Raw genomic sequence first — 57,524 nt, 5'->3', positions numbered from 1 at the left:
TCCCGAACACCGAGTCGAACAGCAGCGGCAGCACACCACCGTGGACCGCGTAGTTACCGCCGACGGCGAACCTGCTGAAGTGGACGCCCAATTCGACGCCGTCGGGTTCGAACCTGGTGACGCGGTACGGCGGCATCAGCAGGCTGCCCGAGCCGGGTAGCGAGGGCACACGGTTGGCCGGCCCGACACCCTCTGGCGCCTCGAACGGGTCCAGCAGCTTGACCAGTTCCTCGGCACGGTCGGCGGCCTGTTCCCAGGTTTCGGTATCCGGGTCAGCCGAGACCGCGAGGTCCTGCGCGCGCCGCATCGCAGTGAGGAAACGACCGAATCCCGGCCCGGGCTCGGCGGCCTCGAAGTTCGGGAACCCGCCGTGCTTGTCGTAGTCGGGGTCAATCAGATGGGGGTCGTCGGTCACGGTGCCAGGATGTCCCGCCGCACGATCGTCTGTTCCCGGCCGGGACCGACGCCGATACACGAAACGTGCGCCCCGGCAAGCTCTTCCAGACGCAACACGTAATCGCGTGCCTTGGCGGGCAGATCGCTGAACTCGCGCGCCTCGGAGATGTCCTCCCACCAGCCGGGCAGTTCCTCGTAGATGGGTTCTGCGCAGTGAAGGTCTGACTGGGTCATTGGCATGTCGTCCACGCGCTTGCCGCGGACGGTGTAACCGACGCACACCGGCACGGTCTCCAGACTGGAGAGCACATCGAGTTTGGTGAGGAAGAAGTCGGTGATGCCGTTGACGCGGGTCGCGTAGCGCGCGATGACGGCGTCGAACCATCCGCAGCGGCGTCGCCGACCGGTCGTGACGCCGACCTCGCCGCCCGTCTTGGACAGGTACTCGCCGAACTCGTCGAACAACTCGGTGGGGAACGGGCCCGAACCGACGCGGGTGGTGTAGGCCTTCAGGATCCCCAGCACCGTCGTGATGCGCGTCGGACCGATGCCGGATCCCACCGCCGCACCGCCCGCCGTCGGATTCGACGACGTGACAAAGGGATACGTGCCGTGGTCGACGTCGAGCAGCGTGCCCTGCGAACCCTCCAGCAGGACGGTCTCGCCCCGCTCGAGTGCGGTGTTGAGCAGGAGACGGGCGTCGGCGATCCGGTGCTTGAAGCCTTCGGCCTGCGCCAAGAGATCCTCGACCACCTCGTCAGGATCAAGCGCCTTGCGGTTGTAGATCTTTACGAGCACCTGGTTCTTGAATTCCAGTGCACCCCTGATCTTCTCGGCCAACTGACCTTCGTCGAGAACGTCGGCGACCCTGATCCCGATACGGGCGATCTTGTCCTGGTAGCAGGGACCTATGCCGCGGCCGGTGGTGCCGATCTTCTTGCTGCCCGCGTATCGCTCGACGACCTTGTCCATCGCGACGTGATACGGCATCAGCAGATGCGCGTCGGCAGAGATCAGCAACCGTTCGGTGTCCACCCCGCGGTCCTCGAGACCCTTGAGCTCGGCGAGCAACACGCCTGGATCCACGACGACGCCGTTGCCGATCACGTTCGTGACGCCGGGCGTGAGGATGCCCGACGGGATCAGGTGTAGGGCGAAGTTCTCGCCCGATGGGAGCACCACGGTATGGCCGGCGTTGTTGCCGCCCTGGTACCGCACCACCCACTGCACTCGGCCACCGAGTAGATCGGTGGCCTTTCCTTTGCCCTCGTCGCCCCACTGAGCGCCGATGAGCACGATTGCCGGCATCGCGTACTCTCCCGCTTGATCTGCCCAAAGTCTGGGTCCAGCCGGTGACCCACCCTATCCCAGCAGACCCCGAGGAGCCGCTTTGGCCGCAGCTGACGTAGTGGTGTTGCTGTTCGACAGTAGGCAAATGCCGCGATCGCTGCGGGCGTTGGCCACGATCACCGCAGACGCGGTCACCGAATATCGCCGCGTTGTCGTGGTCGGTTCGCACGCTGACCTGGGCTCCGTGCTGACGCGATTGCTACGCGCCGACCGGCTGGACGTGGAGGTCGCGCACGTGCGGTGGCCGTGGCACGCCAGGCGCGCGCGCACCGGCGTCGCCACCCGGATCCCGCTGATCAGGGACGAGACCGGGGCCGTGATCACCAAGGCCGCGTACTGGCTGCCACCCGACGAAGACGCCGCCACCGTCCGCGGCGAGGTCACCGTCGACGACATCGCGCTGTTCGGCGGCGAGGTGACCGGTGTGCGGATCGAACCGACCGAGACGATGCCGGGCCTGAGGGCCGCCGCGTTGTCGTCGCGTATGCGGCCGAAACGTTGGGTCGCAGGGCGCGCCGCGCAGCTGGGCACCGACGCCGCGCTCGTGGTCCGGGACGGGGTACCGGGGCCACGCCCCGTCCGCAGGTCGACGTTCTATCGACACACGCAGGGCTGGCTATCGGTTCGGTAGCGTCAAACCGTGAACGTCCGTCCGCTGCACCCGCAGGCCTCGGTGCGCCCCAGCCCCGTCTTCCTGGCGATCATCGCGCTGACCGCCGTCGGCGGCTGGCTGGCCTGGATATCGGTCGCTGAGTTTCGCGCACCGCTCGCCTACGCCGGCGTGTTCATCTTCGTCATCGCCGGCTGGATCGTGTCGCTGAGCCTGCACGAATTCGGGCACGCATTCACCGCCTGGCGGTTCGGCGACCATGACATCGCAGTGCGCGGCTACCTCACGCTCAACCCGTTCAAATACACCAACCCGATGCTGTCGCTGGGCTTGCCCGTTCTGATCACCCTGTTGGGTGGCATCGGCTTACCCGGGGGCGCGGTGTGGGTGCGCACCTCGTTCATGACCGTGCGACAGAAGTCGATCGTCAGCCTCGCAGGACCGACGATGAACGTGCTGCTCGCGGTGCTGTTACTGGTGACAACGCGGCTGTTCTACGACCCTGAGCACCTGGTGTTCTGGGCCGGAGTGGCTTTTCTGGGATTCCTGCAGATCACCGGCGCGGTGCTCAACCTGCTGCCAATTCCGGGACTGGACGGCTACGGCGCACTGGAGCCGCACCTGAGCCCGGAGACGCAGCGCGCGCTCGAGCCCGCCAAGCCGTGGGCCTTTTTCGTTTTCTTGTTGCTATTGATCGCAACGCCGCTGAACCAGTACTTCTTTGCGCTCGTCGGCTGGTTCTTCGACCTGTCGGGGGTGAACAGCGGGTTGATCGGTGCCGGTTTCAACCTGACACGGTTCTGGTCCGCCTGGTTCTGAGCGGGCCCCTTGCGACATATGCGTGTTTACGCATAGATTGCCGGGTATGGGAGCTGGCCACGATCACGGCTCGCGGGACACGCGAGTCAGCCGGATGGTCATCGCTGCCGCGATCCTGACGGCGTTCTTCATCATCGAGCTGGTCACCGCGCTGTGGATCAACTCGATCGCGCTGCTCGCCGACGCCGGCCACATGCTGACCGATCTGGTCGCGATGTTCATGGGGGTGACCGCGGTCCTGCTCGCCAAACACGGCAGCGCGTCACCGGCGCGTACCTACGGCTGGCACCGGGCGGAGGTGTTCACCGCAGTCGCCAACGCGGTGCTGCTCCTCGGGGTGGCGGCGTTCATCCTCTACGAGGCTTTTGAACGCCTGGGTGACGCACCCGAGGTCCCCGGCGTGCCGATGATCGTGGTGGCACTGGCCGGCCTGCTCGCCAACGCGGTCGTGGTGCTGCTGCTGAGGTCGCACTCCGAGAGCAGCCTCGCCGTCAAGGGCGCTTACATGGAGGTCGTCGCCGACACGGTCGGCAGCATCGGCGTGCTGATCGCGGGCATCGTCACGGTCACGACGCGGTGGCCCTATGCCGACGTGGTGGTCGCGGTGTTCGTCGCACTGTGGGTGTTGCCGCGCGCCTTCGCGCTGGCCCGCGCAGCGTTGCGGATCCTGTCCGAAACGTCGCCCGCCCACATCGACGTGGACGAACTACGCAATGCGCTGTGCGCAGTTGACGGCGTGACCGAAGTCCACGACCTGCACGTATGGACGCTGGTGCCGGGTAAGGACATGGTGACCGCGCACCTGACCAGCACGCGTGACGCGGCCCTGGTTCTCGACGATGCGCGCGCGGTGCTCACTGCCCATGGGCTTGACCACGCCACAGTGCAGGTGGAGCCGCCGGAAGGCGCCGCCGACTGCAAGTGCGAAGCCGAGTCGTGACGCCCGGTCAACCCAGCCCGAGTGCAGGTCGAGCCTGGGGATCGCAGTCGTCGAGCAGATCCGCGCAACGCTGGAACTCATCGGTTTCGCCGATCTGACCTGCGGCCCGGGCCAGGGCGGCGACGCAGCGCAGGAAACCGCGATTGGGTTCGTGACTGTATGGGACCGGCCCGAAACCCTTCCAGCCGTTGCGGCGGAGCTGGTCGAGTCCGCGGTGGTAGCCCGTCCGTGCATACGCATAGGCCGTGACGGCCTTGTCGTCGGCCAGCGCCTCTTCGGCGAGCGTGGCCCATGCGATCGATGCCGACGGATGCGCCGCGGCAACGATGGCCGGGTTTTCGGCGGCGGCCAGTTCGGCCTCTGCCGCCGGGTCGCCGGGAAGTAGGACCGGATCCGGTCCGAGAAGGTCACCCATCCGAGTCATGGCCCCATTGTGCCGTGCGGCTCTCGGCGGCAGTCCCGCCGGATGGTTAAGCTTTGCGGCCGAAGGGTTGTAACGAAGGGCTGCAGCAGCGATGTCGAATCCACAGGGGCCAGATCAGCCGGATGAGGTCACCGATGAGGCGACCGAAGCCGGAGACGACGAGGCGGCGGTCGGTGCCGAGCCGGCCACCGAGGTGATGGCGGCCGAAGTCCCCGAAGAACCCGAGCGTAGGTTCACGGCACCGTCCGGCTTCGACGCGGGGGCGACGACGAGGATCAACACACCGTCAGAGCCTGCGACCGAGGTGATGGCCACCGCACCCGCACCGGTGACGAAAAATGTTTCACCACAAGTCATTCCGCCGCGCGGTGAAGTTCCCAAGCCGCCGCCGCCGACGAAGCGCCGCAGTTGGGGCTGGGTGATCGCCCTGGTGCTGGTGATCGCCGCGCTGGTGGCCGTGGCGGTGCTGGGCACGCTGCTGCTGACCCGCGACTCGGAACCGAGCGTCTCCCAGGAGGACCGGGTCCGCACGGCGATCGAGGACTACGACGCCGCGATCGCGAAGGGCGACCTGGCCATGCTGCGCACCATCACCTGCGGCAAAGCCCGGGACGACTACGTCACCTACAACGACCGCGTGTGGTCGGATACTCACTCACGGATAGCCGCCGCCAAGCGGTATCCGGTGATCGCCAGCATCGACCAGGTGGTCGTCAACGGCGACCATGCCGAGGCCAACGTCACGACCTTCATGGCGTACGCCCCCCAAACCAGGTCGACGCGGAGCCTGGACCTGGAATTCCGCGACGATCAGTGGAAGATCTGCCAAGCACCAGCTAGCTGACCGGCTCAGCCGGCGGTTACCGACCGACCCGCGCTGTGCAGGTCCCGGCACGCCTCGATGACGCGCTCGGACATCGACGCTTCGGCCTTCTTCAGATAGCTGCGTGGGTCATAAACCTTCTTGTTGCCCACCTCGCCGTCGACCTTCAGCACGCCGTCGTAGTTGGCGAACATGTGTCCCGCGAGCGGACGGGTGAACGCGTACTGCGTATCGGTGTCGACATTCATCTTCACGACGCCGTAGCGCAGCGAGTCCTCGATCTCGGACTTCAGCGATCCAGACCCGCCATGGAAGACGAAGTCGAAAGGCTTTGCGCCGTCGGATAATCCGAGCTTGGCGGCCGCCACCTTCTGACCCTGGTCAAGGATGTCAGGGCGCAGCTTGACGTTGCCCGGCTTGTAGACGCCGTGCACATTGCCGAACGTCGCGGCCAACAGGTACTTGCCGTGCTCGCCCGCCCCCAAGGCCTCGATGGTCTTCTCGAAATCCTCGGGGGTCGTATAGAGCTTGTCGTTGATCTCGGCCTCGACACCGTCTTCCTCGCCGCCGACCACACCGATCTCGATCTCGAGGATGATCTTGGCGGCCGCCGCCTCCTTGAGGAGCTCGCGCGCGATGTCGAGGTTCTCGTCGATCGGCACCGCCGAACCGTCCCACATGTGCGACTGGAACAGCGGGTTACCCCCGCCTGCGACCCGCTTCTGCGATATCGCGAGCAGCGGCCTGACATAGGTGTCCAGCTTGTCCTTCGGACAGTGGTCGGTGTGCAGGGCCACGGTGATCGGATACTTCTCGGCGATGATGTGGGTGAACTCGGCGAGCGCGACGGCGCCGGTGACCATGTCCTTCACCCCGAGACCGGACGCGAACTCGGCCCCGCCGGTGGAGAACTGGATGATGCCGTCGCTACCCGCGTCGGCGAATCCCTTGATGGCCGCATTGACGGATTCCGAGCCGACGCAGTTGATGGCCGGAAACGCGAAGGAGTGTTCTTTGGCCCGGTTCAGCATCTCCGCGTAGACCTCGGGCGTTGCGACGGGCATGGGTGTTCCTCTCGGTGATTTGTGTATTGCGATTGTCGCAGGAACGCGGCGACCTCACACGGTCAAAAAGGGGGAAGCCGGTCAGACCGGTATCTTGGGGCGGTGACGACCTCGGCCCTGGCGGCTGCCAATCAGCTGGCACTCATGCCGGACTTCCTCGACCCGATGACGCTACTCGGGTACTTCGGCACCTGGGCCCTGGTGGGCCTGCTGGTGGTGATCTTCGTCGAGTCGGGGGTGCTGTTTCCGATCCTGCCCGGCGACTCGCTGCTGTTCGTGGCGGGGATGCTCGCCGCGGGCACCCAGGCGTTGGCGGCCGACGGCGGCGAGCCGATCAATTTCCAACTGTGGCAGCTGCTGGTGTTCATCCCGATCGCCGCGGTACTCGGCGGGCAGGTCGGCTACTGGATCGGCCGGAACGTCGGGACGGCGATGTTCAAACCGGACGCCAAGATCCTCAAGCAGCGCTACCTCGACGAGGCCCACGCGTTCTTCGAGCAGCGCGGCCCGTTCGCGATCGTCATCGCGCGGTTCGTTCCGATCGTGCGCACACTGGCGCCGCTCACCGCGGGCGCGGCGCGGATGAGCTACCCCGTGTTCACGTTCTTCAACGTGCTTGGCGCGGTTGTGTGGGGTGTCGGGCTCACGCTGCTTGGGTATTGGCTGGGCCGGTTCCAGATCATCCAGGATCTGCTCGAACCCATCGTGATCGCGATTGTGGTGGTGTCGGTGCTGCCGATGGTCTTCGAGTGGTACCGGCGGCGGAAGGCGGCCAAGCGCGAGGCGGGCGAAGCCGCCTGACCGCTCATCGACGGGCCTCCTCCAAAGCGCGGATCAGGCTGGCTGAATCCCACGGCCCCGTGTGTCGCTTTCCGTTGACGAAGAACGTCGGAGTCGAGTTCAGATCCATCGCCTCGGCGTCCTCTGCGTCGTCCTGCACGCGGTGCAGCGCCTTCGATGGATGCACACGGATGTCCTGGTCGAACTGTGCGAGATCCAGCCCGATCGAGTTGGCATAGCGGTAGATATCGGACCACTCCAGGTCATCCTGGTGTGCGAACAACTCCGTACCCATCTCGAAGTACTTGCCCTGGAAACCGGCGGCCTCGGCAGCACGCGCAGCATCGAAGGCACGGGGGTGTACCCGCTCCAGCGGGAGGTGTCTCCAGACATAGAGCAGGTCGTCGCCGAAATGCGCACGGACTTCGTCGATTCCGCCGGTGGCGCGGCTACAGAACGGGCATTCGTAATCCCCGTACTCAACCAGCGTCAGCCCAGCACCGGGATTTCCTTTGACGTGATCACGCTCAGGATCGATGTCCCGAATGAGCTTGTGGCCGATCGGTTCTGGTGGGCTCACCAGATCGGTCACGTGGAAGATCGCCCAGCCGAGGACAAGCGCAATGATCGACGCGGCGATGACGCCGATGCGTGCCTGGTCCTGCCGGGCCGGTTCGCTGATCGCGATATCGACGATGAAAAGTGAGATGGTGAAGCCGATTCCGGACAGCGCGGCGCCACCTGCAACGCGGCGCAGCCGCAGTCCCGGAGCCAGCTCCCCGAGCCCGGTGCGGCTCATGAACCACGTCGCACCCGTGATGCCGATGAACTTGCCGAGGACGAGGCCGGCGACGATGCCCCATGTCAGCGGCGAGCGCGCCGCGGCACTCAGGCTCTCCGCGTCCAGCCGGACGCCGGCATTGACGAGAGCGAACACCGGCAACACCAGGAACGCGACATAGGGTCCGATATCGGTCTGCAGACGTTCATTGATGGAGATCGACTGGCGCAGACGGCGAGTGGCTGCGCGGGCGTATTGAGAATTCGGAGACTGCCGGAACGCTCGGATTACCTCGACAGCGTCTTCTACCTGCCTGCGCTCGGGGGCGAACACCGGTATGAGCAGCGCGAGCGCGACACCGGCGAGCGTCGGATGGATGCCCGCCATGTACAGCGCGACCCACAGTGCGAAGCCCAGCACCGCGTACGCGGGCCCACGCGCGGCGGGCAGGAACCGCACGAGTGCGATGGCGACGAGCAGCAGCGCCGAAACCGCCAGGGGCCCCACCTTGATCGCGTCGGAGTAGAACGCCGCGATCACGATCAGCGCACCCACGTCGTCGACGACAGCCAGTGTCAGCAGGAAGATTCGTAGGCGCCCGGGAAACTTCGGTTTGATGACGGCAAGCGCGCCGACCAGGAACGCGGTGTCGGTGGAGATCACCACACCCCATGCGTGGGCATTCTCGCCGGATGGGTTCAGCAGCAGGAAGATGACGGCGGGCACCACCAGCCCTGCGATCGCCGCGACGACGGGAACCGCGGCCCTGGAACGATCGGTGAGCTCGCCGATGGCGAACTCGCGTGTCACTTCGAGTCCGACGATGAAGAAGAAGAACGTCATCAAGCCGTCGTTGATCAGATGCTTGACGCTCATGTCGAAGTGATATTCGCCGAACGCGACACCGACATGGGTGTCCAGCAGACTCCAATAGCTCTGCGCCCACGGCGAATTCGCCCAGACGATGGCTATGAGGGTGGCCAGCAGAAGCAGCCCCGCCGCGGCGTTTTCTCCAGGTTTCATCGCCTTGAGGCCGCGGTGCAACCGCATGGGTGAGGTCACGTGGCGGATACCGCGTGGGCCGCTTCCATCAGCATCCAGCCCGAGAGCTGCACGGACAGATCGCGTTCGGGAATCTCCGAGGCGTTGACCGCACCCTCGACGAATTCGGCCTCTTTACCTGCCGCAGTGGGAATCTCGGCGGTGCGCTCCCAGAACGCGGCGAACAGCGGCAGACTGTCGACGGTCTGCCGGTTGTCCCATGCCGCCTCCGCGGAATCCAGCACCAGCTTGCCCGCGGTCTCGCGGGCTTGCGCGTCATCGGCATCGTTCTGCGGCAGAGAGGTCGCCACCAGCGCCAGGTAACGCGCAAGAATGCCGTTGAACAGACCGCCGTCGCCGCCGCCCGCGCCCCTGATGATGCCCTCGGGTGCCATGTTGTCGCGCACCGCGGTGACGAGTCGATGCACCCGCTTGGCGTGATCGGCGTCCTCGGTGCGCACCGCGAGTTCGGTTTCCAGGCCGAGGACCACGCCCTGACAGTAGGTGTACTGAGCCCGAACCATCGAGCCGCCCTTGATGCCGTCGAACACCAGATGAGTCTCCGGGTCGATGAGCGTTTCGTCGAGCCAGTCCGACATCTGCTGCGCCCTGCGCAGCCGGTCATAACGCGCCAGGAAGATCGCCGCCGGCCCGTTCGCCGGGGCATTGAAGAACTGGTCCTGCTTGCGCCACGGGATACCGCCGCCGTCCTCGGGCACCCATGAGTTGAGGAACTGCTCGGACAGCTTGTCCAACGCCTTCGGCCGATTGACTCCCGCGAGCCGACCGGCCCGTTCGAGGGCGATGGCCAGCCACGCCATGTCGTCGTAGTAGTCGTTGGTCCACCGCAGGTTGTTGCGCAGCCGGTGGCCGCGGACCTGCCTGGTGATCTGCTCCACACGTTCGGGCTGTGGGTCGCGCAGCTGGGCGTCGACCAGGCAGTCCAACAGGTGGGCCTGCCACCAGTAGTGCCAGGTGCCGAACATCCGGTACTTGCGCGCCGCCGGCCAGGCGACGACGCCGAGTTGGGTTCCCGGGACTCCCCACAGCTTCTTCAGATGTCGCTTGGAGATCGCGGCCTCTGCGCTGGCGGCGCGATTGGCCCATAGCTGATCCATGACTCGATCCTGCCTTACCAGGTGGCAAATTTGTGCTCAGCCAGGAGGCTGCGTCACACTCCGAATGAGACATATTTGTCTCACTTGAGCTAGAGTCGTCTCATGGCTTCCGATCGTGAAACACTGCTGCGCGCCGCGGCCGACTTTCTCGGACGCAGGCCGAATGCGACGCAGGACGAGATCGCGTCCGCGGTCGGGGTGAGCCGAGCCACGCTGCATCGCCATTTCGCCGGGAAGCCCGCACTGATCGCCGCGGTGGAAGAGCTCGCGATCACCGAGATGGCTCATGCGCTCGAAGTCGCGCGACTGCACGATGATTCCGCTGTCGAGGCATTGCGTCGGTTGATCACCGCGTGCCGACCGGTGTCGCCCTACCTCGCACTGCTCTACAGCCAGAGCCAGGAGCTCGACGTCGACCAGACCCTGAAAGGTTGGGCGGACATCGACGCGGAGATCACCGTGCTCTTCAAACGCGGTCAGCGCGACGGTGAGTTCCGTCCCGACCTCACTGCGGCGTGGCTGACCGAGGCGCTCTACTCACTGGTGGCAGGCGCGGCATGGGCCATCCAGGTCGGACGCGTCGCGGGGCGCGAATTCGACCACATGATCACCGACCTCTTACTGCACGGAGTACTGACATCATGATTCGCCGCTGGTCCGCGCTCGGCGTCCTCACCCTTGCCGTTCTGCTCATCGGCATCGACGGCACGGTGTTGGCACTGGCGACGCCATTCATCAGCCGAGATCTCGACGCCACCGGAATCCAGATCCTGTGGATCGGCGACATCTACTCGTTCGTCCTCGCCAGCCTCCTGATCACGATGGGCGGCCTCGGCGACCGAATCGGTCACAAGAAGATGTTGCTCTGGGGTGCGACGGCTTTCGCGGTGATCTCCGCGGCAACGGCCTACGCGCCGACGGCGGAACTGTTGATCGCCGGCCGGGCGCTGCAGGGCGTCGCGGGTGCGACATTGGCTCCTGCGACGCTGGCGCTCATCCGCGGCATCTTCGCCGACCCTCGGGAACGGACCCTGGCCGTGGGTATCTGGGCATCGGCGTTCTCGGCCGGCGCCGCGTTCGGCCCAATTCTCGGCGGGGTGCTCCTCGAGCACTTCTGGTGGGGCTCGGTGTTCTTGATCAATGTGCCGGTGATGGTGGTCCTGGTGATCGGTGGCGTCGCGCTGGTACCCGAACACCGCAACCCCGACCCCGGGCCGTGGGATCTGGCCAGCGTCGTGTTGTCGATGGCAGGCATTCTCGGCGCCGTGTACGCGATCAAAGAGGCTGCAGCGCAGGGATTTCACCTCGATGTCGCGATCGCGGCTCTGGCCGGGGCTGGCGCGCTGACAGTCTTCGTCCGCCGCCAGCTCAGGCTGCCGCACCCGCTGATCGACGTTCGCCTGTTCGGCAACCGAGCTTTCACAGGCGTGGTGAGCGCCAACCTACTGTCCGTGCTCGGACTGTCTGGCCTGGTGTTCTTCCTGTCCCAGTATTTCCAGCTGGTGCAAGGGTTCAGCCCATTGCAGGCCGGACTCGCCGAACTGCCCGCCGCCGTGGCAGCGACGATCTTCGGTGTGCTGGCAGGTATCGCGGTGCGGTACTGGTCCCAACGCGCGGTACTCACCGCGGGCCTGGCGATGGTGGGTGTCGCCATGGCGACGTTGACCGTGATCACACCGGAGACCTCCTATCCCCAACTCGGCCTGACCCTGTTCGTCGTCGGCGTCGGGCTCGGTCTGGCGTTCACCGTCGCCAGCGACGTCATTCTGGCCAGCGTGCCGAAGGAACGCGCGGGTGCAGCGGCAGCGGTGTCGGAGACCGCCTACGAGCTGGGGATGGCGCTGGGGATTGCCACGCTCGGCTCGATCGTCACTTCCGTGTATCGCAATTTCACTGCGCCCGCGGGCATTCCCGCTGCAGCGATCGACGAGTCCCGCGACTCATTGGCTTCAGCGGTCGCGACCGCAGAGTCCCTGCCCGCCGCTGAGGCGACGGATCTGCTCGACGCAGCGAGACAGGCGTTCACTTCGGGGCTGGCAATCGCTTCCGGCGTCGGCGCCGCACTGATGCTCGTTTCTGCGGTGGCCGTGTGGCTATTGCTGCGCGAGCGGCTACCACGCCCGGTCGAGGTCGGCGTGCCTTCGGATCCAGGTGTGCATGGCGATGCCTGCGGCCACGCCGGCATTGATACTGCGGGTCGAGCCGAATTGTGCGATCGAAACGGTTAATTCGGCCCCCGCACTGGCCTGCGAGGTGATGCCGGGACCTTCCTGCCCGAATACCAGCAGGCATGCTCTCGGCAACTCGACGTCCTCGAGGCGCGTGGCGCCCGGCACATTGTCGACGGCGACGACGGTCAGCTGTGCGTCGGCCGCGAATGCCAGCAGTTCGTCGGTGGTGTCGTGGTGACAGAGCCGTTGGTAGCGGTCGGTCACCATCGCCCCGCGCCGGTTCCACCGGCGACGGCCCACGATGTGCACGGTGTCCACCGCGAACGCATTGGCCGTGCGCACCACTGCTCCGATGTTGGCGTCGTTGCCGAAGTTCTCGATCGCGATGTGCAGCGGGTGCCTGCGGGTGTCGATGTCGGCGATGATCGCGTCGCGCGTCCAATACCGATATGCGTCAACGACGTTGCGGGTATCCCCGTCGCGTAGCAGTGCGGCGTCGTAGCGTGGGTCGTCAGGGAGCGGGCCCTGCCATGGGCCAACACCGGGACTCTCGCCCCATTCGGTCGGACCCGCGTTACTCACCCTCGGTGGTCCACAGCCCGGCGTGCGTGCCGATCACCGAGACCGTCGGATACAGCAGCGCGTCGTTGATATCCCCCTGCGTGCACAGCGTCACGCGCGTCACGACGCCGTCGCGGGTGCTGTCGGGAAGCACCAGCATCGACGCACCGTAGACATCGCATGCGTGGCTCAGTCCGGGCGCGGGCAATGTCGGCGCCATCAACACCATCGTGGGTCCGCCGCGGCGCTTCGATTCCTCACGGTATTGCGCTGCGGACCCTGTGATCTCAAGTCCGAGCAGCATGTAGCCGTTGCCGGTGAACGCGTCGGGGTCACCGAGGGCGGACGGGTCGAGCATGGATCCGTCCGCGCGGAAGGCGTCTACGCTGGTGGTCTTCAGCGAAAGCCCGGTGGCTTCGTCTGTAGTGGCAGGGAGCCCGACGGGAAACGCAGCGGCGTGGGACATCGTGGTACCCGGCATCCGATCACGGGTCGAATAGCCGTACACCCCGCGCACCTGGGACTGGTCGCGCTGCGGCCCAAGACATACGGTGCCCGTGAGCCTGCCGGGCGTCGGAACCGACAACGGTTGCACACCAAGGTCGCTCACATCGCCACAGCCGCCGAGCGCAGGAGCCTCGAGCGGATGCGCCAAGGCACCGTAGAGCCCGAACCGCAGGTCTTTCGGGTCGGCGTGGGCACCGTCACCCGACGGCGACGCGTCGACGTCGATCAGTACGTTGTCGCCGTCGAATCGCAGATTCGACACCGACATGTTCCAGCCAAGAAACGCCAGCGATTCGCCAAGCGTGGCGGTCTGGGCGGCGTAGGGGTCGACGGTGGCGTCGTCGCTCGAGCAGGCTGATGCCACCAGGACGACGGTGATGACAGCGGCGAAAACCGAACGTACTGACACTGAGCGCGACTTAAGTTCTATCTCGGCCCCGGCCAACGACTTTCGTCATGGCTCGGACCAGGTTTCGTGGCACCATGCGGCCGCCGGTGGTGAGCGCCTTGTACTGCAGGCCGGGCACGATCACCACCTTGTCCTTGGCGACGTCGGCCATCGTTTCGCGCACTACGTCGTCGACCTCCAGCCAAAGAAACGATGGAGTGCTCGCCATGTCGATGCCCGCTCTTTCGTGGAATTCGGTGTGGACGAAGCCGGGGCACAGCGCGTGAACGCCGACACCGCTGCCACCCAGACCATTGGCCAGTCCCTCGGAGAATGCGACGACCCACGCCTTGGAGGCCGAGTACGTCGAACCACGTCCCGGCAGCAGCCCCGCGACGCTGGCGACGTTGATCACGGTGCCTTCACCGGCCGCGAGCATCGGCGGCAGCGCCGCGTGCGTCAGATGCATGACCGCCGTGACGTTGACGTCCAGCTGGGACTGCAGCATCGCGAGATCAGCCGTCCAGAACTCACCAGAGGTTCCGAAACCGGCGTTGTTCACCAGGACCCGCACGCCGGCGGCGAGCCGGTCGGCCACCTTCGAGCGGTCGGAGGCCTGCGCGAGATCGGCGACAAGAATCTCGACGTCAGCGCCCGCCTCGTCGTGCAATTCGGCGCCAAGTGCCTCGAGCCGCTTGGCGTCGCGCGCGACGAGCACTAGGTCGTAGCCGTCCACGGCATACCTGCGGGCGAAGCCCGCGCCGAGCCCAGAGGTCGGTCCGGTGATCAGTGCGACAGGGCGTGACATGCCCTAGAGACTACTTACCGCTGATAGTGCGGAGACTGCCGTCCGTTGCGCGACTGCGGCGGCGGGGGCGCCGAGGGGCGCCGCTGCTCTGAACGAGCAGGAGCCTGGGCATACCGGGCCGACGGCGCCTCAGCCCTGCCCGCCGACACCTCGGAGCGCTCGGCGCGTTGCGGGCCGGGCTTGATCGGACGGCTCGGCGATCCGCTGCGACGGGCGACCGACTGGCCGACTGTGGCCTGCGATGTCGGTGGCAACACCCGAAGCAGGTCGTTGAACTGACGGACGGTGCGCAGGCCTTCATCCCATTGCGCCCGCGTGCTGGTGACCGGCATCGACACCAAGGTCCAGTGCTGCTCGTTCCACATGATCTCCGCACAGTCCGGCGCGGTGTGGGCGAACGTCACCATCCGCCGGTCGCAGGCGCGCCGTGCGGCGTCGAGATTGGTGGAGTACACCATGCGCGGGCCGATCGCACCGAGCAGCCAGATGTCGTTCTCCCGCGGCTCTTTGATTCCCTTGAGCCGCAGGTCGACGACGACGTTGGTGCCGACCTTGCGGTGTAGGGCGATGACGGTGGCCACATCCTCGAGGTCAAAGATGAACACCGCCTCGCCGCGGATCTGCCCGAGTACGACGTTCTTGGCGTTGATGTCGCCGACCGTGGACATCACGCCGCGCTTCCAGCGCTTCAGGATGTCGCTCGATTCGTGCTCGTAGTCGAAACCGTGCGACTTCGCCCACGACTTGCGGCGGCGACCCAGGCCACGTCGACGGTCGCTGTCGACATATAGAAGCACTGCCGCACCCACGAAACAGAGCGCAGACAGCGTGAACCAGAGCGGGACCATTACGCCTAGCCTACTTGCAGGCAGTCCTCATTTCCGAACTCGAGCAGATCACAGGCTCGTCACATAGCGACTATCCATGTCGTACGGCGATTACCAGCGACAATCAACCCGTTAAGCGCGCGGGAAGCTCGCCGCCGCGATATCGAGGATCTCTGCGCGGTCGGCGGCCACGATGAAGCCCGCCTCGATCGCCCTATCCAGCGCCTCGGTGAAGCGTTCCAGGTACTCGGAGACGCCGCCGGGATAGAGCCTGCGCACCTGGTCGTCGTCGAACATCTCCCCTGAGCCGAAAAGGAACGACATGGGGCTCTCGTCGGGCGCGAGGCCCGAGGTCCGCGCAATCGGAACGTCGGCCCAGGGTGTGCGTACTCCTCCGCGGGCGACTTCATGCTCGTCGAGCATCAGCACGGGGTTGTCCCCTTCGGTCAGGGAGATGGGGTTCGCGCTTGGTGCAGGCTCGCCGGTGCGGACCCAGTGGTTCAGACTCGCGACGGCGGCCTGCAGCACGTAGTGGTGCTGGGGGGCGAAGTTGATGCAGTACGAAAGGCTCGTCCCCATCAGTTCATTCGTGGGGGCGTAGGCCGCGACGAGGTCAGCGACCGGCACCGCACCGTTGTCGATGAATCCGACCCGGATCGTGTAGTTGTCGGCGTGCGCGGTGCCGGGAATCTCCCACACCCGCAGCCGTTCGTCGTCGGGCCGGCGGGCGTGGTGATAGCCGAGCAGGTGACCGTCGACCAGATCGGTTTCGGTGATGACCGAAAGCACCGGGACCCGCAGGTCGTCGGAAAAGGGCGCCGGACGGGACTCTTCGAGTGCGCTTCCACCCGCGAGCGGGGCGGCGGGACCGAACCGTGAGTGCACGAGGAACCCGTCGAAAATGTGGGCGTCGCGGTCCACCTCGTTCACGTAGGTGGTCAGGAACATCGCCGACTGCGACTCCCCCACCGCAAGAATCGATTCCGCCTTCAGGCCGGTGACGGCACCATCGCGGATCAGGCCACCGATCTGAGAGTAGATGTCGAAGGAATACTGATCGCCCGGATGGACGAGCCGCGAATAGCGTTGCAGATCTTGGGCTTTCAGTGACATATCGACACCGATCAGGTTGTCTCCACCCTCGACGCCGACGTGTTGCGCGGACACCGCGACGTAGGCGTAGCCCGCTCGCGCGATCTCGCGGTGCGCCATGAACCAGACCGCGGGAGCGTCGATGCCGCCGCTGACATTGAGCCATTCGACGATCACGGTGCCGTTGAACGCCGCGTCGTCGGTGGGCCGGCACAGCACGATCCGGGTGGTGTAGTCGGCGCTGTCGTCGGTCGCATAGGACCCGGCCGTGCCCGAGACGACGAACTCCTCGGCGCCGTAACCCAGCGTGGCCAGGTCGTAGGCGCCGAGGAGCAGGTTGGGTCTACCGGGAAGGGACGAGACGCGAGTGCTCATCCCTCATCGATATCAGGCTCAGCCCAACACCAGCGCATCGCCGTCCGCGCTGACGTTCACGGGGACCACGTCGCCGTCGTGCACCTCACCGGCCAGCAGCATCTTGGCGAGCTGGTCACCGATGGCCTTCTGGATCAGCCGTCGCAGCGGACGCGCACCGTAGAGCGGGTCGAATCCTCGGTCGGCCAGCCACTGCTTGGCGGGCAGCGACACCTCGAGGGTGAGCCTGCGCTGCTGCAGTCGCTTGGCCAGCTGTTGCAGCTGGATATCAACAATTTGGACGAGTTCGCCCTCGTTCAGCGGATCGAAGACGATGACGTCGTCGAGGCGGTTGATGAACTCGGGCTTGAACGCCGAGCGCACCGCGGCCATCACCTGTTCCTCGGTGCCACCGGCGCCGAGGTTGGACGTCAGGATCAGGATCGTGTTGCGGAAGTCGACCGTGCGGCCCTGGCCGTCGGTCAGCCTGCCCTCGTCGAGCACGGCGAGCAACACGTCGAACACATCCGGGTGCGCCTTCTCGATCTCGTCGAAAAGGATCACCGAGTACGGACGCCGTCGCACTGCCTCGGTCAGCTGACCACCCTGGTCGTAGCCGATGTAGCCGGGAGGAGCACCGACGAGGCGGGCCACCGAGTGCTTCTCGCCGTACTCGCTCATGTCGATGCGGATCATCGCGCGCTCATCGTCGAACAGGAACTCCGCCAACGCCTTTGCGAGCTCCGTCTTACCGACACCGGTCGGGCCGAGGAACATGAACGATCCCGTCGGCCGGTTCGGGTCGGCGACACCGGCCCTGGTGCGGCGCACCGCATCAGAAACGGCCTGGACCGCCTTGGTCTGGCCGACGACACGCTTGCCCAGCTCGTCCTCCATGCGGAGCAGTTTGGCCGTCTCGCCCTCGAGCATGCGGCCCGCGGGAATGCCGGTCCATGCCGACACCACGTCGGCGATGTCGTCGGGACCGACCTCTTCCTTGAGCATCACGTTCTCGCGCGCCTCGGCGACCGGCAATGCGGAGTCGAGCTTCTTCTCCACTTCGGGGATGCGTCCGTAGCGCAGCTCGGAGGCCTTGGCCAGGTCGCCGTCGCGCTCGGCTCGGTCGGCCTCGCCGCGCAGCCTGTCCAGCTGCTCCTTGAGATCGCGGACGATGTCGATGGCGCCTTTTTCGTTCTGCCAGCGGGTGGTCAGCTCGGCCAGCTTCTCCTTGTAATCGGCCAGCTCAGCCCGCAACTTCACCAGGCGGTCTTTGGACGCGGCATCCTCTTCCTTGGCCAGCGCCATCTCCTCGATCTCGAGGCGGCGGACCAGGCGTTCGACCTCGTCGACCTCGACGGGCCGCGAGTCGATCTCCATGCGCAGCCGCGACGCCGCCTCGTCGACCAGGTCAATAGCCTTGTCGGGAAGGAAGCGGCTGGTGATGTAGCGGTCGGACAGCGTCGCCGCCGCGACCAACGCCGAGTCGGTGATGCGCACGCCGTGGTGGACCTCGTACCGGTCCTTGAGACCGCGCAGGATGCCTACTGTGTCGTCGACCGACGGCTCGCCGACCAGCACCTGCTGGAAGCGCCGCTCCAGGGCAGCGTCTTTCTCGATGTACTTGCGGTACTCGTCCAATGTGGTGGCGCCCACCAGCCGCAGTTCGCCGCGGGCCAGCATCGGTTTGATCATGTTGCCCGCGTCCATCGCGGATTCGCCGGTGGCACCCGCGCCGACGATGGTGTGCAGCTCGTCGATGAACGTGATGATCTGTCCTGCCGAGTTCTTGATGTCGTCCAGGACGGCCTTGAGGCGCTCCTCGAACTCGCCGCGATACTTCGCGCCCGCGACCATGGCGCCGAGGTCGAGCGATACCAGCGTCTTGTCGCGCAGGCTCTCCGGCACGTCGCCTTCGATGATGCGCTGCGCCAGGCCCTCGACAATCGCGGTCTTGCCGACGCCCGGCTCGCCGATCAGCACCGGGTTGTTCTTGGTGCGTCGGCTCAGCACCTGCACGACACGACGAATCTCGTTGTCGCGCCCGATGACTGGATCGAGCTTGCCCTCGCGGGCCAAAGCGGTGAGGTCGGTGGAGTACTTCTCCAGCGCCTGGTAGGTGGCCTCCGGGTCGGCGCTGGTGACGCGCGCGCTGCCACGTACCTTCGCGAACGCCTCGCGCAGCGCCTGAGGTGAGGCGCCGTGACCGGCGAGCAGTTTGGCCGTGTCCGAGTCGCCGGTGGCCAGGCCGACGAGCAGGTGCTCGGTGGAGACGTACTCATCGTCCATCTCGGTCGCCAGGTTGGTCGCCGTGGTGATCGCAGTGATCGACTGGGGTGCCAACTGAGGCTGCGAGCTCGAACCGGACGCACTGGGCAACCGGTCGAGAAGACGTTGCGTCTCGGCGCGGATCGTCGCGGGTTCGACGCCGACGGCCTCCAGCAGCGGTGCGGCAATGCCATCGTTCTGAGTAAGCAGTGCCATCAACAAATGGGCGGGCGTGATCTGCGGGTTGCCCGCGGCGGTAGCCGCTTGCAGAGCCGAAGTCAGGGCCGCCTGGGTTTTGGTCGTCGGATTGAACGAGTCCACGACACCCCCCTTTCCATGTACTGAGGGCCGCACAAGGGCCCATGAAATGCTTGTCGTGTTGTCCAACGCCGTCAAGGTTGAGTCTGTTCCGCTCAACTTTAACTAATTTTCGCAACACACCGCCCGCACGTGCCGATCAGTGCGCACGACATGGCTCACGCTGGACCGATGCGGCAAATGGTCCTCGCCATCGCGACTGCGCTCATGGTCTTTTCGGTCGCCCCCGCGCAGGCAGGCACCGAGGAGGACCAGGTGCGCGCCGTGCTCGACGGTATGAACACCGCGTACAACGGCTCGGATTTCGATGCCTTCGCCTCGCACGTATGCCTCGACATGCGACAAGGCGACGACTTCGAAGCGGGGTGGTACCAGAGCCGCAAGGCCGACGGGCCCACGAGCATCACCGTCACGTCGGTGGACGTCGCGGGCAACCCACCGGCTCAGGCGATCGCCAACGTCCGGTTCGCCGCGGCCAACCACACCGATCCGAAAACTCTGCAGGTCGACTTCGTCCGCGAGGACGCCGAATGGAAGGCCTGCCGCTACGGCGCCGGCCTGACCGCCTAGGAGCAGGTTTCAGCAAATATCGCTGTCGTCATTTACGATGACGGAAGCCAACTCGGCAAAGCCTCATAGGGGAATCGCTTGGACCTCAACGCCGTCACCGATGTGGTCCGTGAGCCGCTTGATCCGCCCGGGGCGCAATGGCAGGCCGGAGACGCTTTCCTCGCGGGCGGCACCTGGCTGTTCTCGGACGAGCAACCGAACCTGCGACGGCTGATCGACCTGATGCCACTGGGCTGGGACACGCTGGCGGTCGGCGATTCCGGGCTCGAGATCGGCGCAATGTGCACGATCCGCGACCTGTACGCATTCTCCTCGCCCGCCGATTGGTCGGCCGCTTCCCTGCTCACTACGAGCTGTGAAGCGTTCCTGGCCTCGTTCAAGGTCTGGAACGCCGCGACGGTCGGCGGAAACATCTGCATGTCCCTGCCCGCGGGTCCGATGATCACCATGACGGTGGCACTCGAGGCCACCTACACCTTGCTCGCATCCGACGGATCCGAGCGCATCGTCGACGCCGCCGATTTCGTCACCGGAAACAACGCCAACATTCTGGCGCCCGGTGAGGTCCTGAGAAAGGTCGACATCCCTGCAAGGGCACTGCGCAAGAGGCATACGCACCGCCGCTTCACACTGACCCAACTCGGTCGATCGACGATCTTCATGATCGCGACGCAGGACCGGCACGCCAATGACCTCCTGCTGACGATCACCGCCGGCACCACCCGTCCGATCCGTCTGGCATTCGATTCGATGCCCGACGCCGATGAACTGGCACGCCGCATCAACGAGGTGGCCGACGAACTCTGGTTCGACGACCCCAACGGAACTCCGGACCACCGGCGCCACCTCGCCGGGCACTATGCCGAGGAGATTCGCGACGAGTTCGCCGCGGGAGGTCCGTCGTGACATATACAGTCAACGGCCAATCCTTCGACGAGCAGCCGAGGCCGGGCCAGTGTCTACGTACATTCGTCCGGTCACTGGGCTGCCACGGCGTCAAGAAGGGTTGTGACGCAGGCGATTGCGGGGCCTGCACGGTGTGGCTCGACGGCGATCCGGTACACAGCTGCATCACGCCCGCCTTCCGGGCCGATGGCCGCGAAGTCACCACGATCGAGGGACTCGGCACACCGGAGAACCTGCATCCGATGCAACAGCAGTTCCTGGACGCTCCTGGATTCCAGTGTGGATTCTGCACCGCGGGGATGATCATGACGTCGGCGACCTTCACCGAGGAACAGAAGCAGGATCTGCCGCGCGCGCTGAAGGGAAACCTGTGCCGCTGCACCGGATATCGCGCCATCGAGGACGCGATCAAGGGTGTCAGCGGAGTCGAGGACGCGGCACCGGGGCAGACCATCGGTGCCAGCGTCGTCGCGCCCGCCGCCGCCGGCGTCGTGACAGGAACCGTCGAGTTCACCATGGATACCGAGATGGCGGGAATGCTGCATCTCAAGGTGTTGCATTCGCCGCACGCCCACGCACGCATCGTCTCCATCGACACGTCCGCCGCGCTCGCGGTTCCCGGCGTGCACCGTGTGTACACATGGGCGGACGTCCCGCGCAAGCGCTACAGCACCGCGATCCACACCGACCACCTCGTGGATCCCGACGACACCTACATGCTCGACAACGTCATGCGATTCGTGGGCCAACGGGTGGTGGCGGTGGTTGCCGACTCGGTCGGCGCCGCCGAGGAAGGTTGCCGCAGGGTCGTCGTGGAATATGAGGTGCTACCGGCGGTCTTCGACCCCGAGGAGGCGATGGCCGAGGGTGCACCCCAGTTGCACAGCTATGACGATCCGTTCGCGCACGACAAAGTGCGCAACATCCTGCTCGAACTGCACGGCGAGGTCGGCGATGTCGAATCCGGATTCGCCACAGCCGACGTGATCCACGAGGGCACCTACTTCTCGCCCCGCGTCCAGCATGCCCATCTCGAGACACATGGCTCAATCGCGTGGATGCAGGACGGCCGGTTGCATGTGCGGACCAGTTCGCAGTCGCCGTCCGTAGCGAAACTCAAGCTCTCCCATCTGTTCAGCCTCCGGCCCGACCAACTCCGGGTGTTCTGCAAGAGGGTCGGCGGAGGCTTCGGCGGTAAACAGGAGGTCATCTCAGAAGACCTCGTGTCGCTCGCGACGCTGGACATCGGGCGGCCCGTCTGCTGGGAGTACACCCGGGAAGAGTCGTTCACCACGGCCTCACCGCGGCACCCGATGAAAGTCACGGTGAAGCTCGGCGCGAAGGCCGACGGCACGTTGACCGCTTTCCAGTTTCGCAACGTGTCCAACACCGGGGCCTACGGCAACCACGGTGGCGAGACCTTGTTCGCGGGCGGTGCAGCTGTCATGCAATACCGTTGTCCCAACAAGAGGTTCGACGGCTATGCGGTATACACGAACACCGTGCCCAGCGGTGCGCTGCGCGGCTACGGCATGACCCAGCCGTCGTTTGCGGTGGAGTCGGCGATGACCGAGTTGGCGCTCGCGCTGGGTATCGATCCGCTGGAACTGCGCCGCCGCAACGTCATCAAGCCGGGTGACGCATTGGTGGCGATGGGTGAGCATCCCGAAGATGTGTCGTTCACCGACGACGGACTGACCGCCTGTATCGACCTGGTCGACGAGGCACTGCGCGGCCGGCCCGAAGAGGCTGACCTGGGACCGGATTGGCTGGTCGGCACGGGCACCGCGAGTTCCATCCACGAGACCGCACCGCCCACCGACCACGTTTCCGAAGCTTGGGCCACCCTACGGGGCGACGGCATCTACGAGATCGCGGTGGGCACGGTGGAATTCGGCGAGGGAACCTCGACGGCGCATGTGCAGATCGCGGCGAGCGTGCTCGGCACCGCGACGTCTCGGATCCACCTGGTGCAGTCGGACACCGATAGAACGGGTTTCGACACCGGCGCATTCGCGAGTGCCGGTCTGTTCGTATCAGGCAACGCTGTGCAGAGGGCTTCGACCGCGCTGCGCGACAGCATTCTGCACTTCGCCGCGGGCCACGTCGGCGTCGAAGTCGGCGCCTGCTCGATGGACGACGACGGGGTGAAGTGTGGCGGTGGCCGCTTGACACTGGAACAGGTTCTGGAAGCAGCCCATGCCCGCGGTCAACGGTTCACCGTGTCGCGCAAGGCCTATGGTTCGCCGCGCAGCGTGACGTTCAATGCGCACGGCTTCCGCATCGCCGTGCACCGGGTCACCGGTGAGATCCGGATTCTGTACAGCGTGCATGCCGCCGATCCCGGCGTGGTGATCAACCCCCAGCAGGTGCGCGGTCAGATCGAAGGTGGCGTAGCGCAGGCGATCGGTTTCGCCCTCACCGAGAATTTTCGTGTCGATGAGAGCGGGGTCATGGTCAACGCCAACCTGCGGAACTATCGGATCCCCACCTATGCCGATGTTCCACGCACCGAAATCCTGCTCACCGAAACCCATGATTCGGTGGGGCCGATGAAGTCGAAGGGTATCGCCGAGTCGAATGTCAATCCGGTGGCACCGGCCCTCGCCAACGCACTGCACGACGCAACGGGCATCCGGTACCGGGAGCTACCGTTCACCCCAGAGCGCATCTACCGCCGCTTGAACGAACACAGCCTCACTCCCGCAACCTGATTGGCAAACATGGGCACGACAGGGGTCACCGACACCACGGCGACGGTCATCATCGGCCAGCGCGTGCGGGCCGGCAGCGAGAGGGCGTTCGAGGCGTGGCAGAAGGAGATGAACCGCGAGGCCGCTCGGTATCCCGGTTTCATCGCCGCCGAAATCAACGCGCCCACCGCGGTTCAACGCGAGTGGGTGGTCATCTTTCGCTTCGACTCGATCGCGCACGTTCAGGCGTGGATCAACAGTGCGACACGTCAGAAGCGACTCGAAGCCGGTCAGGTGTTCTTCGAGGGGCCCGGCACCCAGCAGGTGGTCGGCGGCGGCGCGCGACAGAACGATTCCCTGGTTACCGTCGTGGTCACGCATCGAGTCCCGTCAGAGAACGTGGACGAGTTCCTGGCATGGCAGGAACGACTTCGACTGGCGGAGAACAAGTTTCCAGGATTCCGCGGTACCGAGTTGTTTCGTCCTGTCGAGGGAATCCAAGAGGAGTGGACCGCGCTGTACCGCTACAAGACCGCCGAAGACCTCAACAGGTGGATGATCTCGGACGCGCGCAGGGAACTTCTCGCCGAGGGTGAGAAGTTCGCCGACTACCACCTCCGCACCATCGACAACTCGTTCGGCAACTGGTTCGCCTTCGATCAGCGCGGAGCCGAGGCCCCTCCCCCCTCCAACTTCAAGACGTCCGTCGCCGTCTGGGTCGGGGTCTATCCCACGGTCGTGATGATCACGCTTGCGCTGTCACCGTTGAAGATGCCGCTGTGGCTGGGCCTGCTGATCGGGAACTTGCTGTCCAGCTTCGCGCTCAGCTACTTCACGATGCCCTTCTTCGTCAATCCGCTGTTGAAGAACTGGCTGAGGCCGCCCCAAGAGACGTCCGAGACCACAACGAATTGGCGTGGCTTCGCCCTGGTCATCGGCATCATGGCGCTCCTGAGTCTGGCCTTCTACCTGGTGACCCGCGTGTTCTGGCACCTGCCCTAGCGGCCGGCGAGCGGCGTCGGACCCGCCGGCATCTTCGGGATGGTGGCGATCAGCTTGGGCACCAACGTCGTAGCGTCCGGCGCCGGGCGCTCCAAGGTGTACTTGCGGACCTCCTGGCCGCCGGGGGCGGTCCCCGCCACGAGGAGATCGGCTCCGTAGACAGTGCTGGACGTCGCAATGGTCGCGCCCGGGGTGGCCCCGCCGATCGGTGCGAACGAAGCGATCTCGGCGTACTCGAGGTTTTCCTCGTGGTGATTCGGGCTTTCCAAGTACATACCCGGCTGCCCATCGAGCTTTGATCCGGTAGACCACACCCGCACCGTGCCCGCACCGGCGAGTTGGCTGGTGATGATGCTCATGGCTCCCCCTTCGCCGCCCGCGACCCAACCGGTGGACAGCGCAACCCCGTCCTTGTAGTTCTCGTCGTAGGCCAGGAAGTTCGACGTCATCTTGGGTTCATTCGGATTGGCGGCATGCTCGGTGGCCGTTCCGTTGGCCTGCGCTCGCGCGGTCGGCGTGTAGAGGTCCCACCGGAAAGACTTGACCAGCGGCGCATCACCGGGCCCCGGCGCAGTCACGATCGACTCGCGGCCCGATCCGAACTCGACCATTCCGGTGGCCAGCGAGACACCGGACTGAGACCCGGGATAGGGCGTGAACGTGGAGAACACGTCGGGCGCCGTGCCCGACTCCGAAGGCAAGGTCGATGAATACACCTTTACCTGCGACTCGGTTCCCGGACCCGTACCGACGACGATGTTGTCGGCCAGCGCATTTCCGTCGATGTCGGCACCTGCGACCGTCACGCCGCCCGCGAAATCGGAGTCGAACGGTGCGAACCGAGTGATCTCGGTCTTGAACAGTCCGTCAGCCGTGTCGTTCCCGTCATATGCCACCACCTCGGGAGGTGCGCCCGTGCCGGTGCCGGCGACCAGATCGAGAATCATGTCACCGTTCACGTCGGCCATCGCCACCGATGGCGTGCCCTCGAAGTCCGGGAACGGAAATACCGTTTGTAAGACCTTGTCGCCGTTGGCGTCCCGGACCTGCACCGAAGTCGGCTTCCCGTCGGATCCGGGTATCGCCACCGCGTAGGTCGACACTTCGGGGATGACGTTGATGGTGGCCATCAGCCCGTTGTCCTCGTGGTTGAGGCGGTGACAGTGGATCACGTACGCGCCGGCGTACTCGAGGAACTCCTGGCGCAGGGTCAGTGTCGCCGGAGTGCTCACGACGTGCATGTCGTTGAATATCGGCGCGGGAACGTTGACGTTGTCCAGTCCCCACGGTTGCACGCCGGTCTTGCCGCGGTTCGGGTCGTCGATGGACATCACCTGAAAGTCGTTGACGTGGATGTGCATCGGATGCGCATCGTTGTTCATGTTGACGATCTTCCACTCCTCGACGGAGTTGAGCCGCGGCTGGATCAGCGAGACATTGGGGAACCCGCTCGGTTCGAACATGTAGATGACGGCCTTGGGGTCGTTATTGCTGGCGAGGCCGCCGCCGATGGTGTCGGTGATCGTCATCTCACGTGTGACTGCCGGCGTCATGACCGACGTGTCGACGAACGACGTGTACGCGTCGAGGTTCTGTCCCGGTTCAAAGGCCGTGGTCTCACCCTGTCCGCTGGTGTCCTGTGTGGCGCGGATCAACGTCTGGGTGGGGAACACGAAGAAGCCGTCGGCGAAGCTGAGGAACTTCGGATCCACGGTGAGGGTGCCAAGCACCGCAGGCGTGTTCTTGGTGCCGTTGTTCGTATACAGCACACCGGGATTCACGATCGGCTTGGCATTGGGATCCGGCGGGAACTCCAGGACCAGATCGCCTTCGGAGGGCATCGTCACCGCAATCGCATAGCGAGATCCGGGCGGGACGCTCAGCGTCGTTCCATCACCGTAGACCGGCCTGCCGACCTGCGTGTAAGGGTTGCCGTCCTGTCCGACTATCGAGAATTTCGGATGATTACCGGTGGCGGTCTCGGTCAATCTGACTGTCATGTAGGCAATGTCGCTGATGTTGGCGACCACCCAGATCTCCGTTTGGCCGGGTTTGATCTTCAGCTCCGGCTGGAATTGGCCGTTCACCGTGAACTGCACATCGCGCTGGTTCTCTGGCAGGTCGGGCTTCTCGGCGACCTTGGTCGTCGGGCTGTCGAAGTTCATCAGATTAGACGGGATGAACTGAGTCTGACCGCGATTGTTCTTGGGCGACAGCGGACCTTCCCACCATGGCGTCAGATACTGCGAGCCCATCGCGGTGTCGGCGATGTTCACCGGCGCCAGGCTCGGCTGGTACGTGCCGTCGGCGAGTTGGGAACCCTGCGGGGGTTTGAGCGTGCTCACCCACTGGGGCCAACTGTAGTTGTTGAGCTGGTGTCCCTTGCCATTGCGGTCGAACACGTAGTTGTACTGAATCGCCATGTTGCGGATGGGAATATCGTTCTCCGTCACCAGCGGCAGGTTGCCGTCGGGACGGCCGATCTCCAACAGACCGGCCAGGCCGGCGTAGGTCTGTTGGGACGTCATCGTGTGACGGTGACTGTGGTACCAGTACAGCCCGTTGGGCATGTTCTTGGGGACGTCATAGGTGTAGGTGTTGCCCATCCCGGCCGGGATCGAGAGCAGCACGTTGTCGGCGTTGCCCGATGGACTGACGTGCAAGCCGTGGGTGTGCAGGTTCAGCGGCGACTCGGTGAGGGTGGGCGGATAGATGGGCACCTCACCCCCCTTGGGGGTCATGGCGGGGTCGTAGAAATCTGGGATGGTCAGATTCTGAAGATCGTTGTCGTAGTGGATGATCAGCTTCTCGCCGGGGTCAACACGCAGAGTAGGCGCGGGGTAGAGGTTGTCGCCCTTCGTCGATCCGTCCGACGCAGTTCCCTTGATGAGGTCGTATCCGAAGATGAGGAAGTTGGTAACGGGCTCTTTGACGGTGTCCAGGTTGACGGTGCCCTGGTGCGCCGAAAGCCGAACCTCGAGTACCCCGTCCTTGCTCGAGAGCCGCACAGGTTCGGCAAAAGGAGCGGGCTTGCCGTCGGGACCGGCATTCACTCCGGCCTGCGGTGCGGGCGCCTCCTTGTCGCGCGAGCACGCCGTCATCGCGGCGGTCATCGCGATGACCAACGTCAGGGCGACGAAAATCCGGCAATTGGAGCGCCGCCGGCTGAGCCGGCCATCGGAGCGAAGCCGCATGGCCTCTCCATTCCTCGGGCTTGGGGTGAAGAGATGCTACGGCAAATTTGCTGCAATGGGTCCGACCCGGACGGTTCAGGTGGCAGTCTCCTGGGCCGACAGGGCCATCCACTGACCGTTCTGAAGCTCGAAGACGTCGGTGAATCGCTCGGTTGCCATCACCTGACCGCCCTGGAGCAGCGTATTGATTCCATGGACCACGGCGGTGTTGCCCGCGATGTCGACGATCTGGTCCGACGGGTTCATCGTGAACGGCAGCGGCGCCATGTTTGCGATCTCCTCGGCACGGTTGAGCAGCTGGCCATCGGAATTCACGTGTTTGAAGGTCGGGCTCAGGATCGCTTCGACGGTTCCGACATCACCCGCGGCGATCGCCGCCAGCCAACGCGTTTCTTGGGCGAGAACGTCGGCGCACGGTCCCACGTCGAGCGGCAGCGGAGCACTCGTCGCCGCATCGACGCAGGTGTCGGCGGCACCGGCTGACGCGGGAGCGTAGATCGCGAGAGCCCAGAAGGCAGCCGAGAGCACCAGCCCCGTCGTGAACGTTCGGGTGCTGTAGTGCGTCCGTCGGGTCATAAGGTCGGTTCTCTCTGTCAATGATTGCTAGGTTGCTTTCGAATGATGCGACGAAAGGGCGAGCATTGTCCGGTAATTGGGGATCGGTGCTGATCGAGCTCATACCGCTCGCGTTGGTCGTCGCCCTCTCGCCGTTGTCGATCATCCCCGCGGTGCTGGTGTTGCACACTGCCCGCCCACGTCCGACGGGACTGGCTTTCCTGGCCGGCTGGTTGGTCGGGCTGACGGTGTTGACGCTGATCTTCATCCAGGTGTCTGGCCTCGTCGGAGGACTCGGGGGCAAGCCCCCGGGCTGGGCGTCCTGGCTGCGCATCGTGGTCGGTGCCGCGCTGATCGTGTTCGGCAGCTACCGGTGGCTCACCCGCAAGAAGTCCGAGCACACCCCCAAGTGGATGCAGAGCCTGTCCAAACTCACACCCACTCGCGCCGGTGCCACGGGGTTCGTGCTCACCATTCTCAATCCCAAGGTGCTGTTCATCTGTGCCGCAGCGGGTTTGGCGATCGGCACTGCCGGACTTGGTTCGTCACAGATCTGGCTTGCTGAGCTGTGGTACGTCCTGGTCGCCGCTTCGACTGTGGCGCTCCCGATTCTGGCCTACGCCGTTTCCGGCGACCGGCTCGACGCCCCGCTGGTGAGGCTCAAGGACTGGATGGAGGCCCAGCATGCCGTCCTCGTCGCGATAATCCTGGTTGTGATCGGTCTCATGGTGCTGTACAAGGGAATTCACGCCCTGTAGAGCTCAGGGCAGCCCTAGCTCTTCGGCATCCGCGGTCAGGTAACGCGTGACGGTCGGTGCGATAACTCGTACCAGCTCATCGCCCGACAAGGTCGCCAGCGGCGGGACTTTCATGACGTAGCGCAGCACCGCCGTACCGACGAGTTGACTTGCGGCGAGCGTTGCCCGCAGGCGGGCCTGTTCGTCCCCGCCCAGCACGCCGGACACCGCTGTCAGAACGTAGTTCTGCATGAAGCTGCGGAAGGCCTCGTGCGCGTCGGGGTTCGAGGTGGCCGACTGCAGCATCACCACCATGGTCGGACCCGACTCGGGGGCCTCCCAGATGCGCAAGTAGGTCCGCACCATCCGGGTGCCGATATCAGGTTCGTCGTCAGGAGTTCCCCTTAGCGCGGCGACCAAGAGGTCGGGGTCGAGGAGCAGACGAAGTGACTCGCGGAACAGCTCTGCCTTCGATCCGAACAGGTACAGCACCATCGAGGGGTCTACGTGGGCGTCGTCGGCGATCGCGCGCAGCGTCGTCTTCTCATACCCCTCGGTCGCAAAACGCTCCTTCGCTGCCGCCAGTACGGCCTCGCGGGACACGGGCCCGCCCTGGCGGCGGCCCCGCCGCTTGCTCGTCTTGGCAGGTGAAGGCATACGTCGACAGTATCATTTCAATGAACGTTGAAATACTGGCCGCTCAGCGGTACGCTCAGCCACACAACTAATTCAACGATGAGTGAAAAAGAGGACGCTGATGCTCACCGACACCCTGCCCCGGCACACCCACGCGGCACCCGTCCACGAACCCCCGGCCGCGATCCGCGCGATCGGCATCGTTGTTGTGCTCACGGTCGTACTCACGATCGTTTCGATCGCGTTCGCATTGCCTGCGGCACGCACGGCACCGCACGCTGTGCCAATCGGCGCCGCGGGCCCACAGGCCGCCAGTGGGCAAGCGGCGGCGATTCTCGACAAGCAGGCACCCGGCGCCTTCGCGATCACCTACTACCCGGGCGAGGCCGCGCTGCGGGACGCGATCGAAAACCGTGACGTCTACGGCGGCATCGCGTTGGGGCCCGATGGGCGCAGCCTGCTGGTCGCCACCGGGGGCAGCCCGATGGTCGCGCAACTGCTCACCCAGATCGGCAACGGCATCGCCAAGCAGTTAGGTGTGCCGCTGCGAACCGAGGACCTTGCGCCGCCGACCGAAAACGATCCGCGTGGCGTCGGGCTGGCCGCCTCCGCGCTACCGATCACCCTCGCCGGAATGCTGCCGGCAATCGCTTTGATGCTCATCCTCAAACGCGAGGTGTGGACACGCTTCGCCACCGCCGTGACCTTCGCCGGAGTCGCGGGCATCACGATCGCCACGCTGCTGCGATATCTGTTCGGCGCTATCGAAACGAACTTCTGGGGCGTCGCAGGCGGCTTGACGTTGGGTGTGTTGGCCGCCGGACTGTCCATGCTCGGCCTGGGATCGCTGTTCGGGCGGGTCGGCCTTGCGCTCGGAGCGGGTCTGGCCCTGCTGTTGGGCAACCCGCTGTCGGGGCTTAACAGCGCGCCCGAGATGCTGCCCGCCGGCTGGGGACAGTTGGGGCAGTGGCTGCCGCAAGGTGCGAACGCCACACTGCTGCGGTCGACGGCATTCTTCGACGGCGCCGGCGGCGCGCTGCCGATCGTGGTCCTCACCTGCTGGTCGCTGCTCGGTGCGGGGCTGGTCGTCGTCGCCGCGATGCGACAGCGGGGCTCCTCAGCCGCGTAACTTACTATCGACTGGCGTGGGACTCGACGATCGTGAGGCGCTGCGCACCCTGCGCGACACCGTCGACCCCGCGCTCGGCTCCGCCGAACTGATCCGGCGCTTCTACACCCGGTGGTTCGCCATCGACACGTCCGTCCGTGACCTGTTTCCGCCGGATATGACGGCTCAGCGCAACGCCTTCGCCACGGCCCTGACGTGGCTGTTCGGTGAGCTCGTTGACCAGCGGGCGCAGGAGCCGGTCGCCTTTCTCGCCCAGCTCGGCCGGGACCATCGCAAATACGGTGTGACGCAACGGCATTACGACAGCATGCAAGATGCGCTGCTCACCACGCTTCGCACTCAGCTGATCGAAGAATGGGACGGCAGACTCGCGGAGGCGGCCCACGACGCGGTCGCGTTGCTCGTCGGGGTGATGCGAGGTGCCGCAGACGCTGAGAAAGGGCCGCCCTACCGCGACGGCACGGTGATCGACCACATCCGCGCCAGCCGGGACGTGTCGGTGATCCGGCTGCAACTGGACCGCCCCCTGTACTACCACCCCGGTCAGTACGTCACCGTTCAGGTGCCGCAGTGGCCGCGGCGGTGGCGCTACTTGAGTCCGTCCATCCCCGCCGACCGCGGCGGGGGCATCGAGTTCCACGTCCGGTCGGTGCCCGGTGGCATGGTGAGCCCGGCAATCGTCGGCGAGACGAGGCCGGGCGACCGCTGGCGGATGTCCAATCCGCACGGCGGGATGCACATCGACCGCGACGGCGGCGACGTCCTGATGGTCGCGGGCGGCACCGGCCTGGCGCCGCTGCGGACGCTGATCATGGATCTCACGCGCAAGGCCGTCAACCCGAGGGTGCACCTGTTCTTCGGCGCACGCTATCCCTGCGAGCTCTACGATCTGCGCACCCTGTGGCAGGTGGCCTCGCAGAACCCGTGGCTGTCGGTGACGCCGGTGTCGGAGTACAGCACGGATCCCCCGTGGGCTTCCGACTTCCCCGACGTGGCGCCCCCACGCGGCCTGCACGTCCGCCAGACCGGGACACTGCCCGAAGTCGTCACGCGGTACGGCAGCTGGGGTGACCGGCAGATCCTGATCTGCGGGGGCCCGGAGATGGTCGAGGCCACCAAGTCGGCATTGCTCGCCAAAGGTGCTCCCGCCGAACGCATTCAGCACGATCCACTGACCGGATGATCGGCTGAGTCACTTCTTCGCGCGGCTCGGCGGGGGGCTGAATCCCGCAGGCCATTTCGTCGTGGAGTCGTAATAGATGTTGTTCAGTGAGGCCCGGTTCAGATCGGCTCCGGTCAGGTCGGTTCCCCTCAGGTTGGCCCCATCCAGCATGGCGCCCGGCTGATCGGGATCATTCAGGTAGTCGTCGATACTGAGATCGGCGTCTGTGAGATTCGCCAAGGTGAGGTTGGCCCCGGTGAGGTCGGCACGGTCGAAGTTCGCATGGGCGAGATTCGCGTGGGACAGATTGGTGTACGCGAGGTTCGCGTATGCGAAGTCGGCGTTGGCCAGCTGTAGCTCACCGAGTTCCTGGCCCTCGAGATCGAGGGCTGCATAAGGCCTGTCCTGGTCGGGGTCGCGCGAGGAGCCGCTCCGGACAAACTGCAAATTCTGAAGTTGTTCGGCCTGCCTGGACTGTCTGAGCTCCATCGCCTGATACCGCTCTTCGCGGCGATTGTCGATCCAGAACTGCCCGAGGATGGCGCCCACGGAGACCACCATGCCGACGACGATGGCTACGACGATGTTGTGCAACCACCACTCGGGTGAGGTGAGCGTCTCATGCCACCAGGTCTTCTTGTCGGACTCCGGTTCTGCCATCGCAACATCGTCTCTGACCAAGGTCGTCGGCGCCGCCGCAATTGAAATGTCGCCGGACCCAATCCAGCCCTAGACTCCTTTTCAAGATCACAGGCCTACGAGGAGCCGCCATGTCGACGATGCGTGCCGCGCGGATGCACGGATACCAGCAACCGCTGACACTCGAGGAGATTCCGATCCCCGACATCGGGCCCGGCGAGGTCCTCGTGAAGGTGGGCGGCGCTGGCATGTGCCGCACGGACTTTCAGCTCATCGACGGCTACTTCGGCACCGATATGCCGATGCCCGCCACCCCGGGACACGAGATCGCCGGGTCGATCGACCGGATCGGCGCCGACGTCCCCGCGGCGGCGGGCCTGTCCGAAGGTGACCCGGTGGTGGTGTTCGGCCCACGCGGCGACGGCTCCTGCCGCCAGTGCCACCGCGGCAATGAACACATCTGCAACCAGGGCCACTGGATCGGATTCGGGCTGCACGGCGGCTATCAGGAGTATGTCCCCGTGGCCTACCAACAGTTGATCAAGGTCAGCGGCAACCTGTCGCCGCTATCGCTGGCGCCGCTGACCGATGCCGGCCTGACACCGTACCGAGGTCTGAAGAAGCTGCAGGCCGCCGGAGCACTGGGCCCGGGAAAGACGCTGGCGGTGATGGGCATCGGCGGTCTCGGCGCCTACGGCGTGCAGTACGCCAAGCTACTCGGCGGCGGGGCAACGGTGGTTGCGTTGGGCCGCAACGCCGAAAAGCTCGCTTTGGCAAGGGAAAACGGTGCCGACCACACCATCGGCATCCAGGACAAATCCGACGACGAGGTACGCGACGAACTCGAGAAGGCCACCGGCAGACGTGAGTTCGACGCGGTCATCGAATGTGCGGGTGCCGAGGAGAGCATCCGGCTGGCCTTCTCGTTACTGGCGACCGAGGGCGCCGTCGCCTCGGTGGGTCTGGTGGGCAACCGGGTGGACATCTCACTGTTCCCGTTGGTCAGCCGCGAGTACACCTTGTTCGGTTCGTTCTGGGGCAACTACAACGATCTCACCGAGGTGGTAGCGCTCGCCGAGGCAGGCAAGATCAAGGATTCCGTCACGCAGGTCAACTTCACCGACGTCAACGACCACCTGGATGCGCTGGGCCGGGGCGACTTCGTCGGGCGCGCCGTCATCGTCTACGACTAGACAGGTACCCGCTGCCAGAGCTCGTCGAACGCGATGCTGTCAAAGAACGCGGTGCCCTTGACGATTCGGTTGTCGGCAAACGTCAGAAACCACGTATAGGTGTTTCGGTAGGGCACGCCGTCGCGGGCGGTGGCCTCGCCGTCGAATAACACGATCACCGTGTCCCCGTCGGCGTAGATTTCGCGGACCTTCGGCTTCAAGGGGACGGCCAACCGCGCGTTGAACTGCCGGATGACCCACCGAATTGCCGACTACCTCCCAAATGACGTCGTCGGCCACCGCTGTCAGCGGGCTTCCCGTTCCGTTGGCCCACGCTTCAAAGCCCGCGCGCACCGTTTCGAGGTTTCGCCCCTCTGTGTCGTCTTGTGTCATTTCTGGATTGAAACAGGACCGGTCAATCACACGTGGAAAGATCGTCAACCATGGCCGACTTCGAACGCGTGACGCTTCGCGATCCCTCGTCCGCGATGACAGCCACGTTCGTCCCCACCGCGGGCATGATCGGCACATCGCTCACCGATGGAGATGAGGAGTTTCTCGGCCAGCGCCGCGGACTGGATGCCTACGTGACCGCAGGCAAAACCATGGGAATACCGATCCTCTACCCGTGGGCAAACCGGTTGAGCGCCAACGAGTACAAGAGCAACGGCACCGCCGTCACCCTGACTCCCGGCGAAGGCGGAGTACGCGCCGACGAACATGGTCTGCCCATCCACGGCGTTCTCGCCGCCTACTCGGGCTGGGAGGTCACGGCGCAGTCGGAGAACTCGCTGACCGCCATCATCGATTTCGGTGAGAAGCCCGAGTTGCTCGCGGCATTCCCGTTCCCCCACGTACTCACGCAAGCCGTCACGCTGGCCGACCGAAAGCTCACCATCGAGACCACCGTGACTCCGACGGCGACGGCTCCGGTACCGCTGTGTTTCGGCTATCACCCGTACTTCACGATCCCCGGGGCGCCGCGCGACCAGTGGCGACTCACCACGCCGTCGATGCGTCATCTCTTGGTGGACAGCCGAGGAATCCCGGCCGGAGAGTACGAGCAGTGGGACGGCGGCGTCGAATCACTGGTGTCCGTGACGTATGACGACGGCTTCGACGAGGTGCCCGACGGTGCGGTGTTCACGCTGGCCGGCGGCGCGCGTCGCATCGACGTCGAGTTCGAGACGGGTTATCCGGCAGCACAACTATTCGCCCCCGGCACCGACGACCTCGTCGCAATCGAACCGATGGCCGCACCCACCGATGCGCTGCGCCGCGGCGGCTACCGCAGCGCGGCGCCTGGACAGCCGGCAGCCGCACGCTTCTCGATTACGGTGAACTAGCGCTTGTTACGCGGTTGCCAGACCACCAGGGCCGTGCTCTTGGACCTGGGCTGAGAACGCAGTTCGTCGATCTCGCGCGCCATCTCCTGCAATCGGCTCTTCAGCGCCTCGACCTGATTGGTCAGCTCGATGATCCGCTTGATGCCCGCGAGGTTGACGCCCTCGTCCTGTGACAGCCGCTGGACCTCACGTAGCAGGTCGACGTCGTGCTGCGAGTAGCGCCTGCCGCCGCCCGACGTGCGTTCGGGGCTGACCAGCCCGAGCCGGTCGTACGTGCGCAGTGTCTGCGCATGCATACCGGCCAGCTCCGCGGCGACCGAGATCAGGAAGGTGCGCGCGTCGTTGTCGGACCGCTTGGGCATTACGCACCTGCCCAGTTCGCCCGCGGGTCGAAACCGCTGGCCCGTTCTGCTTTCGCGTAGGCTTCCAGCGCTCCTGCGGCCTCACCCTCGACGTCCGGCGGCACCGCCACCTTGACGGTGACGAGCAAGTCGCCATGGCCACCCGAACGGTTCGGCACGCCACGGCCACGCACGCGCAGAATCCGGCCGTCGGACGTGCCCTTGGGCACTCGCACCCCGACCTTGCCTTCCAGCGTGGGCACCGAAAGCGTTGTTCCAAGCGCCAATTCGTGGAAGCTGACCGGAACGCTGACCGTGAGGTCGTCGCCGTTGCGGCCGAACACCTTGTCCGGCTTGACATGTACGGTCACGTACAGGTCGCCCGAAGGGGCGCCACGCAGGCCCGCCTCGCCCTGGCCAGCCAGCCTGATGCGCTGTCCGTCCTCGACGCCCGGAGGGATCCGCACGTTGATCGTGCGTGTCCTGGTGGTCACGCCGGTGCCCTTACATTCGTCGCACGGATGCTCGATGATCGAACCGCTGCCCCGACATTCGGTGCATGGTTCGGAGAACCCGAAGGCTCCCTGGTTGCGGTTGACAACACCGGATCCGTTGCAGTTCGGGCAGACCTTCGGGCTGGTACCCGGTCGGGCACCACTGCCGTGGCAGTTCGTGCACGGAGCGGGACTGGTGAGCCGCAGCGGCATCATCACGCCCTTGGTGGCCTCGAGGAACGACAATTCGGTCTCGGTCTCGAGGTCGTTGCCACGCCGCGGCCGAGTGGGCCGCGGTTGCTGGGCTCCGCGCCCGAACAGCCCACCGAACAGGTCGCCGATGTTCGCGCCGCCGGTCTGACCGGCCGCGTCGAACAGATCGTTCAGATTGAACTCGCCGCCTTCTGTACTGAAGCCGCCGAAGTTACCACCGCCTCCACCGCCACCGAACCGACCACGACCGAACCCGCCGTTGGCGAAAAGCCTCCGCGTTTCGTCGTATTCCTTGCGCTTGGCCGCATCCGACAGCACCTCTTTGGCTTCCGACACCGCTTTGTAGCGGTCTTCGGCCGCCTGGTTGCCGGGATTGCGGTCGGGGTGGTTCTCCGCAAGCAGCTTGCGGGCCGCTCGCTTGATCTCCTGTTCGCTGGCATCAGAGGCGACGCCGAGCTCCTTGTAGAAGTCCTTTTCGACCCATTCACGCTGGGCCATACCGCGTCACCTCCTTCTGATGTCTAGTCGTCGTTTGATTCTGCAGCCTGTTGTGAGGCGGCATCGGTGTTATCGGTGGCATCGGGGACGGTATCGACCACGCCGACCATGGCATGGCGCACCACGAGATCGCCGACTTTGTACCCGCGACGCATCACGGTTCCCACCACCGGGTGGGTGCCGTCGCCCTCGTGCTGCACGGCCTCGTGCAACGCCGGATCGAAATCGTCGCCCTCGTCACCGAAGCCCGAAAGGCCGAGTCCCTCAAGGACAGTCACCAATTTGTCGGCGACAGACTTCAGCGGTCCTGTCTCCAGGTCACCGTGACTGCGCGCCCGGTCGAGATCGTCGAGAACCGTCAGCAACTGACTGATCACTGACGCCTTTGCCCGGTCGGCGGCAACCTGCTGATCGCGCAGCGACCGCCTGCGGTAGTTCGCGAAGTCTGCCTGAACCCGCTGCAGATCTGCGAGTAGTTCGGCAGCCTTACCCGCCTCCTCAGGAGATTCGCCGGCGAACTCCCCCTGCGCCGGACCCGCGGCCGGGGCCGACCCACTTGGGGCCGGCCCGGTCGCGGATTCACGGATCTCGCCAGTGTCAGGATCGACGCGCCGCTTGTCGGTGACGGTCACCGGTTCCTGCGAATCGCCTGCGCTCACTTGTTCTCGCCGCCGTTCGGGCTGTCATCCTCCACGACCTCGGCGTCCACCACGTTGTCGTCAGCCGCAGCGCCGGCTGCCGACTCGTCGCCACCACCTGCGGCCTGCTCAGCCTGGGTGGCCTCGTAGAGCGCCTGGCCGAGGCCCTGGGCCTCGACGCCGAGCTTCTCCATCGCTGCCTTGATGGCCGCGATATCGGTGCCATCGAGCGTCGACTTGGCTTCGGCGACTGCAGAGTCGACCTTGTCCAGAGTGTCCGCGGGGACCTTCGATCCGCCTTCGGCTTCACGTTGTTCCTTGACGATCTTCTCGGTCTGGTACACCAGCGACTCCGCCTGATTGCGGACGTCGGCCTCCTCGCGGCGCTGACGGTCTTCGTCGGCGTGCGCCTCGGCGTCCTTGATCATCTGGTCGATCTCGTCCTTGGAAAGGCCAGAGCCCTCCTGGATCTTGATCGTGTTCTCCTTGCCGGTGCCCTTGTCCTTGGCGGTGACGTGCACGATGCCATTGGCGTCGATGTCGAACGTGACCTCGACCTGGGGCACTCCGCGCGGAGCCGGCGGCAGGCCGGTCAGCTCGAAGCTGCCGAGCAGCTTGTTGTGCGAAGCGATTTCGCGCTCACCCTGATAGACCTGGATCTGCACCGACGGCTGATTGTCGTCCGCCGTTGTGAAGGTCTCGCTGCGCTTGGTCGGGATCGTGGTGTTGCGCTCGATCAGCTTGGTCATCACGCCGCCCTTGGTTTCGATACCGAGAGACAGCGGGGTGACGTCAAGCAGCAGAACGTCTTTCACCTCACCCTTGAGCACACCAGCCTGCAGCGCGGCACCCACGGCGACAACCTCGTCCGGGTTCACGCCCTTGTTCGGGTCCTGGCCGCCGGTCATCTCCTTGACCAATTCGGTCACCGCGGGCATGCGGGTGGAGCCGCCGACGAGCACGACGTGGTCGATGTCGCCGACCGAGATACCGGCGTCCTTGATCACCGACTGGAACGGCTGACGGGTGCGATCCAGCAGATCCTGTGTGATGCGCTGGAATTCGGCACGGGTCAGCTGCTCGTCGAGGAACAAGGGGTTCTTGTCCGCATCGACGGTGATGTAGGGCAGGTTGATCGACGTGCTCTGCGAACTCGAGAGCTCGATCTTGGCCTTCTCGGCGGCTTCACGTAGCCGCTGCATCGCCATCTTGTCCTTGGTCAGGTCGATACCGGCCGTGCTCTTGAACTTGTCGACGAGCCACTCGACGATGCGGTCGTCCCAGTCGTCGCCGCCCAGGTGGTTGTCACCCGAGGTGGCGCGGACCTCGACAACGCCTTCGCCGATCTCAAGCAGCGATACGTCGAACGTGCCACCACCGAGGTCGAACACCAGGATCGTCTGTTCCTTCTCGCCCTTGTCCAGGCCATAGGCCAGGGCCGCGGCGGTGGGTTCGTTGACGATGCGCAGGACGTTGAGGCCGGCGATCTGGCCGGCTTCTTTGGTGGCCTGACGCTGAGCGTCATTGAAGTACGCGGGCACGGTGATCACCGCGTCGGTGATGTCCTCACCGAGGTAGGACTCGGCGTCGCGCTTGAGCTTCATCAGCACGCGCGCACTGATCTCCTGCGGCGTGTATTTCTTACCGTCGATCTCGACGGACCAGTCGGTGCCCATCTCACGCTTGACCGAACGGATCGTCCGGTCCACGTTGGTCACTGCCTGGTTCTTGGCGGGCTGGCCGACCAGCACCTCTCCGTTACGCGCGAACGCGACTACGGACGGCGTGGTGCGGGAACCCTCGGAGTTCGCGACGACGACGGGGTCGCCACCCTCCAGTACCGAGACGACCGAGTTGGTGGTCCCGAGGTCGATTCCGACCGCACGAGCCATGGTTGTTCCTCCTGAATTAGTCCATCTATTGGTCTGAGTGCACCGCACTCAAGAGTGCTCCGGCCGACCCTATCCTGTCAACCTGAACTTGAGTCGTATGCGCTCAACTATCGAATGGGTCAACGGCAGGTGGCCGCGGTTTGTTCCCGCCCGGGCCGGTCGATATCTGACCGGGCGCATTTGCCCTAGTGTCGGAGGCATGACTGCAGCCCAGCGTGAACGCGCCGCCCTGGTGGCGACGATGAGCGAAATCGGGCCTGACTCGCCCACTCTGTGCGAGGGATGGACCACCCGTGACCTCGCGGCGCACCTAGTGGTCCGGGAACGCAGGCTCGACGCCGCACCCGGCATCGCGATCCCGCTGCTCGCCGGTTACACGGAAAAGGTGCAGCGCCAGACCGCCTCGTCCACCGACTGGGATGTGCTGGTGGACAAGATCTCGTCGGGTCCGCCGCTGCTGTCACCGTTCAAGCTGTTCGATGCGGTAGCCAACATGGATGAGATGTTCATCCACCACGAAGACGTCCGTAGGGCCCAAGCCGATTGGGAGCCAAGGACACTCGATCCGGATACGATCGCCGCGCTGCGACGGCCCGTTGGCATGATGGCTCGGCTGACCATGGGCAAAGTCCCGGCCCACGTGACGCTGATGACGCCCGATGGCGAGACGGTGGCCGCGGTCGGCAACGGCCCTGAGCTGATCGTCACCGGCGACATCGGCGAGCTCACGCTGTTCGTCGCGGGCCGCGACGAGGCCCGGCTCACCTTCTCCGACGCGCAGGCCGCCCAGGCCGTGCGTGCCGCACGCCGGGGCTTGTGACGCGTAGCCTGGCCGCATGAAAGTCGGCCTCGCCGTTGGGCTTCTGCTGTCGGCGATCCTGCTGGCGACCGGCTGCTCAGAGAGCATCGAGGGTGATCCCGTCGCGTCCAGTGCGTCGCCGACCGAACCGAGCGTCCCGACGTCAAGGCCGACGCGAACCCCGGCGCCCACCAGCACGACGCCCTCCGCACCGCCTTCCACCGGCGAGCAGCCCGGCGCGACGGCGCTGCCGCCCGACGAATCCGGCTATGTGTTCATCGAAACCAAGTCGGGTAAGACGCGCTGCCAGATATCAGAGGCCGAGGTGGGATGCGAATCGGAGTTCGACAACTCAATCGAAGTGAACGGCATGCCCGCCAGCGGGGTGAAGATCACCGCCGAGGGCAGCATGACCTGGGTCGTCGGCAACCTCGGCAACATCCCCGCCGTCACGCTTAACTACCAGAATTACCGAGCGCTCGGCTGGACGATCGCGGCAGGAAGCGACGGCACCCGGTTCACGAACGACGGCACGGGCCGGGGCATGTTCATCAACACCTCCGGCGTCGAGGTGTTCTGATTTGGTCTGGACTCATCCATTCAGGTGTTTCAGCAAAGCCGGCCCGGGGCACCCGATGACGAAGGTGCGAGACCGCTAGCAAATGAGTGCAGCGACTTTTGCACCCCAGGACGTAGGGGGATCCGCGGCATGCCACCGCCAGCCAACAGGGATTGGTCGACGTCGGTGGTAATCGTTGGCAGCCATCGACTTGTGTACGCCGGCATCGAGGTGGGCTTGAGCGATAGCGACCCACGCATAGAGATCATCGGCCATTTTCGCAGCCCAGCGGAATTTGCAGAGTCACGCCCGACCACAAGCCCTGGGCCGGTGGTGTTGTTTGACCTGCCCTGTGACGGCGGCGGCCCGGACATAGATGCCCTTCGTGAGATATGCGACGCGGGCCACCGCGTCGTTGTCTACAACTGTCTGGTCGATGACGACGTCGTCTCGGCCGCACTGGATGCGGGCGCCGTCAGTTGTGTGGCCAGGTACGAACCAGAACACGTGCTGGCAGCGGCGATCTCTTCGGCGCACAGTGACCGCCCACACGTTGGTCCGAGAATGGCACAAGCGCTGCATACTGCCGGCCGCAAAGTCCGGCCGCGTCTGAGCCAACGAGAACAACAAGTCCTCATCGCCTGGTTTCAAACCGAGAACAAGCATTCGGTCGCCGAGAAGTTGTACATCGAGCCCTCCACGGTGGCTACCCACCTGCAACGGGTGCGGGCAAAGTATGCGGCGGTCGGAAGACCGGCACCAACGAAAGCAGCTCTCGTCGCCAGAGCGATCCAAGACGACATCCTCAGCGTCTATGACCTGTGACGCGACGAGTTGCGATAGGTAGCCGGCTCTTTTCGACGCGATGGTGAACACGCCGACTGTTCACTCAACACTTTCGAACTTCTGTCCTCTGAACAAATGAACTCGCCCACTTTCGGACGGGCGGTTACATGACGGTTGCGTAAATTAGGCCGACCCGCAAACCCACCGGCGCTGGGCCGATGGCCAAGCGAGGTCAACGGATCAATTCGAAAAGGGGAATGAGCATGAAGAGAACCATCGCCGCCGCAGCGCTGGCTGCGGGCGGGTTACTGACTCTCGGGCTGGGCGTGGCTCAGGCGGACGAGGTTCAGGTAGAGGGCAACTACGCGACGCTTGAAGCCTGTCAGGTGGACGGCCCGCAGATCGAGATCGCGCAGGGCGACGACAACTACTCGCATTGGGATTGCCGTCAGGGCGACGACGGCCTTTGGTACGTGTGGTTGAGCAGTTGATGTTCTCAGCGACGAAAAAGCAGCTTACGGAGCATAAGTGAATTCATCAAAGCAAGCGTCGCGCGTCGGAGCCTTGGCGTTTTCCCTCGGTGTAGTGGGGTTGGTCGGCACCGGAGGGATGGGAGCGGCCTTCGCCGCACCGAACGATTCAGACTCGTCCTCAAGTTCATCTGAGTCGTCTTCATCCGAGTCGTCTTCATCCGAGTCGTCTTCATCCGAGTCGTCGAACTCATCCTCCGGGTCTAGCGGGTCTTCTGGTTCGACCACCTCCGGTACCAAGCCCGCAACGGCTGGTGGTGCAGATGACTCGGCGGCCACTCCGCCCGACGAGGATTCAGAAGCCGATCCGGCGAGCGCGGTGGCCGACGGTCCCGACATTTCGGCGTCGGATACGACGTCAGACGGTGACGAGACCGATCCGACTGTCCCGGAGAACATCTCGCAGGCCCCTATTCCGATCGTGTCCGAGATTACGACCGACAGGGAATCGAGGAACTCTCGATCGGGTCGACACGACACCGACTTGCCGGATACCGCGTCACAAAGCATCAAGCCGACCTCAGGGCCGGGTCACGACACCGGCTACAAATCTTTGGCGCACGTGACCGACTCCGGCCCAACAGTCTTCGCTGACATTGCACTTGTCACCGAGACGAACACACGCACGGTGGGCATCGCCCCCTTGCTTCCGACGAGCGTCGATCCGGTTCCATCGGTGACGGCGGTAGACATCGTGTCCGGCCTGCTCTCGGGCGTTGATTTGTCAACTGATGGGCCCGTCGCGCCACCCCTGCCCGGGGTGCTGTTGGGCTCACTCGATTTGGTACGCCGTGATCTCGAGCAGATGTCCGTCCCATTGACCGACGACATGCCGCAGAACACCACGGACACCCTGATCGTCGAGGAGCCATCGAACGAGTCGGGGCCCGTCGCCCTGACCGCAGCGGCGGAATCTGTACCGGAACCGCCCTCATCGTTGGTACCCCGCGACCTGACGCTGGATCCCACATCGGCCGAACGGACCGCGGCATTCAACAAGGCGCAAGCCCAGCGGATAGCGACATTCAATGAAGAGCAGTCCGCCCGGACAGAAGCGCTCCAAGAACGGCTAGCGTCGCAATACGCGGACTCCCCACTGGGGGCCCTCGTCGACAGCACGACGTTCGTGGTCTCGGAACTCTTCAGAACCGCGGCGGTGGTAGTGACGGAATTCGTCAATTACATTTCGTTCGCAGTCACCGAGTTCATTCGAGGCTTGTCGGACTGGTTCACCGCCCCGGCTGTTTTCGAAGGCCTTTACGGCGACCCGGCAACGAATGCTCAGCACTGGCGAGCCCAGTCGTCCCAGAACTGCGTTTTGATGTCGACGGCGATGGTCATCGGCCAGCTCACGGGAACCTCGCCAGACGAAGACGAGATCGTCGCGGAGGCGGTGGCCACCGACAGCGTTGCCAACCCGGGCCAGAAGATGTACCAGGGCCTGCAGAGCCAAGACGGCGTCGACGTCAAAGATGCCGTCGCTCTGCTTGATCGCCACGGCATTTCGGCCACCCTCACGACTTATGGCAAATCGGAGGGCAACCTGGCCCTGAGAGCCGTGGCGTTCGCGCTGGACGAGAAGAAGGCCGTGTCCGTCGGACTTCACGGCGGAACCGTCTGGGCTGCTGTCGACAACGAACCGCTGCCGGTGGGCGTCTCGGCCGCAGACCATCAGGTGGTCATCACCGGCATCGACTTCACCGAGAGGGTCGTCTACCTCAACGACAGCGGCTTCGCCGAGCAGGGGAAGAACATGAAGGTCCCGCTGGACGCCTTCATGAAGGCGTGGCAGACCGACGACTACGAGACGATCATCGCCGAGCTCAAGCCCGCGAACACGTCAACGTCGGGACCGGCATCGACCAACATTTCCGGTTTCGGCGTACTCATCGACGTGGCGTAGAGAGGCGGCTGTCCGCCGGTCCCCCCACAACCTGGCCCGGGGGGACCGGCGGTTCAGCGGCCATTGACTTTCATGCCGCCCGAGGCGGCACTCAACAGGAGGATCAGATGAACGAAGCACGGACCGCCGTCTACCGTCGCAGCGCCCTCGCCTTGTCGTCGGTTGCAGTCACGACGGCAGTGTGGTTCGGCGCCATCCCGCCCGCCACGGCAGATCCGTACGACGACGACGGCGGCGACTCGTCGGAGGTCGCCGATAATTCCGAGGCCGACGACGCGCCGGAGGCGCCTGCCGCCGACGAGCCCGGTTCCGCACCGGAGGCACCTGCCCCCGACGCAGGGGAACCCCCGCCCGCCGACGAGGCACCTGACGCCGGTGGTACCGACGAATCGGGCTCCACCGGAGGGCCGGATGATCAAGGCGACGCGGGCGATTCGGACGTCGCCGACCCGGCCGTCGATGCCGACACCCCCGAACCCGACGTCGCCGAGGCACCGCAGGAGGCCTTCGACGAGGCGCACAGCGCCGAAGCTGTGGACGTCGAGGCGACGGCTGCGTCAGACACCGAGGTCACCGACCTCACGGAGTCACTGGAGTCGTGGTCAAGCAGCACGAGCACCAGCACGTCCTCGACGTGGAGTAGCGGAGTGTCGCAATGGAATTCGGCGTGGACCGGTTACGACAGCTGGTACCAGCCGGTCTTCACCAATCCGTACAGCACGCCGCTGGAGATGTACTACTACTACGACAACGCCGTTCGTACCTTCGAGGTCCCGCCGATGCAGCGAGGCGTGCTCACCGCCCCGGACGCCGGTGTCTACAGCTTCACTGCGGTGAACCGGGACCCCTCGGGCAAGCCTGTCACGGTCTCCACCGGAAGCTTCTCCGGCGGCGGTTACCAGCCGGCACCCGGCCAGCCGCCGCCCGCAAAGCCCGCGCCGCCCACGACCTTCAAGAACGTGCTGGTGCAACTCAAGTACAACGATAAATCGTCGAAGCCGTTCCGGGTCAAGACGCTGGCCGACCTCGGCGACGATCCGTCGATCGGTGGTCACCGCGTACTGCTCGACGACGAGACCCCCGCGTGGGGAACGTGGAGCAAAACCGCGGGTGGCGAGCGCTTGTTCGAGGTCACCAGCACCCAGCAACTGCCCGGCCTCGCCAAGCCGTCGCAAGGTCCGCTGCCGGGCTATCAGGTGCAGCTGACCAGCAATGATGCCGCAGCGCCGGCCGAGAAGGAGGGGGTCAAACCGCTGGTCATCATCGCGGCCGTCGCCGGAGTGCTGGCGATTGGCGCGGTTGTGTTCTTCGTCCTGTCCGGCCGGCGGCGCAAGACGACGCCGTAGCGGGACGCCCACCAGCACGTCGCCGCTACTATCTGCCCCGTGGCCCGGCAGAATTACGACGACGACCGGCAGCCCTGGCATAACCGCCCGGTTCAGCAACGACGGCACCGGCCGGGGCATGTTCATCAACATCTCCGGCGTCGAAGTCTTCTGAGTCTCATGCTCATTCGCGCAGTGACCGCCGGTGCCGTCCTTGTGTTGACGGTCGCGCTGGCCGCGCCGACGTCGGCGGAAACCGGAATCTCGGGTGGCAAGACCTACACCGTGACGATGACTTCGCTAGACGGCGTAACACCCGACGGCTTGGGCCACTGGCGCTTGCAGGCGAGTCAGTTATCCGGGGGCGAGCCCGCGGTCGTCGAGGTGTTCAACGCCGCCAGCCAGGCCTCGGCTCACCAGGTGATCGACCGCGTCCGCGCCGACACCCCGAAGGACCTCGCGTGGGAATTCGAGTCCGAGACGCAGGTGACATTCCGAAACATCGCGATCGGACAGGTCATCGCGGGCACCTGGTCGGCCGACATGCGAGCCCAGGTCATTCGATATGTCGGCACCGTCGTCATCGACAGCCGCTCGGGCAAACCCATCGAGGTCGTCGACCTGTTCACCGATCATCAGCGGGGTCTGGCCCGATTGGCTGAGCAGACCAGGGTCTTGACCAACTATGACGGGATCGCGGCGAAGCCGGAGAACTTCGCGAATTGGATCCCGACCGCGAACGGCATCGAACTCCACTTCCCATCGTCGCTGCTGTTCTGGCCGCCGTCGATCACCGTGCCGTGGTCGACGCTCACGGACGTACTCACCCCCGGCATGGCCGGGCTCGCCCGGGCCTAGGCTGGGGTTCGTGGATTCACCACTGGATTTCCGGGTCTTCGTCGAACCCCAGCAGGGCGCCACCTACGCCGACCAATTGGCGGTCGCCCGCACCGCAGAGGCCGCCGGGTACTCGGCGTTCTTCCGCTCCGACCACTACACCGCCATGAGCGGCGACGGCATGCCCGGGCCCACCGACTCCTGGGTCACGCTGGGCGCCATCGCCCGCGAGACGACCTCGATCCGGCTGGGCACGATGGTCACCTCGGCCACCTTCCGCTATCCAGGACCACTCGCGATCGCCGTCGCACAAGTCGACGAGATGAGCGGCGGGCGGGTGGAATTGGGCCTTGGTGCGGGCTGGTTCGAAGCCGAGCACAAGGCTTATGCCATCCCGTTCCCTCCGCTGGGCGAGCGGTTCGACCGGTTGACCGAACAGCTGGACATCATCAGAGGGCTCTGGACGACACCGCCCGGCGAGACGTTCGACTATTCGGGCAGCCACTACACCGTCGCGGACTCGCCCGCCCTGCCCAAACCGGTCCAGTCACCTCATCCGCCGATCATCATCGGAGGCGCGGGCGCCAAGCGCACACCGGCGCTGGCCGCGACGTTCGCCGCCGAGTTCAACATTCCTTTCGCGCCTCTGGAGGTGACTGCGACCCAGTTCGAACGGGTGGCCTCGGCGCTGGCCGACGCGGGACGATCCCCCGGGTCGCTGACGTACTCCGCGGCCTTCGTGGTGTGCGCCGGCCGTGACGAGCAGGAGATCGCGCGTCGTGCCGCCGCGATCGGTCGCGAGGTCGATGAGCTGCGCAGCAACTCCCCGCTGGTGGGAACACCCGGGGAGATCGCCGACAAACTCGGTGCCTACCGAGAGATCGGCGTTCAGCGGGCCTACCTGCAGGTACTGGACATGTCCGATCTCGACCACGTGGACTTCTTCGCCGCAGAGGTCATCCCCCAGCTCAGCTGAACAGGCGCCGACCAGCACGTCGCCGCTACTATCTGCCCGTGGCCCGGCGGGATTATGACGATGACGATGGGCAACCCTGGCACAACCGCACATCGACCGTGGTCGGAGTGAGCGTTCTCGCGATCCTGGTGATCGGCATCCTGATCGTCGCGGCGACGGCAATGGCCCGACAGTTCGGCGAAACGGAACCCGCCCCACTCGACTTCGTCGCGCCCACGTATTCCGCCACCGACCCAGAATCGGCAGCCGCCTCCTCCACCACCACACAGACGATCACGAGCACGAGCCCGCCGGAGACGACCGACATCGACCCGCCTTCTTCGACGACTTCGAGTAGCAGCGAGACGTCCTCGACCCGGCGAACGACGACTCGCGCGACAGACGAGGACGACGACGGACCCACCACCAGAACAACGCGGCAGCGACCGCGCACCAATGTGACGCGCACGCTCAATCCCTTTCCCTGAGCGCCTACTATCGGTTCCCGTGGCGCGATACGGACCCCCTGACGACCAGAACCATCCGGACGACGACCCAACCGTCTACGCCAACTACGGCGGCGGCGGATACGACGAACCGCCCGGGCCCCCTAGCGGCCCCGGTGATGAGGTCCCGTGGTTTCGCAAACCTGCCGCGCTCGTCGGCCTCGGCGCCCTTGGGGTGGTGATCATCGCGCTGATCGTGTTCGGATTGGCCAAGCTCATCACCGGTGGCGATGACGCACCCTCCGAGCAGACCACGTTGACACCGCTCACCACGACGTCGCGATCGGTGGCGCCGACGACGACATCGGCGCCCGAGACCGTGACGGTGACCGAGACGCCGACGACCACCGAGGCGACGACCACAACGACAACCACCACTCCGCCGACGACAACCACCACCACTACGACGACCCCGCCGTCGACGAGCGTCAGCACCAGTATCAGTACGAGTACGGAGACCAGCACGGTCACCGAAACGGTGACACCGGACGCTCCCTAGCGGCCCATGGCCGCATACTCCGCGACCAGCGCCTCGGCGCTGCGCACCGCCGCCCGGCAGGCGCGCGTCGTGAACGGATCATTGAGCGGGTGTTCGGAACGTCGGCGCCAGCGCTGAGCGGCCGCGAACGCAGCGCGGGGGCCGTCGTACGGGGCATCGGGTTGCAGTCCGAGCCTGCTGGCGGCGTCGGTGCCGGAGCCGCCGATGATGCGTCGCAGTGATGCCATCTCGTCGTCGTTCAATGTTGTTGGCCGAGAACGTAATTGACTGAGGAGCCGCAACTCCTCGAACGCGTGGGCGTCGGCCAGCAGCGGGTCGATGTCGGCAATGATGTGACGGCTCGCGTAGATGGGGTTGCTCTCCACGAAGCGTCGCAGCGAGAGCAGTGCGGTGTGCGCTTTGAGTAGGTCCGAACGCTGGGCGAACTGCTGGTCGATCACATCGCGCAACGCGATCAACCCGCTGCGTTCCAATAGTTCGTCGGCCAGTGCCACCGAGTCGCTGACTCCCGCGCGCAGCACGGCGATCGAGATCCTGATCCCGAACATGCCGAACCGGTCGAGCAACGCGGCCCGGGTGGCGGCGTCGACCGGCAATGAACTGTCCTCGCGGACGAATCTGTCCACCGAAAGCATCGCCTTGGCCAGCTCTGTGGCGTCGACCCCGGCCAGCTTTTCCAACGCGACGAACTCGCTCTGCCTCAGCGTGCGTGCAGTGAGCGCGAGCAGCCCCGACACCGGCACCACCGCCTGGCAGATTCCGGTCTTGTCCATCTCGCTGGTGAACCGGGCCGCCACGTCCTTGGCCGACAACATCGCGTCGATCCGGCCCGCACCGATCTCGTCGGCGCGCGACGCGACGCCGATCACCCCCAGCGCCCCGGCAGACCCCCCGACCAGCTCGCCGATCTGCATGAGCAGCGCGATATCGGCGGCATTGAGGGTGCGGAGCAAGAACACCACCGCGTCGATGCGCGGGACGCCGTCGTCGGGCACCAGCAGCCGCAGTGTGCGTTGAGAAACGTCCCGGGACAGCGACGACGTCCCGGGGGTGTCGATGATCGTGGTGTCGATGAGTTCTGAGGCGGGCCACTCCACGTCCAGGTCGACGACGTCCTCCGGATCGACGGTGGCGAAGTCAAAAGTGAGACCACCCTCGACGGCGTCGCGGCCGATCGGCACATTGGACCGCCTACCGCCCCGATGGTTGGCGGTCACCTTGGGTGTGGGCCCGTGCCGAAACCAGGTGACGATGCGGGTGGCCTCGGTCGCGTCGGTGGGCGCAATGTCCTCGCCCACAAGGGCATTCACCAGAGTCGACTTGCCCGCCTTGAGGGTGCCCGCCAGCGCGATGCGGATCGGCTGATTGAGTCGGCGGCCGATCCGGTCCAACTCGTTGTGCACATCGGGACGCTGCGCGTAGGCGGGGTCGGAGCGGTAGGCCTGGATGGTTCCGCCCAGGATCGCGCGCACCTGGTCACTCGTGCTCATCGACAGACCAGCTTAGAGCGTGTCAGCTGACCGCCGGGCGCGCCTCCGCCAGCTTCTGCGCGTGGTCGGTCACCTGTTTGAGGATGTTGAGCTGACGCTCGAGTTCTTTGACGCGGGTATTACGTTCGTTCTCCTCCAGTTTCGCCGAGGCGATCGTCGCCTGCAGCGATTCGTTCAGCGACCGTGTCGTCTGATTGGCGATACCGCGGTAATGGTCGCGCAGTTGGCGCTGGATGCCCTTGAGCCGGTCGCGCGATTCCTTGTTCACGACGAAGGAAACGTCGTCGATGAACCTGCGGGTGTTCAGCTTCGCCTCGTTGCGCACTCGCGCCATGCGGTTGTCCATGTTCTCCCGGTACGCACTGCGCCCCATCAACAGACCCGCACCGAGGGACAGCGGATTGAACATGCCGAGGCCGGCGAGCGAGGTCATCATGCCGAACATGAGCACGCCACCGTAGGACCCCTGCATACCTATCCCGACCTTGCGCGCCTTGCCTATCGGCTTGGCCTCCAGGTTGGCCATCGACTTGATCTCACCGAGGCTGGCACCCATCTCGCGGGCGTCGATCTGCGGCATCTTGATCGCGTCGAGACCGGCCTCCATGAAGGTACGGGCCACCTCCTCGGCCAGCGCCCTGGCCCGTTGGTATGCCCAGACGAAGTTGTCGCCGACCGCGGTGGCGATCGCGCTCTCCAGCTCGGCGCCGATCTCGGCCCAGTGCTGGGTCGGATCGCAGGAGTCGATCTCCTTCTCGATGTGCTGGCCGATGACCCGGAAGCGCCCCCGCAGGTCGTGGTCGATATCGGCGGTGAGGTCGGCGATTCCGTCGTTGAGGACCTGTTGCCACAGCGCGGTCTGCTGCAGAGCCTCCTGCGCTTCCTCCTTGCGCCGTTCGAGATCCTCGGTGAGCCTGTCGCGGACGTCCGGGTCGTTGAGCGCGGCCAGTTCAGTGTTCACGGCGAGCGTCAGATGCTCGGCGGAGGAACGGATTTCGGCGACGACCTGATCGCGGATGTGGTCGTTCTGCCGGGTTAGCACCTGCTCGGTGAGGAACCTGACGATGGCCGGGAAGTTCGACTCGTCGTTGAGTTCCTTGTCGTTGAGCTGGATGGCATGACTGCGCAGCAGGGACGACGAGGGGATCATCGGCGTCGAGAGTCCCGCGCGTTCCAGGTGGGTTTTGTTGGCCTCGACGATCTTGCGCCAGTGCGGGTACAGGTCGGTCTTGGTGGCGATGATCGCTGCCACCGGACAGATTTCGAATGCCTGCCGCATGAAGGTCATTTCGGGTTCGGTGAACTCCTGGCTCGTGTCACTGCACATCAATACCGCGTGGGCATCCGGTAACAGTCCGAGCGTGGCCGACAGGTGCGGCTGACCGTGACCACCGACTCCCGGTGTGTCCACGAACGCCAATCCGTTCTTGAGAAGCGGACCCGCCGCGGTGACCTCGACCCGCAGAACCTCGCGCCCACCGGCCTGCGGGGCACGGCGCAGATCGGTCTTGATGTCGGCCATTGGTATGTCGATGACCTCGGGCTCCGCGCCGTCGGGCCGCGCGACGATGAGCTTGGCCGACGTGTTCTCGCTGTAGGACACCACGGTCGGCAGCACGGTGCTCTCGTCGTCGCCGACGCGCGCCACCGGGACGTTCAACAGTGAGTTGAGCAACTGGCTCTTGCCCTGCTTGAGCTGCCCGGCCACCACGACTCGGATCTGCGGATCGGTGATCCGGTCCTTGGCCCTGGCCAGACGCTCGACCAAATCCCCGCGTTGGTTCACATCCGCGATCTTGCTGGTGTGGTCGATCAGTTCGACGATGACCTTTACCTGTTTGGCCGGCTCGTTGGGTTGCGTCATGGAGTCCTTCTGGTGGCAGCGCCGCAAAACGGCTTGGCACTAACGGTAGATGCGCGAACTGGCGGGGATCGGATTTCGATCCCCGCCAGTGGCGTCGTTGCGTCGTGTCAGAACAGACCGGCGGCGACCGTGTTGTCGACGTCGATGGACGCGTCGATCGCGGTGTTGACCTGGCCCGAGTTGTCCTCCGAGTTGTCCACGGAGTTGTCGACCGAGTTGTCCTGGGCGGAGTTGTCCACGGCGGACAAACCGCCGGAGACGCCACCGGATGCATCGCCGTCGACCGTGGTCTGGTTTCCGCCGACGCTGGTGGTGTCGTTGTCGACGATGACGATGCCGCCACCGGAACCACCGGCACCGCCTGCGGCGTCGCCGCCGTCGTTGCCGATACCGATGAGGCCGCCGCCACCGTCTCCGCCGACCGCGCCGCCGCCGTTGCCGCCGCTCATGTCGTTGTCGTTGATGACCGGTCCGTCGTTGTCGGAGATGATGTCGCCGCCCGCGGTCTGATCGCCGCTGTCGTCGATGTCGTTGTCTTCGCCGATGTTGACGTTGGAGTCCTCGATGTCGCCGGTGCTGACGTTCTCGTTGTCGTCCCCGACCACGTTTCCGTCACCCTCGACATTGGTGGCGTCGATGTCGCCTGCGGTGCCCGTGTTGACCACACCGCCATTGGTGGCGGTGTTGCTCGTCTTGTCACCGAAAGTGATGTCACCGAATTCCAGGTCGAAGTTGCCGACACCCTGCTGAGCGTCGGGACCCACGGCGTTGTTGGTCTCCGGGCTCAGGAGGCGGGTGTCGTTGTTCGACAGCAGGTCGGTCTGGCGCTGCGGGGCGAATGCGATGCCGTGGGTCTGGGCAACGGCCTGCTGCAGTCCGAAGACGGGATCGCCGCCACCGTGGACAAGTGCGGCGGGCGCCACTGTCGCGGCGACGGCCTGCACCTGAGCAGCCGTCACGTTGGAGACGTTGGCAGCGGCCATGGACCGGCCTGGGTCTGTGATGAACTCCTGGGCCCGAACCGGGTCACGGAAGAGGTCGAGGAGCCAGTCGATTACGTTCGTCATTTCTTTGTCCTTCGGTCGTGTTGTCTCTGGGAGCGGGTCACCGGGCTGTCCGGCGAACTGATGACCACGTTATGGAGCGGGAACCCCCGTCGAAACGGGGTCGAAGCCCCTCCCTGCGCCGGGGCATCTCGGGCTGTGCACAACACCTTGGTTAGGGGATTAGGGGGTCATTAGGGGGTAGCGCTCGCCAAGCGAAAACGAAAACTGCGCGGCCGGTTCCGGCCGCGCAGTCGCAGTGGGGATGGGTAGCTACATCGAGAAGACGCCTAGAAGAAGTCGTACCCCGAAGGGTCTGAATCCATGTCGGCGACCTCGATGATGGTGTCGCTCAGATCGCCGTGGGCCGGCAGGTCGATGACCGGCAGATCATCGATCACGGGCTCGTCGAACTGCAGGGCCCCATTCTCGGAACTGACCACACCCGGCAGGCCCGCGTCGGCGAGTGCGTCCGGCGAATCGACATAGTCGGTGATCACCGTGTGCCCGTCGGCAATGCCCTGAACTGGCACTTGATCGCCGAACGCGTCGAACGCGGCCGTCGCGGCGCCACTGGCCCAGACATTGTCTGCCATGTCGACGATGCCCTCGCCGCCTACGGTGGGGACATTGCCACCCAGCGACTCGGTGACCACCGGGATCAGATTGCTGACGTCGGCACTGGTCACGTTGGTGAGGTTGGCGTCGAAAATGGCTTGGTCCGGATTTTCTGCAAACCGTGCGGCGGCATCGGGATCTCGCACCAGGGACATCACAAAGTCCAGCAGCGAATTGGCCATGAAACACCCTCCTTCCCTATCGAGATATATGTGACTAGAGATATGTAAGCCGAACGGCTTGTCACGATGCTATCGGCGGCAGCCGCCGCAGAGATCGGTGCGAAACCCACCTCTACTACTCGGGCATTAGGGGGCTCGGCGTTAGGGGTTTTGGCGGCATAGGGGGATGTGCCGTGGATCTGGGGATCGAGCCGCTATCGTGAGGTTCGGCCAAACGCAGAGGACAAGATGAGCGACTCTCTCGGGTTGTCGATTGGGATGACCAATCTCGTGGCGGCTCGCATGGGCCGTCCCCCCGTCATGCGACGTTCCGTGCTGACCCTTTTCGAGGACCGCGCGGCCGAAGTCGGCCTTCCCTCCGAGTTTTCAGCGTTTTCGGCGTTTTCGGCAAATCAGAATTTGAGCCAGCCGGGAATGGTGCTGGCGGGATTCGTCGAGCGCGTCGGCGATCCGGTGCCGCTGGTTGCGGCCGACGGCTCGCCGCACCGCGGCGAACAGGTGCTCGTTGAAGCCCTCGACGCGATGGCACGCACCGTTGGCGGCGGTGCACCCATCGCGATCGCGGTGCCCGCGCATTGGAGCGCCGCGACCGTCGGTGCGCTGCGTGGCGCCCTGCGCGCCAAACCGAGCCTGGCACCCGGCGGGCAGGTGCCCGCACTGGTCCCCGATTCCGTCGCCGCACTCTCGGCATTGCAGGCGGCACCGGGATTGCCACCGAACGGCGTCGTGGTGCTCTGCGATTTCGGCGGCAGCGGAACCAGCGTGACGCTGGCCAACGCGGACGCGAACTTCGACACGATCGGTGACACGGTCCGATATCCGGACTTCTCCGGTGACCAGATCGATCAGGCGCTGCTCAACCATGTGGTGGCCGGCATCGCGGAAGCCAACGACTCCGACCCCGCGAGCACGGCGGCCGTCGGTTCGCTGGCCCGGTTGCGCAACGACTGCAGGCTCGCCAAGGAGCAGTTGTCCGCCGAGACGGCCGCAGCCGTCCACGCCGAATTGCCCGGCTTCTCTTCCGATGTCCGCGTGACGCGCACCGAGTTGGAACAACTGATCGCCGAACCGCTGAACGGTCTCCTCGGCACGGTTGAAGAAATGTTGCAACGCAACAACATTGCGCTGTCGGACATCTCGGCGGTGGCTACGGTCGGCGGCGGCGCGAACATCCCGCTGGTCACGCAGCAGCTGTCGACGCGGCTGCGCGCTCCTGTCGTCACCACGCCGCAATCACAGCTGAACGTGGCCGCGGGCGCCGCAGTGCTGGCCGACAGCGCGGAGGCGGCGACCGGAATGGCCACCGCCGCAGACGCCCCGACGGGGATGGCCCCGACCGCGGGGTGGGTCGCAGGCGCGGCGGGAGTCGCAGCAGCCGGGGTGGCTGCCGACGCAACTGACTCTTCGACGTTCCGTGCACTGGCGTGGTCCCAGGACGACGCACCCGCAGGCGGCGGCGAGCCCGTCCCCTACACCGGCGAGGATTACACCTTCGACCCAGCGGCCACCGGCGCGGCCCGCCCGCCGATGGAGTTCAGTCACGAGGAGGAGGGCTTCACACCCGAACCCGGACCGCTGCCCTGGTACAAGCGTCCGACGATTCTGTTCGGGGCTGCGGCGGCCGCCGTGCTGTTGGCCATCGGCGGCCTCGCGGTCACATTGACCAGCAGCACGGGCACCAGCGGTCCGGTGACCGAGACGGCGACCACCGTGGAGACCGGGCCTTCGCCCGCAGGTCCACCCGCCACATCCGAAACCATCACTGTCACAGGGTCCGACGGCCGGCCGAGCACCACGGTGGTGCCGCCTCCCCCGTCGTCGACCACCACGACAACGACGACACCCTCAACGACAACCACCACCACAACCACGACGACCACCACAACGACTACGACCACCACCACAACGCCGCCCACCACGACCACACCGCCGACCACCACCCAACCGACAACTACCCAGCCTCCGACCACCACCGATGAGCCGACTATCACCACGACACCCGACGTGGTGATTCCCGACGACGGCTCGTGATCCATGCCGAAACCGGCGCCGGAGTCAGCGACCGACATCGCAGGGCCCGCCCGTGACGCTGTCGCGGCGCTGACCGCGGCGCCGGGCGGCCCCGTCAAGATCCTGGTGTCCGGCGGCATAGGCAGCGGTAAGAGTTCCGTACTCGCCGCCGTGCGCTCCGCGTTGCGGACGGCGGGGGTGGCAGTGCTCACCCGGCCACCGCGTAGCGGCGACGATCCGGATGCAGCGGTGGTGATCGACGACGCGCACCTGCTCGACGACGGTGAACTCGAGCAGCTTGTCGACCGGGTTGCAGATCCCGCCTCCACGGTCGTCGTGGCGACCGAACCCCTCGCACACCGGCCGGCTCTGCGCGCATTGGCCACCGCCATCGAACGCGAGAACCCCGTGGTGTCGATCGGTGCATTGAGCCCACCGGACGTCACGCGCGCTGCCACCGAAATCCTCGGCGCCGCACCGACACCCGAGTTCGTGCGCACGCTGATGGTGGCTACGGCCGGCCTGCCGTTCCTGCTGCAGCCCGCAATCACCGCCGCAACCTCCCGCGAAGGCGAATCGCTTCCCACCGCGATTGCTCAGGCGGCCAGTTTCACGCTGATCGAACGACTGCGCCGGTTGGACGAGCCCGTGCTCGACACACTGCTGGTGACATCGCTGAGCCCCGATCTCGGGCCCGACGACGTCGCGGCGACGCTGCGGGTCGACGCGCAAGACGCCCAGTTCCTGGTGGACCGCGCCCGCGCCAGCGGATTGATCGAACCTTCGCACAGCCACACGTTCCTGCGTTCCGTACATCGCTGCGTCGCTCAGATCATCGGGACCGGACGACATCACGACACTGAGATCGCACTGCTTGTCTCCCAGATCGAATCTTCAACGCTATCAGCCGATCTCGCTCTGCGAATGGCCGAACATGGACTGCGCGACGAACGGCTGGCCACTGCGCTCGCAGGTCTCGCGTCCGACAATCACGGCCAACCCGCAAGGGCAGCAAGGCTTTACCGTGCAGCCTCGGATGCGGGAGCGACGCAGCTCACCTCGCGGCTGGCAGATGCGCTCGCGTTGACCGGTGATTGCGCGACCGCAGGCCGAATTGCCGACGAACTGCTTGGCTCCGAGGACGCAACCGAACGCGCGACCGCGGTCCGCATCGCGGCCAGTATCGCCGTGCACGACGGTAGTTCCGCACAGGCCGCGGACCTGTTTCGCTGGCTCGGGCCCTACCCCGACGCGTTCGTCAGCGCGGCGGGGGCGATCGTGTCGCTGGCCGTGGGCGATCTGCCCGCAGCGCGCAGCGCGCTCAGTGCCGACAGCGCGGGTCCGCCGACATCGACCTCGCGTGCGGCGCGCAACCTCGCCGAGGGCATGCTGTTGTCCCTGGAGGTGCCGTACCCGTCGGCGGTCGCACGGCTCGGGCAGTCGATCATTGCCGAGCAGCAGCCGACGGGTGTCACACCAGACACCCCCGCGGCACTGGTTACGCTCGCCGCCCTCCACGGCGGCGATCCGGTGCGGGCCCGCAGCGTGATCGGCCGTGCGGTGCGCACTTCACTGGAGGACAGCCCGGAGAACACCGCGTTCGTCGCGCGTCGGCACCGGCTTCTGCTGGGGTGGGTGAAAATGCTGGACGGTCACCTGGCCTCCGCGACCGCCGATGTCGCAGCCGTGGCCGCGGACACCGAGCCCGCGTTGCACCGCCGCGATGCGCTGTGGGCAGCGGCGCTGCAGACGGCGATCGCACGGCGCAGCGGCGACAGCGGCGCGCTGCAGAAGCACTGGTACGCAGCGATGGAGGTGCTCGCCGAATATTCGATGGACCTGTACTCGCTGCTGCCACTGAGTGAGCTGTGGGTGGCGGCGGCCCGGATGCGGCAAGTCGATCGGCTGCAGCACACCCTCGACGAAGCGTTCGCGCTCCTGGACTCACTCGGCAACCCGCTGTTGTGGTCAGTGCCGTTGCACTGGGCCGGCGTGCACGCCGGGATTCTGGTGAATTCCCCCGAAGCGGTGGCCCCGCACGGTCAGGCGCTGACCGCCGCCGCCGCACAAAGCACCTTTGCCAAGGCGCTGTCGACCGCAGGCCGCACCTGGCTAAGGGTGCTCGCCAACCATGTCGACACCGACGACGTCAGCTCCGCGGCCCAGACGCTGTCTCAGTTCGGCCTCACCTGGGATGCCACCCGGCTGGCTGGCCAGGCCGCATTGCACAGCCCGGACGGACGAGTCTCCGGCGCGATGCTGCAGCTGGCTCGCGACCTCAAGCAGAGCACCGCGCTGGATACGACGCCGGACCTGGACGCCCCCGGCACCGTCGACCCCTCGCACCTGTCTCTTATACACACT

At 65.4% G+C, this 57,524-nt stretch carries 54 protein-coding genes (1 of these 54 running past the window's edge); 28 read left to right on the top strand and 26 right to left on the bottom strand.

Features of this window, described 5'->3' with window-relative positions; genetic code table 11:
• Positions 1-415: the 5' portion of a PaaI family thioesterase gene (locus tag CSQ99_RS13340; RefSeq protein ID WP_099039518.1), read on the bottom strand. It extends 221 nt beyond the left edge of the window; only the first 415 of its 636 coding nucleotides appear in the window; it begins with the start codon at positions 413-415; its stop codon lies beyond the left edge, outside the window.
• Positions 412-1,704, bottom strand: coding sequence for an adenylosuccinate synthase (locus CSQ99_RS13335; protein ID WP_099039517.1), 1,293 nt, complete (start codon positions 1,702-1,704; stop codon positions 412-414). The genes CSQ99_RS13340 and CSQ99_RS13335 overlap by 4 nt, the downstream gene beginning before the upstream one ends.
• Before the next feature lie 127 nt (positions 1,705-1,831).
• On the opposite strand from CSQ99_RS13335, the gene CSQ99_RS13330 reads away from it, so the two are divergent.
• Genes CSQ99_RS13330 through CSQ99_RS13320 form a run of 3 tightly spaced genes read left to right on the top strand, consistent with a single transcriptional unit; the run spans position 1,832 to position 4,115 of the window.
• Positions 1,832-2,377, top strand: a complete 546-nt coding sequence (locus CSQ99_RS13330) for a peptidase M50 (protein ID WP_176561013.1) — start codon at positions 1,832-1,834, stop codon at positions 2,375-2,377.
• 9 nt (positions 2,378-2,386) lie between these two features.
• The gene (locus CSQ99_RS13325) at positions 2,387-3,175 is read left to right on the top strand and encodes a site-2 protease family protein (protein WP_099039515.1); all 789 of its coding nucleotides are present in this window, start codon (positions 2,387-2,389) and stop codon (positions 3,173-3,175) included.
• Positions 3,176-3,221: 46 nt separating this feature from the next.
• On the top strand, positions 3,222-4,115 hold the full coding sequence (locus tag CSQ99_RS13320; RefSeq protein WP_099039514.1) for a cation diffusion facilitator family transporter: 894 nt from the start codon (positions 3,222-3,224) through the stop codon (positions 4,113-4,115).
• 7 nt (positions 4,116-4,122) lie between these two features.
• On the opposite strand, the gene CSQ99_RS13315 is transcribed toward CSQ99_RS13320, so the two are convergent.
• Entirely contained in the window at positions 4,123-4,539 is a 417-nt protein-coding gene (locus CSQ99_RS13315) for a DUF3151 domain-containing protein (RefSeq protein WP_099039513.1), read from the bottom strand.
• Positions 4,540-4,630: 91 nt separating this feature from the next.
• On the opposite strand from CSQ99_RS13315, the gene CSQ99_RS13310 reads away from it, so the two are divergent.
• A complete protein-coding gene (locus tag CSQ99_RS13310; protein ID WP_099039512.1) occupies positions 4,631-5,383 on the top strand; it encodes an Rv0361 family membrane protein in 753 nt (250 codons plus the stop codon).
• A 5-nt stretch (positions 5,384-5,388) separates the two neighbouring features.
• Here the strand turns inward: CSQ99_RS13310 and fbaA are convergent, their stop codons facing one another.
• Positions 5,389-6,426: a class II fructose-bisphosphate aldolase gene (gene fbaA, locus CSQ99_RS13305; protein ID WP_099039511.1), complete on the bottom strand. Its 1,038-nt coding sequence runs from the start codon at positions 6,424-6,426 to the stop codon at positions 5,389-5,391.
• Between the two features lie 144 nt (positions 6,427-6,570).
• On the opposite strand from fbaA, the gene CSQ99_RS13300 reads away from it, so the two are divergent.
• On the top strand, positions 6,571-7,227 hold the full coding sequence (locus tag CSQ99_RS13300) for a VTT domain-containing protein (RefSeq protein ID WP_099039579.1): 657 nt from the start codon (positions 6,571-6,573) through the stop codon (positions 7,225-7,227).
• A gap of 4 nt (positions 7,228-7,231) precedes the next feature.
• Here the strand turns inward: CSQ99_RS13300 and nhaA are convergent, their stop codons facing one another.
• Together nhaA and CSQ99_RS13290 are read right to left on the bottom strand one after the other, a co-directional pair.
• Complete coding sequence (gene nhaA, locus CSQ99_RS13295; RefSeq protein WP_099039510.1) at positions 7,232-9,037, bottom strand: Na+/H+ antiporter NhaA; 1,806 nt, start codon at positions 9,035-9,037, stop codon at positions 7,232-7,234.
• Positions 9,038-9,045: 8 nt separating this feature from the next.
• Complete coding sequence (locus tag CSQ99_RS13290; RefSeq protein ID WP_099039509.1) at positions 9,046-10,146, bottom strand: glycoside hydrolase family 76 protein; 1,101 nt, start codon at positions 10,144-10,146, stop codon at positions 9,046-9,048.
• 102 nt (positions 10,147-10,248) lie between these two features.
• Here CSQ99_RS13290 and CSQ99_RS13285 point away from each other — a divergent pair, with 102 nt between their 5' ends.
• Both CSQ99_RS13285 and CSQ99_RS13280 read left to right on the top strand, forming a co-directional pair.
• Positions 10,249-10,791 (top strand): TetR/AcrR family transcriptional regulator, encoded by a 543-nt coding sequence (locus CSQ99_RS13285; RefSeq protein WP_099039508.1) that lies wholly within the window; start codon positions 10,249-10,251, stop codon positions 10,789-10,791.
• Positions 10,788-12,374 carry an MFS transporter gene (locus tag CSQ99_RS13280; protein ID WP_141562664.1) on the top strand — a complete coding sequence of 529 codons (1,587 nt, stop codon included), beginning with the start codon at positions 10,788-10,790 and terminating at the stop codon, positions 12,372-12,374. Before CSQ99_RS13285 ends, CSQ99_RS13280 begins: the two co-directional genes overlap by 4 nt.
• On the opposite strand, the gene CSQ99_RS13275 is transcribed toward CSQ99_RS13280, so the two are convergent.
• The 6 genes from CSQ99_RS13275 to clpB form a co-directional block, all read right to left on the bottom strand.
• Positions 12,258-12,899 carry a TrmH family RNA methyltransferase gene (locus CSQ99_RS13275; protein WP_099039507.1) on the bottom strand — a complete coding sequence of 214 codons (642 nt, stop codon included), beginning with the start codon at positions 12,897-12,899 and terminating at the stop codon, positions 12,258-12,260. The two genes, CSQ99_RS13280 and CSQ99_RS13275, sit on opposite strands and share 117 nt — an antisense overlap.
• Positions 12,892-13,794, bottom strand: a complete 903-nt coding sequence (locus CSQ99_RS13270) for a hypothetical protein (RefSeq protein WP_099039506.1) — start codon at positions 13,792-13,794, stop codon at positions 12,892-12,894. The genes CSQ99_RS13275 and CSQ99_RS13270 overlap by 8 nt, the downstream gene beginning before the upstream one ends.
• 10 nt (positions 13,795-13,804) lie before the next feature.
• Positions 13,805-14,581, bottom strand: a complete 777-nt coding sequence (locus tag CSQ99_RS13265; RefSeq protein ID WP_099039505.1) for an SDR family NAD(P)-dependent oxidoreductase — start codon at positions 14,579-14,581, stop codon at positions 13,805-13,807.
• A 14-nt stretch (positions 14,582-14,595) separates the two neighbouring features.
• Positions 14,596-15,429: a trehalose monomycolate transport factor TtfA gene (ttfA, locus tag CSQ99_RS13260; RefSeq protein ID WP_099039504.1), complete on the bottom strand. Its 834-nt coding sequence runs from the start codon at positions 15,427-15,429 to the stop codon at positions 14,596-14,598.
• Between the two features lie 111 nt (positions 15,430-15,540).
• On the bottom strand, positions 15,541-16,875 hold the full coding sequence (locus CSQ99_RS13255) for an alpha/beta hydrolase domain-containing protein (protein WP_099039503.1): 1,335 nt from the start codon (positions 16,873-16,875) through the stop codon (positions 15,541-15,543).
• An 18-nt stretch (positions 16,876-16,893) separates the two neighbouring features.
• Positions 16,894-19,440, bottom strand: coding sequence for an ATP-dependent chaperone ClpB (gene clpB / locus CSQ99_RS13250; protein ID WP_099039502.1), 2,547 nt, complete (start codon positions 19,438-19,440; stop codon positions 16,894-16,896).
• 168 nt (positions 19,441-19,608) lie between these two features.
• Between clpB and CSQ99_RS13245 the strand changes: the two genes are divergently transcribed.
• The 4 genes from CSQ99_RS13245 (at position 19,609) to CSQ99_RS13230 (ending at position 24,608) form a co-directional block, all read left to right on the top strand.
• Positions 19,609-20,007, top strand: a complete 399-nt coding sequence (locus CSQ99_RS13245; RefSeq protein ID WP_245908892.1) for an Rv0361 family membrane protein — start codon at positions 19,609-19,611, stop codon at positions 20,005-20,007.
• Positions 20,008-20,085: 78 nt separating this feature from the next.
• The gene (locus CSQ99_RS13240; RefSeq protein ID WP_099039501.1) at positions 20,086-20,913 is read left to right on the top strand and encodes an FAD binding domain-containing protein; all 828 of its coding nucleotides are present in this window, start codon (positions 20,086-20,088) and stop codon (positions 20,911-20,913) included.
• A complete protein-coding gene (locus CSQ99_RS13235; RefSeq protein ID WP_099039500.1) occupies positions 20,910-23,627 on the top strand; it encodes a molybdopterin-dependent oxidoreductase in 2,718 nt (905 codons plus the stop codon). The genes CSQ99_RS13240 and CSQ99_RS13235 overlap by 4 nt, the downstream gene beginning before the upstream one ends.
• Positions 23,628-23,636: 9 nt before the next feature.
• Complete coding sequence (locus CSQ99_RS13230; protein WP_099039499.1) at positions 23,637-24,608, top strand: antibiotic biosynthesis monooxygenase; 972 nt, start codon at positions 23,637-23,639, stop codon at positions 24,606-24,608.
• Here the strand turns inward: CSQ99_RS13230 and CSQ99_RS13225 are convergent.
• Both CSQ99_RS13225 and CSQ99_RS13220 read right to left on the bottom strand, forming a co-directional pair.
• Entirely contained in the window at positions 24,605-27,802 is a 3,198-nt protein-coding gene (locus CSQ99_RS13225; RefSeq protein ID WP_099039498.1) for a multicopper oxidase family protein, read from the bottom strand. The genes CSQ99_RS13230 and CSQ99_RS13225 overlap by 4 nt on opposite strands.
• Before the next feature lie 75 nt (positions 27,803-27,877).
• Positions 27,878-28,378 carry a nuclear transport factor 2 family protein gene (locus CSQ99_RS13220; protein ID WP_099039497.1) on the bottom strand — a complete coding sequence of 167 codons (501 nt, stop codon included), beginning with the start codon at positions 28,376-28,378 and terminating at the stop codon, positions 27,878-27,880.
• 65 nt (positions 28,379-28,443) lie between these two features.
• Between CSQ99_RS13220 and CSQ99_RS13215 the strand changes: the two genes are divergently transcribed.
• The gene (locus CSQ99_RS13215) at positions 28,444-29,115 is read left to right on the top strand and encodes a GAP family protein (protein ID WP_099039496.1); all 672 of its coding nucleotides are present in this window, start codon (positions 28,444-28,446) and stop codon (positions 29,113-29,115) included.
• A gap of 3 nt (positions 29,116-29,118) precedes the next feature.
• Here the strand turns inward: CSQ99_RS13215 and CSQ99_RS13210 are convergent, their stop codons facing one another.
• Complete coding sequence (locus tag CSQ99_RS13210) at positions 29,119-29,751, bottom strand: TetR/AcrR family transcriptional regulator (protein WP_176561012.1); 633 nt, start codon at positions 29,749-29,751, stop codon at positions 29,119-29,121.
• Positions 29,752-29,851: 100 nt separating this feature from the next.
• Here CSQ99_RS13210 and CSQ99_RS13205 point away from each other — a divergent pair, with 100 nt between their 5' ends.
• Together CSQ99_RS13205 and CSQ99_RS13200 are read left to right on the top strand one after the other, a co-directional pair.
• On the top strand, positions 29,852-30,859 hold the full coding sequence (locus tag CSQ99_RS13205; RefSeq protein WP_099039495.1) for a hypothetical protein: 1,008 nt from the start codon (positions 29,852-29,854) through the stop codon (positions 30,857-30,859).
• Between the two features lie 16 nt (positions 30,860-30,875).
• The gene (locus CSQ99_RS13200) at positions 30,876-32,042 is read left to right on the top strand and encodes an FAD-binding oxidoreductase (protein WP_099039494.1); all 1,167 of its coding nucleotides are present in this window, start codon (positions 30,876-30,878) and stop codon (positions 32,040-32,042) included.
• Between the two features lie 9 nt (positions 32,043-32,051).
• On the opposite strand, the gene CSQ99_RS13195 is transcribed toward CSQ99_RS13200, so the two are convergent.
• Positions 32,052-32,681, bottom strand: coding sequence for a pentapeptide repeat-containing protein (locus CSQ99_RS13195; RefSeq protein WP_099039493.1), 630 nt, complete (start codon positions 32,679-32,681; stop codon positions 32,052-32,054).
• A gap of 110 nt (positions 32,682-32,791) precedes the next feature.
• Here CSQ99_RS13195 and CSQ99_RS13190 point away from each other — a divergent pair, with 110 nt between their 5' ends.
• On the top strand, positions 32,792-33,853 hold the full coding sequence (locus tag CSQ99_RS13190; RefSeq protein ID WP_245908891.1) for an NAD(P)-dependent alcohol dehydrogenase: 1,062 nt from the start codon (positions 32,792-32,794) through the stop codon (positions 33,851-33,853).
• On the opposite strand, the gene CSQ99_RS31355 is transcribed toward CSQ99_RS13190, so the two are convergent.
• Entirely contained in the window at positions 33,850-34,053 is a 204-nt protein-coding gene (locus tag CSQ99_RS31355) for a nuclear transport factor 2 family protein (protein WP_245908890.1), read from the bottom strand. The two genes, CSQ99_RS13190 and CSQ99_RS31355, sit on opposite strands and share 4 nt — an antisense overlap.
• Positions 34,054-34,275: 222 nt before the next feature.
• Between CSQ99_RS31355 and CSQ99_RS13180 the strand changes: the two genes are divergently transcribed.
• Positions 34,276-35,178, top strand: a complete 903-nt coding sequence (locus tag CSQ99_RS13180; RefSeq protein ID WP_099039491.1) for an aldose 1-epimerase — start codon at positions 34,276-34,278, stop codon at positions 35,176-35,178.
• Here CSQ99_RS13180 and CSQ99_RS13175 read toward each other — a convergent pair.
• From CSQ99_RS13175 to dnaK, 4 genes are read right to left on the bottom strand one after another with little or no spacing between them, the layout of a single operon-like run.
• Complete coding sequence (locus CSQ99_RS13175; RefSeq protein WP_099039490.1) at positions 35,175-35,540, bottom strand: heat shock protein transcriptional repressor HspR; 366 nt, start codon at positions 35,538-35,540, stop codon at positions 35,175-35,177. The two genes, CSQ99_RS13180 and CSQ99_RS13175, sit on opposite strands and share 4 nt — an antisense overlap.
• Positions 35,540-36,724: a molecular chaperone DnaJ gene (gene dnaJ / locus CSQ99_RS13170; RefSeq protein ID WP_099039489.1), complete on the bottom strand. Its 1,185-nt coding sequence runs from the start codon at positions 36,722-36,724 to the stop codon at positions 35,540-35,542. Before dnaJ ends, CSQ99_RS13175 begins: the two co-directional genes overlap by 1 nt.
• Positions 36,725-36,747: 23 nt before the next feature.
• Positions 36,748-37,383 carry a nucleotide exchange factor GrpE gene (grpE, locus tag CSQ99_RS13165; RefSeq protein WP_099039488.1) on the bottom strand — a complete coding sequence of 212 codons (636 nt, stop codon included), beginning with the start codon at positions 37,381-37,383 and terminating at the stop codon, positions 36,748-36,750.
• A complete protein-coding gene (gene dnaK / locus CSQ99_RS13160; protein WP_099039487.1) occupies positions 37,380-39,254 on the bottom strand; it encodes a molecular chaperone DnaK in 1,875 nt (624 codons plus the stop codon). The genes grpE and dnaK overlap by 4 nt, the downstream gene beginning before the upstream one ends.
• Positions 39,255-39,453: 199 nt before the next feature.
• Here dnaK and CSQ99_RS13155 point away from each other — a divergent pair, with 199 nt between their 5' ends.
• The 4 genes from CSQ99_RS13155 (at position 39,454) to CSQ99_RS13140 (ending at position 41,889) form a co-directional block, all read left to right on the top strand.
• Positions 39,454-40,074 carry a TIGR03085 family metal-binding protein gene (locus CSQ99_RS13155; protein ID WP_099039486.1) on the top strand — a complete coding sequence of 207 codons (621 nt, stop codon included), beginning with the start codon at positions 39,454-39,456 and terminating at the stop codon, positions 40,072-40,074.
• Between the two features lie 16 nt (positions 40,075-40,090).
• On the top strand, positions 40,091-40,633 hold the full coding sequence (locus CSQ99_RS13150) for a superantigen-like protein SSL4 (protein WP_099039485.1): 543 nt from the start codon (positions 40,091-40,093) through the stop codon (positions 40,631-40,633).
• Between the two features lie 129 nt (positions 40,634-40,762).
• Positions 40,763-41,437 carry a LuxR C-terminal-related transcriptional regulator gene (locus CSQ99_RS13145; protein ID WP_099039484.1) on the top strand — a complete coding sequence of 225 codons (675 nt, stop codon included), beginning with the start codon at positions 40,763-40,765 and terminating at the stop codon, positions 41,435-41,437.
• A 224-nt stretch (positions 41,438-41,661) separates the two neighbouring features.
• On the top strand, positions 41,662-41,889 hold the full coding sequence (locus CSQ99_RS13140; protein ID WP_099039576.1) for a hypothetical protein: 228 nt from the start codon (positions 41,662-41,664) through the stop codon (positions 41,887-41,889).
• A 24-nt stretch (positions 41,890-41,913) separates the two neighbouring features.
• On the opposite strand, the gene CSQ99_RS31160 is transcribed toward CSQ99_RS13140, so the two are convergent.
• On the bottom strand, positions 41,914-42,156 hold the full coding sequence (locus CSQ99_RS31160) for a hypothetical protein (RefSeq protein WP_141562663.1): 243 nt from the start codon (positions 42,154-42,156) through the stop codon (positions 41,914-41,916).
• A 91-nt stretch (positions 42,157-42,247) separates the two neighbouring features.
• Between CSQ99_RS31160 and CSQ99_RS13130 the strand changes: the two genes are divergently transcribed.
• From CSQ99_RS13130 to CSQ99_RS13100, 6 genes are all read left to right on the top strand, one after another.
• Positions 42,248-43,831: a C39 family peptidase gene (locus CSQ99_RS13130; protein ID WP_099039482.1), complete on the top strand. Its 1,584-nt coding sequence runs from the start codon at positions 42,248-42,250 to the stop codon at positions 43,829-43,831.
• 107 nt (positions 43,832-43,938) lie between these two features.
• Entirely contained in the window at positions 43,939-45,177 is a 1,239-nt protein-coding gene (locus CSQ99_RS13120; RefSeq protein WP_176561009.1) for a hypothetical protein, read from the top strand.
• Between the two features lie 159 nt (positions 45,178-45,336).
• A complete protein-coding gene (locus CSQ99_RS13115; RefSeq protein ID WP_245908889.1) occupies positions 45,337-46,014 on the top strand; it encodes a DUF3298 domain-containing protein in 678 nt (225 codons plus the stop codon).
• 10 nt (positions 46,015-46,024) lie between these two features.
• Entirely contained in the window at positions 46,025-46,969 is a 945-nt protein-coding gene (locus tag CSQ99_RS13110; RefSeq protein ID WP_245908888.1) for an LLM class F420-dependent oxidoreductase, read from the top strand.
• 32 nt (positions 46,970-47,001) lie between these two features.
• On the top strand, positions 47,002-47,436 hold the full coding sequence (locus CSQ99_RS13105) for a hypothetical protein (protein ID WP_176561018.1): 435 nt from the start codon (positions 47,002-47,004) through the stop codon (positions 47,434-47,436).
• Between the two features lie 19 nt (positions 47,437-47,455).
• Positions 47,456-47,953, top strand: coding sequence for a hypothetical protein (locus CSQ99_RS13100; RefSeq protein WP_099039479.1), 498 nt, complete (start codon positions 47,456-47,458; stop codon positions 47,951-47,953).
• Here CSQ99_RS13100 and CSQ99_RS13095 read toward each other — a convergent pair.
• The 4 genes from CSQ99_RS13095 to CSQ99_RS13080 form a co-directional block, all read right to left on the bottom strand.
• The gene (locus CSQ99_RS13095) at positions 47,950-49,443 is read right to left on the bottom strand and encodes a dynamin-like GTPase family protein (RefSeq protein ID WP_099039478.1); all 1,494 of its coding nucleotides are present in this window, start codon (positions 49,441-49,443) and stop codon (positions 47,950-47,952) included. The genes CSQ99_RS13100 and CSQ99_RS13095 overlap by 4 nt on opposite strands.
• A gap of 22 nt (positions 49,444-49,465) precedes the next feature.
• Positions 49,466-51,307, bottom strand: a complete 1,842-nt coding sequence (locus CSQ99_RS13090) for a dynamin-like GTPase family protein (RefSeq protein ID WP_099039477.1) — start codon at positions 51,305-51,307, stop codon at positions 49,466-49,468.
• Positions 51,308-51,414: 107 nt separating this feature from the next.
• Positions 51,415-52,374 (bottom strand): IniB N-terminal domain-containing protein, encoded by a 960-nt coding sequence (locus tag CSQ99_RS13085; protein WP_099039476.1) that lies wholly within the window; start codon positions 52,372-52,374, stop codon positions 51,415-51,417.
• A gap of 266 nt (positions 52,375-52,640) precedes the next feature.
• Positions 52,641-53,150 carry an Rv0340 family IniB-related protein gene (locus CSQ99_RS13080; protein WP_099039475.1) on the bottom strand — a complete coding sequence of 170 codons (510 nt, stop codon included), beginning with the start codon at positions 53,148-53,150 and terminating at the stop codon, positions 52,641-52,643.
• A gap of 228 nt (positions 53,151-53,378) precedes the next feature.
• On the opposite strand from CSQ99_RS13080, the gene CSQ99_RS13075 reads away from it, so the two are divergent.
• Both CSQ99_RS13075 and iniR read left to right on the top strand, forming a co-directional pair.
• Positions 53,379-55,181, top strand: coding sequence for an Hsp70 family protein (locus CSQ99_RS13075; RefSeq protein ID WP_176561008.1), 1,803 nt, complete (start codon positions 53,379-53,381; stop codon positions 55,179-55,181).
• 3 nt (positions 55,182-55,184) lie between these two features.
• The coding region (iniR, locus tag CSQ99_RS13070) for an isoniazid response ATPase/transcriptional regulator IniR (RefSeq protein ID WP_141562662.1) at positions 55,185-57,524 on the top strand (2,340 nt) is incomplete at its 3' end.

The sequence above is a fragment of the Mycobacterium neglectum genome (assembly GCF_002591975.1).
GTDB lineage: Bacteria > Actinomycetota > Actinomycetes > Mycobacteriales > Mycobacteriaceae > Mycobacterium > Mycobacterium neglectum.
This window is presented reverse-complemented; position numbering and strand designations above follow the sequence as displayed.

Coding starts and splice junctions, on each gene's coding strand:
- CSQ99_RS13180 (WP_099039491.1), top strand. CDS start 34,276: ATGGCCGACTTCGAACGCGTGACGCTTCGCGATCCCTCGTCCGCGATG.
- CSQ99_RS13190 (WP_245908891.1), top strand. CDS start 32,792: ATGTCGACGATGCGTGCCGCGCGGATGCACGGATACCAGCAACCGCTG.
- CSQ99_RS13320 (WP_099039514.1), top strand. CDS start 3,222: ATGGGAGCTGGCCACGATCACGGCTCGCGGGACACGCGAGTCAGCCGG.
- CSQ99_RS13255 (WP_099039503.1), bottom strand. CDS start 16,875: ATGAGCACTCGCGTCTCGTCCCTTCCCGGTAGACCCAACCTGCTCCTC.
- CSQ99_RS13330 (WP_176561013.1), top strand. CDS start 1,832: ATGCCGCGATCGCTGCGGGCGTTGGCCACGATCACCGCAGACGCGGTC.
- CSQ99_RS13150 (WP_099039485.1), top strand. CDS start 40,091: ATGAAAGTCGGCCTCGCCGTTGGGCTTCTGCTGTCGGCGATCCTGCTG.
- CSQ99_RS13265 (WP_099039505.1), bottom strand. CDS start 14,581: ATGTCACGCCCTGTCGCACTGATCACCGGACCGACCTCTGGGCTCGGC.
- CSQ99_RS13280 (WP_141562664.1), top strand. CDS start 10,788: ATGATTCGCCGCTGGTCCGCGCTCGGCGTCCTCACCCTTGCCGTTCTG.
- CSQ99_RS13090 (WP_099039477.1), bottom strand. CDS start 51,307: ATGACGCAACCCAACGAGCCGGCCAAACAGGTAAAGGTCATCGTCGAA.
- CSQ99_RS13075 (WP_176561008.1), top strand. CDS start 53,379: ATGAGCGACTCTCTCGGGTTGTCGATTGGGATGACCAATCTCGTGGCG.
- CSQ99_RS13220 (WP_099039497.1), bottom strand. CDS start 28,378: ATGACCCGACGGACGCACTACAGCACCCGAACGTTCACGACGGGGCTG.
- CSQ99_RS13140 (WP_099039576.1), top strand. CDS start 41,662: ATGAAGAGAACCATCGCCGCCGCAGCGCTGGCTGCGGGCGGGTTACTG.
- CSQ99_RS13285 (WP_099039508.1), top strand. CDS start 10,249: ATGGCTTCCGATCGTGAAACACTGCTGCGCGCCGCGGCCGACTTTCTC.
- CSQ99_RS13315 (WP_099039513.1), bottom strand. CDS start 4,539: ATGACTCGGATGGGTGACCTTCTCGGACCGGATCCGGTCCTACTTCCC.
- CSQ99_RS13145 (WP_099039484.1), top strand. CDS start 40,763: ATGCCACCGCCAGCCAACAGGGATTGGTCGACGTCGGTGGTAATCGTT.
- CSQ99_RS13335 (WP_099039517.1), bottom strand. CDS start 1,704: ATGCCGGCAATCGTGCTCATCGGCGCTCAGTGGGGCGACGAGGGCAAA.
- CSQ99_RS13195 (WP_099039493.1), bottom strand. CDS start 32,681: ATGGCAGAACCGGAGTCCGACAAGAAGACCTGGTGGCATGAGACGCTC.
- CSQ99_RS13115 (WP_245908889.1), top strand. CDS start 45,337: ATGCTCATTCGCGCAGTGACCGCCGGTGCCGTCCTTGTGTTGACGGTC.
- CSQ99_RS13210 (WP_176561012.1), bottom strand. CDS start 29,751: ATGCCTTCACCTGCCAAGACGAGCAAGCGGCGGGGCCGCCGCCAGGGC.
- nhaA (WP_099039510.1), bottom strand. CDS start 9,037: ATGCGGTTGCACCGCGGCCTCAAGGCGATGAAACCTGGAGAAAACGCC.
- CSQ99_RS13155 (WP_099039486.1), top strand. CDS start 39,454: ATGACTGCAGCCCAGCGTGAACGCGCCGCCCTGGTGGCGACGATGAGC.
- CSQ99_RS13120 (WP_176561009.1), top strand. CDS start 43,939: ATGAACGAAGCACGGACCGCCGTCTACCGTCGCAGCGCCCTCGCCTTG.
- ttfA (WP_099039504.1), bottom strand. CDS start 15,429: ATGGTCCCGCTCTGGTTCACGCTGTCTGCGCTCTGTTTCGTGGGTGCG.
- CSQ99_RS13205 (WP_099039495.1), top strand. CDS start 29,852: ATGCTCACCGACACCCTGCCCCGGCACACCCACGCGGCACCCGTCCAC.
- dnaK (WP_099039487.1), bottom strand. CDS start 39,254: ATGGCTCGTGCGGTCGGAATCGACCTCGGGACCACCAACTCGGTCGTC.
- CSQ99_RS13245 (WP_245908892.1), top strand. CDS start 19,609: ATGCGGCAAATGGTCCTCGCCATCGCGACTGCGCTCATGGTCTTTTCG.
- CSQ99_RS13085 (WP_099039476.1), bottom strand. CDS start 52,374: ATGACGAACGTAATCGACTGGCTCCTCGACCTCTTCCGTGACCCGGTT.
- fbaA (WP_099039511.1), bottom strand. CDS start 6,426: ATGCCCGTCGCAACGCCCGAGGTCTACGCGGAGATGCTGAACCGGGCC.
- CSQ99_RS13300 (WP_099039579.1), top strand. CDS start 6,571: ATGCCGGACTTCCTCGACCCGATGACGCTACTCGGGTACTTCGGCACC.
- CSQ99_RS13230 (WP_099039499.1), top strand. CDS start 23,637: ATGGGCACGACAGGGGTCACCGACACCACGGCGACGGTCATCATCGGC.
- CSQ99_RS13225 (WP_099039498.1), bottom strand. CDS start 27,802: ATGCGGCTTCGCTCCGATGGCCGGCTCAGCCGGCGGCGCTCCAATTGC.
- CSQ99_RS13095 (WP_099039478.1), bottom strand. CDS start 49,443: ATGAGCACGAGTGACCAGGTGCGCGCGATCCTGGGCGGAACCATCCAG.
- CSQ99_RS13290 (WP_099039509.1), bottom strand. CDS start 10,146: ATGGATCAGCTATGGGCCAATCGCGCCGCCAGCGCAGAGGCCGCGATC.
- CSQ99_RS13080 (WP_099039475.1), bottom strand. CDS start 53,150: ATGGCCAATTCGCTGCTGGACTTTGTGATGTCCCTGGTGCGAGATCCC.
- CSQ99_RS13175 (WP_099039490.1), bottom strand. CDS start 35,540: ATGCCCAAGCGGTCCGACAACGACGCGCGCACCTTCCTGATCTCGGTC.
- CSQ99_RS13310 (WP_099039512.1), top strand. CDS start 4,631: ATGTCGAATCCACAGGGGCCAGATCAGCCGGATGAGGTCACCGATGAG.
- dnaJ (WP_099039489.1), bottom strand. CDS start 36,724: ATGGCCCAGCGTGAATGGGTCGAAAAGGACTTCTACAAGGAGCTCGGC.